50 protein-coding genes, 1 pseudogene and 1 other annotated feature (2 of these 52 running past the window's edge) are annotated in these 57,671 nt (G+C 39.9%); of the genes and pseudogenes, 44 read left to right on the plus strand and 7 right to left on the minus strand.

Annotated features, from left to right (window positions below; all coding sequences use genetic code 11):
- Positions 1 to 933 carry the 3' portion of a fructose-specific PTS transporter subunit EIIC gene (locus AB3I00_RS01995; protein ID WP_002306502.1) on the plus strand. Its footprint begins 999 nt before the window's first position, so only the last 933 of its 1,932 coding nucleotides appear in the window; its start codon lies beyond the left edge, outside the window; it ends in the stop codon at positions 931 to 933.
- 118 nt (positions 934 to 1,051) lie between these two features.
- Here the strand turns inward: AB3I00_RS01995 and AB3I00_RS02000 are convergent, their stop codons facing one another.
- Positions 1,052 to 2,611, minus strand: a complete 1,560-nt coding sequence (locus AB3I00_RS02000) for a ClC family H(+)/Cl(-) exchange transporter (RefSeq protein WP_002340759.1) — start codon at positions 2,609 to 2,611, stop codon at positions 1,052 to 1,054.
- A 154-nt stretch (positions 2,612 to 2,765) separates the two neighbouring features.
- Between AB3I00_RS02000 and pcrA the strand changes: the two genes are divergently transcribed.
- From pcrA to AB3I00_RS02040, 8 genes are all read left to right on the plus strand, one after another.
- A complete protein-coding gene (gene pcrA / locus AB3I00_RS02005; RefSeq protein WP_368024679.1) occupies positions 2,766 to 5,003 on the plus strand; it encodes a DNA helicase PcrA in 2,238 nt (745 codons plus the stop codon).
- 16 nt (positions 5,004 to 5,019) lie between these two features.
- On the plus strand, positions 5,020 to 7,056 hold the full coding sequence (gene ligA, locus AB3I00_RS02010; RefSeq protein WP_368024680.1) for an NAD-dependent DNA ligase LigA: 2,037 nt from the start codon (positions 5,020 to 5,022) through the stop codon (positions 7,054 to 7,056).
- Between the two features lie 105 nt (positions 7,057 to 7,161).
- Complete coding sequence (gatC, locus tag AB3I00_RS02015; RefSeq protein ID WP_002288477.1) at positions 7,162 to 7,467, plus strand: Asp-tRNA(Asn)/Glu-tRNA(Gln) amidotransferase subunit GatC; 306 nt, start codon at positions 7,162 to 7,164, stop codon at positions 7,465 to 7,467.
- Positions 7,467 to 8,939, plus strand: a complete 1,473-nt coding sequence (gene gatA, locus AB3I00_RS02020) for an Asp-tRNA(Asn)/Glu-tRNA(Gln) amidotransferase subunit GatA (RefSeq protein WP_002297528.1) — start codon at positions 7,467 to 7,469, stop codon at positions 8,937 to 8,939. The genes gatC and gatA overlap by 1 nt, the downstream gene beginning before the upstream one ends.
- A complete protein-coding gene (gene gatB / locus AB3I00_RS02025; RefSeq protein WP_002297526.1) occupies positions 8,936 to 10,366 on the plus strand; it encodes an Asp-tRNA(Asn)/Glu-tRNA(Gln) amidotransferase subunit GatB in 1,431 nt (476 codons plus the stop codon). The genes gatA and gatB overlap by 4 nt, the downstream gene beginning before the upstream one ends.
- Positions 10,367 to 10,375: 9 nt before the next feature.
- Positions 10,376 to 11,431 (plus strand): diacylglycerol kinase, encoded by a 1,056-nt coding sequence (locus AB3I00_RS02030; protein WP_002292050.1) that lies wholly within the window; start codon positions 10,376 to 10,378, stop codon positions 11,429 to 11,431.
- A 110-nt stretch (positions 11,432 to 11,541) separates the two neighbouring features.
- Positions 11,542 to 12,915, plus strand: a complete 1,374-nt coding sequence (gene rlmD / locus AB3I00_RS02035) for a 23S rRNA (uracil(1939)-C(5))-methyltransferase RlmD (protein ID WP_002314856.1) — start codon at positions 11,542 to 11,544, stop codon at positions 12,913 to 12,915.
- 2 nt (positions 12,916 to 12,917) lie between these two features.
- Positions 12,918 to 13,046, plus strand: a complete 129-nt coding sequence (locus AB3I00_RS02040; protein ID WP_002295229.1) for a 30S ribosomal protein S9 — start codon at positions 12,918 to 12,920, stop codon at positions 13,044 to 13,046.
- 570 nt (positions 13,047 to 13,616) lie between these two features.
- Here the strand turns inward: AB3I00_RS02040 and AB3I00_RS02045 are convergent.
- Together AB3I00_RS02045 and AB3I00_RS02050 are read right to left on the minus strand one after the other, a co-directional pair.
- Entirely contained in the window at positions 13,617 to 15,401 is a 1,785-nt protein-coding gene (locus AB3I00_RS02045; protein ID WP_368024681.1) for an ABC transporter ATP-binding protein, read from the minus strand.
- Between the two features lie 14 nt (positions 15,402 to 15,415).
- Positions 15,416 to 17,137, minus strand: coding sequence for an ABC transporter ATP-binding protein (locus AB3I00_RS02050; protein ID WP_368024682.1), 1,722 nt, complete (start codon positions 17,135 to 17,137; stop codon positions 15,416 to 15,418).
- 98 nt (positions 17,138 to 17,235) lie between these two features.
- Between AB3I00_RS02050 and AB3I00_RS02055 the strand changes: the two genes are divergently transcribed.
- The 3 genes from AB3I00_RS02055 (at position 17,236) to AB3I00_RS02065 (ending at position 20,673) form a co-directional block, all read left to right on the plus strand.
- Positions 17,236 to 17,997, plus strand: a complete 762-nt coding sequence (locus tag AB3I00_RS02055; protein WP_368024683.1) for a MerR family transcriptional regulator — start codon at positions 17,236 to 17,238, stop codon at positions 17,995 to 17,997.
- A 124-nt stretch (positions 17,998 to 18,121) separates the two neighbouring features.
- Positions 18,122 to 18,353: a binding site (T-box leader), on the plus strand.
- A 92-nt stretch (positions 18,354 to 18,445) separates the two neighbouring features.
- The gene (locus AB3I00_RS02060) at positions 18,446 to 19,582 is read left to right on the plus strand and encodes a 5-methyltetrahydropteroyltriglutamate--homocysteine S-methyltransferase (RefSeq protein ID WP_368024684.1); all 1,137 of its coding nucleotides are present in this window, start codon (positions 18,446 to 18,448) and stop codon (positions 19,580 to 19,582) included.
- Positions 19,583 to 19,659: 77 nt separating this feature from the next.
- Positions 19,660 to 20,673 carry an alpha/beta hydrolase gene (locus tag AB3I00_RS02065; RefSeq protein WP_368024685.1) on the plus strand — a complete coding sequence of 338 codons (1,014 nt, stop codon included), beginning with the start codon at positions 19,660 to 19,662 and terminating at the stop codon, positions 20,671 to 20,673.
- A 66-nt stretch (positions 20,674 to 20,739) separates the two neighbouring features.
- Here AB3I00_RS02065 and AB3I00_RS02070 read toward each other — a convergent pair whose 3' ends face one another.
- The gene (locus tag AB3I00_RS02070) at positions 20,740 to 21,774 is read right to left on the minus strand and encodes a LacI family DNA-binding transcriptional regulator (RefSeq protein ID WP_002319100.1); all 1,035 of its coding nucleotides are present in this window, start codon (positions 21,772 to 21,774) and stop codon (positions 20,740 to 20,742) included.
- A gap of 114 nt (positions 21,775 to 21,888) precedes the next feature.
- Between AB3I00_RS02070 and AB3I00_RS02075 the strand changes: the two genes are divergently transcribed.
- From AB3I00_RS02075 to pheA, 10 genes are all read left to right on the plus strand, one after another.
- A complete protein-coding gene (locus tag AB3I00_RS02075) occupies positions 21,889 to 24,114 on the plus strand; it encodes an alpha-galactosidase (protein WP_368024686.1) in 2,226 nt (741 codons plus the stop codon).
- Positions 24,115 to 24,131: 17 nt separating this feature from the next.
- Positions 24,132 to 26,015, plus strand: a complete 1,884-nt coding sequence (locus tag AB3I00_RS02080) for a glycoside hydrolase family 2 TIM barrel-domain containing protein (protein WP_104764552.1) — start codon at positions 24,132 to 24,134, stop codon at positions 26,013 to 26,015.
- On the plus strand, positions 25,996 to 26,970 hold the full coding sequence (locus AB3I00_RS02085) for a beta-galactosidase small subunit (protein WP_104764553.1): 975 nt from the start codon (positions 25,996 to 25,998) through the stop codon (positions 26,968 to 26,970). Before AB3I00_RS02080 ends, AB3I00_RS02085 begins: the two co-directional genes overlap by 20 nt.
- A gap of 658 nt (positions 26,971 to 27,628) precedes the next feature.
- On the plus strand, positions 27,629 to 28,651 hold the full coding sequence (gene aroF, locus AB3I00_RS02090) for a 3-deoxy-7-phosphoheptulonate synthase (protein WP_002313693.1): 1,023 nt from the start codon (positions 27,629 to 27,631) through the stop codon (positions 28,649 to 28,651).
- 32 nt (positions 28,652 to 28,683) lie between these two features.
- Positions 28,684 to 29,748: a 3-dehydroquinate synthase gene (gene aroB, locus AB3I00_RS02095; protein ID WP_368024687.1), complete on the plus strand. Its 1,065-nt coding sequence runs from the start codon at positions 28,684 to 28,686 to the stop codon at positions 29,746 to 29,748.
- Position 29,749: 1 nt separating this feature from the next.
- Positions 29,750 to 30,916, plus strand: coding sequence for a chorismate synthase (gene aroC / locus AB3I00_RS02100; protein WP_104764554.1), 1,167 nt, complete (start codon positions 29,750 to 29,752; stop codon positions 30,914 to 30,916).
- A 16-nt stretch (positions 30,917 to 30,932) separates the two neighbouring features.
- Positions 30,933 to 32,024, plus strand: coding sequence for a prephenate dehydrogenase (locus tag AB3I00_RS02105; protein ID WP_105222851.1), 1,092 nt, complete (start codon positions 30,933 to 30,935; stop codon positions 32,022 to 32,024).
- A gap of 12 nt (positions 32,025 to 32,036) precedes the next feature.
- On the plus strand, positions 32,037 to 33,332 hold the full coding sequence (gene aroA, locus AB3I00_RS02110) for a 3-phosphoshikimate 1-carboxyvinyltransferase (protein ID WP_368024688.1): 1,296 nt from the start codon (positions 32,037 to 32,039) through the stop codon (positions 33,330 to 33,332).
- Positions 33,325 to 33,834, plus strand: coding sequence for a shikimate kinase (locus AB3I00_RS02115; protein WP_002329282.1), 510 nt, complete (start codon positions 33,325 to 33,327; stop codon positions 33,832 to 33,834). Before aroA ends, AB3I00_RS02115 begins: the two co-directional genes overlap by 8 nt.
- Entirely contained in the window at positions 33,831 to 34,655 is an 825-nt protein-coding gene (gene pheA / locus AB3I00_RS02120; RefSeq protein ID WP_002329281.1) for a prephenate dehydratase, read from the plus strand. Before AB3I00_RS02115 ends, pheA begins: the two co-directional genes overlap by 4 nt.
- A 77-nt stretch (positions 34,656 to 34,732) precedes the next feature.
- On the opposite strand, the gene AB3I00_RS02125 is transcribed toward pheA, so the two are convergent.
- The 3 genes and pseudogenes from AB3I00_RS02125 to AB3I00_RS02135 form a co-directional block, all read right to left on the minus strand.
- Positions 34,733 to 36,463, minus strand: coding sequence for a sensor histidine kinase (locus AB3I00_RS02125; RefSeq protein WP_002348380.1), 1,731 nt, complete (start codon positions 36,461 to 36,463; stop codon positions 34,733 to 34,735).
- On the minus strand, positions 36,460 to 37,389 hold the full coding sequence (locus AB3I00_RS02130) for an AraC family transcriptional regulator (protein ID WP_025478110.1): 930 nt from the start codon (positions 37,387 to 37,389) through the stop codon (positions 36,460 to 36,462). Before AB3I00_RS02130 ends, AB3I00_RS02125 begins: the two co-directional genes overlap by 4 nt.
- Positions 37,390 to 37,707: 318 nt before the next feature.
- A pseudogene (locus AB3I00_RS02135) lies at positions 37,708 to 37,968 on the minus strand (response regulator); the annotation flags it as partial.
- Positions 37,969 to 38,241: 273 nt separating this feature from the next.
- Here AB3I00_RS02135 and AB3I00_RS02140 point away from each other — a divergent pair.
- From AB3I00_RS02140 to polA, 22 genes are all read left to right on the plus strand, one after another.
- Complete coding sequence (locus AB3I00_RS02140; protein WP_368024689.1) at positions 38,242 to 39,528, plus strand: ABC transporter substrate-binding protein; 1,287 nt, start codon at positions 38,242 to 38,244, stop codon at positions 39,526 to 39,528.
- A 136-nt stretch (positions 39,529 to 39,664) separates the two neighbouring features.
- Positions 39,665 to 40,534 (plus strand): carbohydrate ABC transporter permease, encoded by an 870-nt coding sequence (locus AB3I00_RS02145; protein WP_368024690.1) that lies wholly within the window; start codon positions 39,665 to 39,667, stop codon positions 40,532 to 40,534.
- Positions 40,531 to 41,418: a carbohydrate ABC transporter permease gene (locus tag AB3I00_RS02150; protein ID WP_368024691.1), complete on the plus strand. Its 888-nt coding sequence runs from the start codon at positions 40,531 to 40,533 to the stop codon at positions 41,416 to 41,418. Before AB3I00_RS02145 ends, AB3I00_RS02150 begins: the two co-directional genes overlap by 4 nt.
- 167 nt (positions 41,419 to 41,585) lie before the next feature.
- Positions 41,586 to 42,269: a DUF1538 domain-containing protein gene (locus AB3I00_RS02155; RefSeq protein ID WP_368024692.1), complete on the plus strand. Its 684-nt coding sequence runs from the start codon at positions 41,586 to 41,588 to the stop codon at positions 42,267 to 42,269.
- Positions 42,266 to 43,039 (plus strand): DUF1538 domain-containing protein, encoded by a 774-nt coding sequence (locus tag AB3I00_RS02160; RefSeq protein WP_368024693.1) that lies wholly within the window; start codon positions 42,266 to 42,268, stop codon positions 43,037 to 43,039. The genes AB3I00_RS02155 and AB3I00_RS02160 overlap by 4 nt, the downstream gene beginning before the upstream one ends.
- Positions 43,036 to 43,434, plus strand: coding sequence for a P-II family nitrogen regulator (locus tag AB3I00_RS02165; protein ID WP_368024694.1), 399 nt, complete (start codon positions 43,036 to 43,038; stop codon positions 43,432 to 43,434). The genes AB3I00_RS02160 and AB3I00_RS02165 overlap by 4 nt, the downstream gene beginning before the upstream one ends.
- Before the next feature lie 184 nt (positions 43,435 to 43,618).
- Positions 43,619 to 44,290: a hypothetical protein gene (locus AB3I00_RS02170; protein WP_002327855.1), complete on the plus strand. Its 672-nt coding sequence runs from the start codon at positions 43,619 to 43,621 to the stop codon at positions 44,288 to 44,290.
- A 61-nt stretch (positions 44,291 to 44,351) separates the two neighbouring features.
- Positions 44,352 to 44,789, plus strand: coding sequence for a hypothetical protein (locus AB3I00_RS02175; RefSeq protein WP_002319123.1), 438 nt, complete (start codon positions 44,352 to 44,354; stop codon positions 44,787 to 44,789).
- An 11-nt stretch (positions 44,790 to 44,800) separates the two neighbouring features.
- Positions 44,801 to 45,469 carry a 2,3-diphosphoglycerate-dependent phosphoglycerate mutase gene (locus AB3I00_RS02180; protein ID WP_024635050.1) on the plus strand — a complete coding sequence of 223 codons (669 nt, stop codon included), beginning with the start codon at positions 44,801 to 44,803 and terminating at the stop codon, positions 45,467 to 45,469.
- A 62-nt stretch (positions 45,470 to 45,531) separates the two neighbouring features.
- Positions 45,532 to 46,155: an HAD-IA family hydrolase gene (locus AB3I00_RS02185; RefSeq protein WP_368024695.1), complete on the plus strand. Its 624-nt coding sequence runs from the start codon at positions 45,532 to 45,534 to the stop codon at positions 46,153 to 46,155.
- 55 nt (positions 46,156 to 46,210) lie between these two features.
- A complete protein-coding gene (locus tag AB3I00_RS02190; protein WP_002291995.1) occupies positions 46,211 to 46,597 on the plus strand; it encodes a DUF1149 family protein in 387 nt (128 codons plus the stop codon).
- 211 nt (positions 46,598 to 46,808) lie between these two features.
- The gene (locus AB3I00_RS02195) at positions 46,809 to 48,200 is read left to right on the plus strand and encodes an L-cystine transporter (RefSeq protein ID WP_002306552.1); all 1,392 of its coding nucleotides are present in this window, start codon (positions 46,809 to 46,811) and stop codon (positions 48,198 to 48,200) included.
- A 364-nt stretch (positions 48,201 to 48,564) separates the two neighbouring features.
- A complete protein-coding gene (locus tag AB3I00_RS02200) occupies positions 48,565 to 48,933 on the plus strand; it encodes a VOC family protein (protein ID WP_002374534.1) in 369 nt (122 codons plus the stop codon).
- A gap of 177 nt (positions 48,934 to 49,110) precedes the next feature.
- Complete coding sequence (locus AB3I00_RS02205; protein ID WP_368024696.1) at positions 49,111 to 50,052, plus strand: rhodanese-related sulfurtransferase; 942 nt, start codon at positions 49,111 to 49,113, stop codon at positions 50,050 to 50,052.
- Positions 50,053 to 50,120: 68 nt separating this feature from the next.
- Positions 50,121 to 50,852 carry a metallophosphoesterase gene (locus AB3I00_RS02210; RefSeq protein WP_002329267.1) on the plus strand — a complete coding sequence of 244 codons (732 nt, stop codon included), beginning with the start codon at positions 50,121 to 50,123 and terminating at the stop codon, positions 50,850 to 50,852.
- Positions 50,853 to 50,995: 143 nt separating this feature from the next.
- Entirely contained in the window at positions 50,996 to 53,176 is a 2,181-nt protein-coding gene (locus tag AB3I00_RS02215) for a Tex family protein (RefSeq protein WP_368024697.1), read from the plus strand.
- 19 nt (positions 53,177 to 53,195) lie between these two features.
- Positions 53,196 to 53,666 (plus strand): SprT family protein, encoded by a 471-nt coding sequence (locus AB3I00_RS02220; protein ID WP_002291983.1) that lies wholly within the window; start codon positions 53,196 to 53,198, stop codon positions 53,664 to 53,666.
- Positions 53,667 to 53,693: 27 nt separating this feature from the next.
- The gene (locus AB3I00_RS02225; protein WP_002319130.1) at positions 53,694 to 54,455 is read left to right on the plus strand and encodes a YdcF family protein; all 762 of its coding nucleotides are present in this window, start codon (positions 53,694 to 53,696) and stop codon (positions 54,453 to 54,455) included.
- 133 nt (positions 54,456 to 54,588) lie between these two features.
- On the plus strand, positions 54,589 to 55,923 hold the full coding sequence (murC, locus tag AB3I00_RS02230) for a UDP-N-acetylmuramate--L-alanine ligase (RefSeq protein ID WP_002319131.1): 1,335 nt from the start codon (positions 54,589 to 54,591) through the stop codon (positions 55,921 to 55,923).
- A gap of 426 nt (positions 55,924 to 56,349) precedes the next feature.
- Positions 56,350 to 56,835, plus strand: a complete 486-nt coding sequence (locus AB3I00_RS02235) for a MaoC/PaaZ C-terminal domain-containing protein (protein WP_002291977.1) — start codon at positions 56,350 to 56,352, stop codon at positions 56,833 to 56,835.
- Positions 56,828 to 57,511, plus strand: a complete 684-nt coding sequence (locus AB3I00_RS02240; protein ID WP_368024698.1) for a Bax inhibitor-1/YccA family protein — start codon at positions 56,828 to 56,830, stop codon at positions 57,509 to 57,511. The genes AB3I00_RS02235 and AB3I00_RS02240 overlap by 8 nt, the downstream gene beginning before the upstream one ends.
- A 125-nt stretch (positions 57,512 to 57,636) precedes the next feature.
- On the plus strand, positions 57,637 to 57,671 hold the start of the coding sequence (gene polA / locus AB3I00_RS02245) for a DNA polymerase I (protein WP_368024699.1). It continues 2,608 nt past the right edge of the window; the window shows 35 of its 2,643 coding nt (coding positions 1-35); it begins with the start codon at positions 57,637 to 57,639; its stop codon lies off the right edge, out of view.

The raw sequence follows: 57,671 nt of genomic DNA on the forward strand, positions 1-57,671 counted from the left end.
GTGCCGCATGACCAGTTATCGAATCTGGGAAACTACAATCAAGCTGCTAGCTGGTTCAACCAAATCGGACAAGCTGCATTTGGGTTCATGTTACCGGTATTAGCTGGATTTATTGCTTCAAGTATCGGCGACCGCCCTGGTTTGATTGTTGGATTTGCTGCTGGTGCATTAGCTAATACAGGTGGCGCAGGATTCTTAGGCGCACTGATTGGTGGATTCTTGGCTGGTTATGTCATCGTATTTTTACGTAAATTATTCAAGAACTTACCAAAATCATTGGATGGAATCAAAACGATCCTCTTTTATCCAGTGTTTGGCTTACTGATTACTGGTTTCCTGATGTTGCTGGTCAATGTTCCTATGAAAGCAATCAATGATGCATTGAATGGTTTCTTGACAAGTATGAGTGGTTCGAATGCTGCTTTACTTGGTGCATTATTAGCTGGAATGATGGCGGCAGATTTAGGCGGTCCAATCAACAAAGCCGCTTATGTATTTGGTACAGCAACTTTAGCTACGACTGTTGCCACTGGCGGAAGTGTTGTGATGGCTTCTGTTATGGCTGGAGGAATGGTCCCTCCATTGGCGATTTTCGTTGCTACACGTTTGTTCAAAAATAAATTCAGCAAAACAGATCAAGATGCTGGTTTGACGAACATCGTGATGGGACTTTCGTTTGTCACGGAAGGATCGATTCCATTTGCAGCAGCTGACCCGATTCGTGCCATTCCAAGTTTTATTATTGGTTCTGCTTTAACTGGCGGATTAGTCGGTGCTTTCGGAATCAAATTACTGGCTCCTCATGGCGGAATTTTTGTTGTATTCTTACTGAGTCACCCAATCATGTATTTGGTGTTTATTGCTATCGGAGCAGTCGTCTCTGGTGTGATTTATGGTTTGTTGAGAAAAGCTCCTGCAGTAGCAGAAGCATAGAAATAAAAAGAAGAGACTGGGGAAATCCAGCCTCTTCTTTTTTTGTAGAGTCAAAGTAGTATAGATGAGTAGTATAGATGAATAGTTGTTGTGCCATAAAATAGTTCTTCTCGGTTCGTTAAAATGATTGCTTCAAATTTGTGATCGAAGATTTAGCCTCGATTTCTTGCTTGATTCTTGGTAAGTTTGCTTCATCAGTCAAGATTACCAAAATATCTCCTACATTCATGATCGTATCACCGTGAGTCAAGATTTCCTGATTTCCTCTGCGTATAGAGATTAGCAGCATATTTTTAGGCCAATTGAAGTCCCGCACCATTAATCCGTCTAAAGAACTCTCTGCCGTTACTGGAAAATCAAAAGTTGTCCTTGCACCTTTAAGAGCGGCGGTCTGATTATTTCCAAGTAAACGTTCCAACAATGATTCGTAGATCGGATTCCCTCCGAGAAGATCATTGACGATATAAGCAACAAGAGCAGCCAACCCTAAAGGCATCAGATGATTGAGAGAGCCAACCATTTCTGTCACTAAAATAATTGCTGTCAGCGGTGCTTTCCCAATTGCTGTGAAATAACCAGCCATGGCAATCACGACGAAATCCTTGATGTAGATTGGATCCATCCCGAAATCAACCATGATGTTTCCATAAAAGCTACCGATTAAAGCACCCAATGTCAATATCGGAAGGAAAATCCCTCCTGGAAGACCACCACCATAAGAAATCATGGAAAAAACGAATCGAAGAACAAACAAACCGATAATCATAATGATTGGCAATGAAGCATGTCCAAAAGCTAAAACGATTTGATTGCCTCCGCCTAGCGTACTAGGCCATAAATAACCAATCGGCAAAATCAGCAAGAAAGGAACGAATCCATGAAAATAAGCTGGTAAAGGCAATCGGTTGTAAAATTTTGGCAATGCCAGCAGGACCTTTTGATAAATAAAACCTAAGACGCCTAGAAGTACGCCTAATACCACCAAAGAACCATAATATTTCAACGGCAAAGAAGGAAGATCCCCTAGATATAAAACTGGTCTTAAGCCAAAAAAATAAAGAGAGACAAAGTTAGCCGTGATGGCCGCAGCAAAAGATGTCAGCCAAACAAGAGGAGAGAAGGAGTGATGGATTTCTTCTAAAACAAAGAGTAATCCTGCGATAGGAGCATTGAATGCTGCTGCAAGTCCGCTACTTGCTCCGCTAGAAATCAAAATCTTTTCTTCTGAAGATGGACTCCGAAACAATTGTCCAGCTCCTTGTCCGATAGCTGCGCCAAGCTGTATAGAAGGGCCTTCTCGACCTAGAAAAAGTCCTGCGCCAACTGAAAGTACACCACCAATGAACTTTTTCCATAAAACAGAGAACCAGTTCATTGATAATTCCCCTCGAAGCTGTCCTTCTACTTGTGGAATCCCGCTTCCTTTGATATCCGGTTCATTTTTGACCAGATAACCCACAAAAAATGCTGCAAGGATGCAGCAAATAGCCATGCCAACTAAGTAAATCGGCTGTTCCCGACTTATTTCATAGATACTTCGAACAAAATCGCCTAACTTTTCGATCGATAAACGAAACAGGCTAACCACGATTCCTGTCAGTAGTCCAACGAATATTCCTTTTAGAATAAAATATATCTGAGTTTTATCTAATTTCTTGATTTTTCCTTTTTTTTCCATTCAAACGCCTCGCTTTCTTTTAATTTAGCGCGAAATCAACGAATTGACAAGGAGAAATCCATAAAAAGAAACAAATGATTTTGAATTAGCTAGTTTAATGAAAGCCAAGAAAATGCTATAATTAACAAGATTGATAAAAGAAAGGATGTTGTTAATGTCATCCAAAGCTGAATTATTAAACGGGATGAACCCCCGTCAGAAAGAAGCTGTTCTTCACACTGACGGACCATTATTGCTGATGGCAGGTGCGGGAAGTGGAAAGACGAGAGTGTTGACGCATCGTATTGCCTATTTGATTGAGGAAAAAGAAGTCAATCCTTGGAACATCCTAGCGATTACTTTTACCAATAAAGCTGCAAAAGAAATGAAAGAACGTGTCAATGCGATTCTCGCATCTGGAGGCGAAGATGTCTGGGTATCGACTTTTCACTCAATGTGTGTGCGTATTTTAAGAAGAGATGTTGATTTTATCGGGTATAACCGGAACTTTACGATCATCGACTCTTCTGAACAGCTGACCTTGATGAAACGGATACTGAAAGAACTGAACATTGACCCGAAAAAATATGATCCTCGCAGCATATTAGGAACAATCTCCCAAGCAAAAAATAGCTTGCAGACCCCTCAGGATTTTGCAAAAATGCAAGGTAGTTATTACGAAGAGATTGCGGCAAAATGTTACGCTGCTTATCAAAAAGAGCTTCAATACAATCAATGTATGGACTTTGACGACCTGATCATGAATACGATCCGGTTATTTGAAGAACATCCTGATTCACTCACATATTACCAAAACAAATTCCATTATATTCATGTAGATGAGTATCAAGATACAAACCACGCACAGTATACGTTGGTCAATTTATTGGCAGGTAGATTTAGAAATCTATGCGTAGTGGGAGATGCAGATCAAAGTATCTACGGCTGGCGCGGTGCAGATATGCAGAACATCTTGGATTTCGAAAAAGATTATCCAGATGCTGCAGTGATTTTGCTGGAACAAAACTATCGCTCCACGAAAAACATTCTTAGCGCGGCAAACCAAGTCATTGAAAACAATAGCAATCGAAAACCAAAAAACTTGTGGACAGAAAACAAAGAAGGAAACAAGATCACTTACTATCGTGCAGATAATGAACGAGACGAAACTCGTTTTATCGTAGACCGGATGCAAGAAGAGATTCGAAGCAATCATCGAAATTACGGCGACTTTGCCATTTTGTACCGGACGAACGCACAATCTCGTGTAATGGAAGAAACCCTGTTGAAAGCAAATATTCCTTATAAAATGGTTGGAGGGCACAAATTCTACGATCGTAAAGAAATCAAAGATATTTTAGCGTATTTAAATGTGCTGGCAAATCCTCAAGACTCAATCAGTTTTGAGCGTATCGTTAATTCGCCCAAACGAGGCATCGGACCAGGATCTATCGAAAAACTACGCAGTTTTGCTTCTCTCCATGAATGGCCGCTGCTTGAAGCAGCCCAAAATGTGGATCTGGCAAATATCGGTGGAAAAGCAGGCCAGCAATTAGGTGCATTTGGAGAGATGATTCAAGAAGTCACGCAGATGATCCCATACTTGACAGTGACAGAATTGACGAAAGAGGTTTTGGATCGTAGCGGTTACCTGGAAGATTTAAAAATCCAAAATACATTAGAAGCACAAGCGCGCATCGAAAACTTGGAGGAATTTTTAACGGTCACACAAGAATTCGATAAGCAATTCGAACAGCAAAATGAAGAAGATTCTGATGCACCAGAAGAAAAACTAACGGTCTTCTTGAACGATCTGGCACTTGTTTCTGACATTGACAATTTAGAAGAAGACGCTTCGCAAGTGACATTGATGACATTGCATGCAGCCAAAGGATTAGAATTTCCAGTTGTATTCCTGATTGGTCTAGAAGAAGGTGTTTTTCCTTTATCTCGAGCATTGATGGAAGAAAGCGAACTGGAAGAAGAACGTCGTCTCGCTTATGTGGGAATCACGCGAGCAGAAGAAGCGTTGTATTTAACCAATGCTTTCTCCAGAACATTATATGGACGGACGCAATATAACCGACCTTCTCGTTTTGTAGAAGAAATCGATCAAGAATTGCTAGAAATCGAGGGCATGCGTCCTACGCCTAAAAAAACACCTGTATTCGCTAAAAAAACAGCAGCATATAGCTATAAACAGCCAGAGACAGCGGTTGTTTCCTCTAAAAGTGCCACTGGAGGGGAAAAGAACAGCTGGAAACCTGGAGATAAAGTCAAACATAAAAAATGGGGACTAGGAACAGTCGTCCGAGTAAGTGGGACGTCGAAGGATCTAGAACTAGATGTGGCTTTCCCAAGTCAAGGAGTAAAACGTCTTTTGGCTGCCTTTGCGCCAATTGAAAAAGCTTAGTAGTGGAGGGTAAATGATGGAACATGAAATGACGATTGACGAAGCTGCTAAACGAGCAGAAGAACTTCGTACAAGATTGAACCAATGGTCTCGCGAATACTACGTAGAAGATAAACCAACAGTGGAAGACTATGTTTATGATAAAGAATACGCAGAATTAGTAGCAATCGAAGAACAATATCCTGATTTGATCACGTCGGATTCTCCCACTCAACGAGTAGGCGGAAAAGTATTAGAAGGGTTTGAAAAAGTCACTCATGATATTCCGCTTTACAGTTTGAACGACGTTTTCAGCAAAGAAGAGCTGATAGCTTTTGATCAACGTGTACAAAAAGCAGTGGGACGTGTAGTCGATTATTGCTGCGAACTAAAAATAGATGGTCTTTCCGTCTCTTTGCGTTATGAAGATGGGAATTTCGTTAGAGGAGCGACTCGTGGGGATGGGACTGTAGGAGAAAACATCACTGAAAACCTAAAGACTGTCCGATCAGTCCCAATCAAATTAAAAGAACCGATGAACATCGAAGTAAGAGGCGAATGTTTCATGCCAAAACGTTCATTTGTTCAATTGAATCAAGACAGAGAAGCAGAGGGAAAAGATATCTTTGCGAATCCTCGGAATGCCGCAGCCGGTTCCTTGCGTCAGTTAGATTCTAAAATCACTGCGAAAAGAAACCTGGATACTTTCTTATACACAGTAGCTGATTTCGGTCCTATGGAAGCAAAAACACAGTATGATGCACTAGAAGAGCTAGAAAAAATAGGATTCCACACGAATCGGGAAAAACGTTTATGTCATTCGATTGACGAAGTATGGGCATACATTGAGGAATATCATGATAAACGTGTAGATTTGCCCTATGAGATTGATGGGATCGTCATCAAAGTGAATGAGTTCTCGCTGCAAGATCAACTTGGCTTTACTGTCAAAGCACCACGATGGGCAACAGCTTATAAGTTTCCCCCAGAAGAAGTTGAAACACTGATCGAAAACATCGAATGGACAGTCGGACGAACGGGGGTAGTGACGCCAACGGCTATCATGACGCCGGTCCGAGTAGCAGGAACGACAGTAAGCCGTGCCAGTCTGCATAATGGGGATTATATCAAGTTGAAGGATATCCGCTTGAAAGATACAGTTCTGATTTATAAAGCGGGAGATATCATTCCAGAAGTTTCGCAAGTCGTGTTGGATAAACGACCTAAAGACAGCGAAGAATACCAATTACCTACACATTGCCCAGTTTGTGGAAGTGAACTTGTCCATTTGGATGAAGAAGTAGCGCTACGGTGCATCAATCCTAAATGCCCTGCTCAAATGAAAGAAGGCTTGAATCACTTTGTCTCAAGAAATGCGATGAATATCGACGGGTTGGGCCCGCGTGTGCTTGAACAGATGTATGACAAAAAACTAGTCGCAGATGTTGCTGATCTTTATAAATTGACAGAAGAAGAGTTATTGACGTTGGACAAAATAAAAGAAAAATCAGCAAATAATATTTTGACAGCAATTGACAACAGCAAAGATAATTCGGTAGAGCGGTTGATTTTCGGATTAGGAATCCGACATGTCGGAGCGAAAGCAGCAAAAATTTTAGCAGAACATTTTGGTGATCTAGAGACATTGAGTAGAAGCGACTATGAGTCGATCATTGCGCTTGATACGATCGGTGATATCATTGCCGACAGTGTAGTCACTTATTTTAGTAACGAAGAAGTCCATGAATTGATGAATGAATTAAAACAAGCAGGCGTCAATTTCGAATACAAAGGGCTTCGAAGTACCCAATTGCATGAAGTCGAGTCGCCTTTTAAAGAAAAAACAGTAGTCCTTACTGGTAAACTAACACGATTGACTCGTGAAGAAGCAAAAGAGACGATCGAAAATCTTGGCGGGAAAGTGACTGGTAGCGTATCGAAAAAAACGGATATCGTGGTAGCAGGAGAAGATGCTGGCAGCAAGCTAACCAAAGCACAAGAATTAGGAATCGAAGTTTGGACAGAAGATCAAATGGCAGAAGCATTGGCTAAAAGCCACTCTGCAAAAGAATAAATATTGAGTTTTTTCAGACAAATTTCAATAAATAATTTCAGACAGAGCACTCTTATGTTAAAATAGAGAGCAAAGTTTTTAACTCGTTTAGAAAGAAGGGGTAGTATGGCGATTAGTGAAGAACAAGTGAAACACGTTGCCAAATTAGCAAAACTTGCGTTCGCAGATGAAGAACTTGCAAGTTTTACCGACCAATTAGGTAAAATCATCGATATGGTGGAAATGCTGGAAGAAGTAGATACGGAAGGTGTTCCATTTACGTCGAATGTTGTCGAAACAGTAAACGTGATGCGACAAGATCGGGCGCAAGCTGGATGGAACCGAGATGAATTATTGAAAAATGTGCCGGAAACAGAAGACGGCTTTATCAAAGTACCCGCAATCATCGATAATGGGGAGGCTGGCGCATAATGACAAAATTACACAATCGTTCTCTAGAGGAACTACATCATATGCTTGTATCAAAAGAAATCACTGTACAAGATTTGACAAAAGCAACATTTGAACGAATCAAAGAAACAGAGCCTGAGATCGAAGCATTCATCACATTGAATGAAGAAAAAGCATTGGAACAGGCAAAAGCTTTAGATGAAAAAGGTATTGATGAAAGCAACATCCTTGCTGGAATTCCGATTGGTATCAAGGATAATATCGTAACAAAAGATATCTTGACAACCGCTGCATCTAAGATTCTTTACAATTTTGAACCAATTTATGATGCAACGGTCATGGATAAAATCTATCAAGCAGATATGATCCCTGTTGGTAAACTAAACATGGATGAATTTGCTATGGGCGGAAGTACAGAAACTTCTTATTTCAAGAAAACAAAAAATGCTTGGGACCAAACAAAAGTACCTGGGGGCTCTTCCGGTGGTTCTGCAGCAGCAGTAGCAGCTGGACAAATCCCAGTTTCTTTAGGTAGTGATACGGGGGGAAGTATCCGCCAGCCAGCAGCTTTCAACGGCATTGTAGGAATGAAACCTACTTATGGCCGTGTCTCACGTTTTGGTTTGATTGCCTTTGCTTCATCTCTTGACCAAATCGGACCAATGACCCGTACGGTGAAAGATAACGCATTAGCATTAACAGCTATCAGTGGTTATGACGAAAAAGACGGTACTTCTTCAGGCGTTTCAGTTCCTGACTTTGCAGAGGGACTGACCGGTGACATCAAAGGAATGAAGATTGCTTTACCTAAAGAATACTTAGGCGAAGGTGTGGCCCCTGGCGTAAAAGAAGCTGTATTGAAAGCAGCAGAAACATTCCGTTCATTAGGTGCTGTTGTGGAAGAAGTCAGCTTACCACATTCAAAATACGGTGTGGCTGTTTATTATATCATTGCCTCATCAGAAGCAAGTTCCAACTTGCAACGTTTCGATGGTATTCGCTATGGTTATCGCTCTGAAAACGTGAAATCATTGGATGATGTATATGTCAACTCACGTTCAGAAGGATTCGGTGAAGAAGTAAAACGCCGTATCATGTTAGGTACATTCTCATTAAGTGCGGGCTATTATGACGCTTACTTCAAAAAAGCAGGACAAGTCCGTACATTGATCAAACGAGATTTTGAAAAAGTCTTTGCAGATTATGACTTGATCATCGGACCATCTTCACCAACAGTGGCATTCGGAATCGGTGAGAACATCAACGATCCAATCACGATGTACATGAGTGACATCTTAACGATCCCTGTCAACTTGGCTGGACTTCCAGGTATGTCTGTACCGGCAGGATTGTCAGAAGGATTACCAGTTGGATTGCAGATCATCGGTAATTATTTTGATGAAAAAACGATGTATCAAGCGGCATATGCGTTTGAACAAGCAACAGAATTCCACACACAACAACCAGCTATTTTAGGAGGGAAAGACGAATGAATTTTGAAACAGTCATTGGACTAGAAGTCCACGTCGAGTTGAAAACCAACTCAAAAATTTTCTCTCCAGCGCCAGCTCATTTTGGTGCAGAACCAAACAGCAATACAAACGTGATTGACTGGGGTTATCCAGGCGTGCTGCCAGTAATGAACAAAGCTGCGCTGGAATTCGGGATGAAAGCCGCTTTGGCATTAAACTGCGAAATCTCTAAAGATACTCATTTTGACCGGAAAAATTACTTTTACCCAGATAATCCGAAAGCATATCAAATTTCCCAATTTGATCAACCAATCGGTCATGACGGATGGATCGAAATCGAAGTAGAAGGCAAGAAGAAAAAAATCCGGATCGAACGGGTCCATTTAGAAGAAGATGCTGGGAAAAACATGCATGGTATCGGCGGCTATTCTTACGTTGATTTGAACCGACAAGGCACGCCTTTGATCGAAATCGTTTCTGAAGCTGATATGCGTTCACCAGAAGAAGCATACGCTTATCTAGAAGCATTACGTTCAATCATCCAATTTACAGAAGTCAGCGATGTGAAAATGGAAGAAGGGTCTATGCGTTGTGATGCGAATATTTCTCTCCGCCCTTATGGACAAGAAGAATTCGGTACGAAAGCAGAATTGAAAAACTTGAACTCTTTATCTTTCGTGAAAAAAGGTTTAGCTTTTGAAGAAAAACGACAAGCAAAAGTTCTTCTTTCAGGAGGAGAAATCCAACAAGAAACACGCCGTTTTGACGAAACAACGAATAAAACAGTTTTGATGCGTGTGAAAGAGGGTTCTAGTGATTATCGTTATTTCCCAGAGCCTGATATTCCGAAATTCGTGATCGATGACGAATGGATTCAAAAAGTAAAAGCTAGTTTACCTGAGATGCCAGCTTCTCGTCGCGAACGCTATATCCGTGAATTTGGTCTTCCGGAGTATGACGCAATGGTATTGACACTTACAAAAGAAATGTCTGATTTCTTTGAAGCTGTTTTGGAAAATGGTGCAGATGCCAAGCAAGCATCTAACTGGTTGATGGGTGAAGTTTCTGCTTACTTGAACAGTGAGAAACTGGAATTAGCTGAGACAAAATTGACACCTGAGAACTTAGCAGGAATGATTCGTTTGATCGCCGATGGAACGATCAGCTCAAAAATCGCCAAAAAAGTCTTCCGTGAATTGATCACAAATGGCGGAGAAGCGCAAGAAGTTGTTGAGAAAAATGGTTGGGTACAATTATCTGATCCTAGCAAACTTCTTCCAATCATTAATGAAATCTTGGATAACAATCAACAATCTGTCGATGATTTCAAAAATGGAAAAGATCGTGCGGTTGGCTTCCTAGTCGGTCAAATCATGAAAGCAACTAAAGGGCAAGCAAATCCTGGTGTCGTGAACAAGCTGCTTAAAGATGAATTAGCGAAACGCTAGAGGCTGAAAATGAAAAAAGCACGCGTAATTTATAACCCTACCTCGGGAAAAGAATTATTGAAAAAAAATTTGGCGGATATCCTGCAGGCATTAGAAGAAGCAGGATTTGAAGCCAGCGCCTATGCCACTACACCAGAACCTGATTCAGCCAAGAATGAAGCACGCAGAGTTGCAGAACTAGGTTTTGATCTAGTAGTGGCAGCTGGGGGCGACGGAACGATCAACGAAGTGGTCAATGGGATCGCTCCGCTTGAACACCGTCCTAAAATGGCCATTATCCCAGCCGGTACGACGAACGACTATGCTCGAGCATTAAAAATTCCTAGAGATAATATTAAAGCAGCAGCAGAAGTAATAAAAAAACACCAAACAGTAAAAATGGACATCGGTCTTTCTGATAGCAGTTACTTCATCAATATCGCTGCAGGCGGCTATTTGACAGAATTGACTTATGAAGTTCCATCAGAACTAAAGAGTATTTTTGGTTATCTTGCCTACCTTGCGAAAGGAGCAGAGATGCTGCCTCGAGTAAAGCCAATCAAAATGCGCTTGAAGTATGATGAAGGGGAATATATCGGAAATGCTTCGATGTTTTTCCTAGGGCTGACGAACTCTGTTGGAGGATTCGAACAGATCGCGCCAGATGCCAAATTGGATGATGGCAAGTTTTCTTTGATCATTGTGAAGACAGCAAATATCTTTGAGATCTTGCATATTGCGGCACTCATGCTGAATGGCGGTCGACATGTCGATGATCCAAGAGTAATCTATACCAAAACAAGCAGTTTGTTCGTCGAAACAGAAGATGATATCAATCGACCAGTAATGATCAACTTAGATGGTGAATATGGCGGGGAAGCACCGATGCATTTCCAAAATCTTCATCAACACATTGAGTTCTTTGCCAATACCGATCAGATTCCTGATGAAGCAATCACAGGCACAGATGAAGAAGAATTAGAGGTTGTCAGCAAAGAATTCGTAAAAGAAGTCGAACGTTTAACGGATGAAGATATCGACGGTGACGGAAAAATAGCAGACGAAACACCTAATCAAAAGAATTAATCAAAAGCCGGTGCTGAACGTAGTAAGGTCAGTGCCGGTTTTAGTTGTGTAATTAGCTGATTTATAGTAGAGTTCAGTAGGATTGAAAAATAGGCTTAAAGGAGCAAAATATGACAGAACAGCAAATAGTAAAGAAAAACGAACGATATACAGTCGAAATCGTCGACTTGAGTTATGAAGGAATGGGGGTAGCAAAAATCGATGGTTATCCATTGTTTATCGAAAATGCACTCCCTGGAGAAGAAGTAGAAATACTAGTAGTGAAAGCAGGCAATAAGTTTGGGTATGGGAAAGTCGAAACATTTATTACACAATCTCCTGATCGCCAGCCTGTAGAAAACAATGCATTACTTCGCACAGGTATCGCACCTTTAGCCCATTTGAAGTATGAACAACAGCTTGTCTTCAAACAAAAACAAGTAGAGCATGTAATGGCGAAGATTGCTAAGATGCCAGAAGTTCCTGTACTTCCAACGGTCGGAATGGCAGAACCATTCGGCTACCGTAATAAAGCACAGATCCCTGTTCGCCGTATCGATGGACAGTTAGCCACCGGTTTTTACAAAAAGAATAGCCATGATCTAGTCCCTATCGAAGATTTTTATATCCAAGATCCTGTCATCGATCAAGCAATCAAAGTAGTCAGAGATATCTTGCAACGGTTCCAAGTACGAGGATATAATGAAGAAAAAAATGAAGGCCAGCTTCGTCACATCATTATCCGTCGTGGTCATTATTCCCATGAAATGATGGTCGTTTTAGTTACTCGTAAAGAAAAATTCTTTAAATCCAAGGAAATTGCTGAAGCCATTCATGAAGAATTGCCAGAAGTGGTTTCGGTCATCCAAAATATCAATGAAGAAAAAACAAATGTGATTTTAGGAGACAAAGAAAAAGTTTTATATGGCAGAGACTATATCGAAGATCAGCTATTAGGAAAAACCTATCGAATCTCAGCAAAGTCATTTTATCAAGTAAATACTCAACAAGCAGAGTATCTGTACCAAACAGCCATCGAGTTTGCTGAGTTAGATAAAAAAGACATTGTGATCGACGCTTATTCAGGAATAGGTACGATTGGCTTGTCTTTAGCAGACAGAGTGGATAAGGTGTATGGGATGGAAGTTATTCCAGAAGCAATTGAAGATGCACAGTTCAATGCTTTAAATAATAAAATCGAAAATGTTCATTATGAAGTCGGAAAAGCAGAGAAAGTCATGAAAAAATGGCAAGAAAAAGGGATTAAACCATCTGTGATCGTAGTTGACCCTCCACGAAAAGGATTAGATCATCATTTTATTGAATCAGCAATCGAAATGTCACCAGAACGAATCGTCTATATCTCGTGTAATCCGGCAACTTTTGCAAGAGATGCTAAGTTATTTGCAGAAGCAGGTTATGCCGTGAAGAAAGTTCAGCCTGTAGATCTTTTCCCGCAAACCCATCATATCGAATTAGTCGCTTCATTCGTTAAAGGAGAATAAAAATGGACCAAAAAGAAAAAATGAAAGAATTGATCAAAAAGAAACAAGGTGGAGGCCGATCCAAACAAATGGAAACACCTAAGAATGATCGTAAAAACATGAGAAAAGGCCCTAAGATCTTTAATAAGTAATATGGTTAAAAAAGGATGGGGAACGATGATCTTGATGATCGTTCCCCATCCTTTCACTATTTAAATCCTCATACACTTTGTTTTATATTCTTGAAAATGATATAACCTAAAAAAGATAAAAAAAGAGTGAATAAATGCCGCTATACTCCACATTTTTTGGTAATTCAATCGGCTGTTCGTGAAAAAGTCGTTGAAAATGAGGGGTTAAAAAAGTCATGATGACAAAAGAAACAAGAAATTTAGCTGCATTTAGAAAAGCTTAGAAAAACTCATGAAAGCCATCAGAATTGCTCCTGCTGACTGGAAAGCTACATACGAGGCCATTCCAAAATATTTAGCTGATTGCATTCAGATATTTTAACATTTTTTGTGTTCAACCAGTAATGAGACAAAGAGGCTGGGACAGAAGCGTTTAACTCCAAGAAATAAGAAGGAATTCACGAAAATTGCTTTTTCAAATTTTTGTTAATTTCAGCTTATTTCCGAAGGAGTTGCTTCTGCTTCCGCCGTTTATACGTGTTTAGAGCGTGGGACAAAAGTGTTCTTTACTTTTGTCCCACGCTCTTTTGGCTATGCTACCTGAAATTGACTATTATAAAGGCTAGCATAAAGCGTTGGTGCTTGGAGTAATTCAGAATGCGTTCCTTTTTCGACGATATCGCCGTTTTTCATTACAAGGATCATATCTGCATTTTCAATCGTTGACAAACGGTGCGCGATGACAAAACTTGTCCTGTCTTTTGTCACAGCCTCCATTGCTTGCTGGATCAATGCTTCTGTTCGTGTATCTACACTAGAAGTTGCTTCATCTAAAATAACGACAGGGGGATTTGCCAGAATGACCCGTGCAATTGTTAATAATTGTTGCTGGCCTTGAGATAACGTACCATTTTCGCTAGAGATGATTGTATCATATCCCTCTGGCAGTGTTCGAATAAAGTGATCACATTGCGCGATTTCAGCCGCTTCGATAATTTGTTCTCTCGTGGCATCCATTTTCCCATAGGCAATATTATCGGCCACTGTTCCTTCAAACAGCCAGGTATTTTGTAAGACCATCCCAAAAGAACGGCGTAGTTCTCCACGCGAAAGCTTAGTAATATCGCGGCCGTCAAATTCGATCTTTCCTTTATTCAGTTCATAAAAACGCATCAGCAGATTGACTAAAGTCGTTTTTCCTGCACCAGTTGGTCCAACGATCGCCACAGTTTGTTTTGGTTTTACTGAAAAATCAACTTGATTCATCAATATTTTATCCGATGTGTAACCAAATTGTACATTTTTGAAAGCTATTTTTCCTTCCGGTTCTTCCAAAAGTTTTGCTTCTGGTAGGTCCGGAATTTCATCTGTTTCATCTAATATCTCAAAGATCCTTTCGATTGCTGCCATTGCGGATTGGATCGAGTTGATCACATAAGAAGCAGTAGAAATTGGTTCAGAGATCTGATTGATGTACTGAAGGTAAGCTTGTAAGAAGCCAATCGTCACACCACCAGAAAGAACAAGTATAGCACCGAATACCGCACTTATGATGAAGGCGAGTTGATTGATGAAACGGATTGCCGGATAGATGGCAAAGTTCATAAATTGAGCACGTTTAAAAGCATTGTATTGTTTTTTGTTTACTTCATGTATAGAAGCTTCTGCATGAGCTTGCTGATTGAATGTTTTGACTACTAGATTACCAGCTAAGATTTCTTCCATCCGATTATTCAAGACACCTAGTTCATATTGGTTTTGTTCAGAAATCTGTTTGTTTTTATTCGCAATTTTAGTTGTAACAATTGAACTTCCGACGATCAGCAATAAGACGAGCAAAGTAAGCTTGCTTTCGATATAAAACAGCATTAGACCAGCAGCAGCTATTGTTACGACAGAAGTGAAAAATTGATTGATACCTGTCAATAACACTTGAGAAAGCTGATTGAGTCCGGTAGTCGTTCGACTGATGATGTCGCCGACTTGATGATTATCAAAAAACGACATCGGTAACGTTTTGAATTTTTTTGTGATTTCTTTTCGCACCCTCAATGTGATCTTTTCGCTTAATGCTGCCATTGTACGTTCTTGGATAAATGAAGCAATACTACTTAGGACTGAGCAGCCGATCAGCAATAAGACAGGGAACAGCAATGCTTGTTTGATATCACTGAAAGAAAGCTGTCCAATACCTGTTTTTCTTATTTGCGACAACAAATCATCAATCCCGATTCCCATGATCAGGGGCATGGCTACAACTAATAGGTTGCCCAACAAACTGCATAGAAACAATCCGTAAAAATATTTATGTTCAGGTTTGATCATTTTCCAAAAACGTATCAAAGCGCGTGTGTTCAACGTTTTTTTCTTTTCCATCGAATCCCTTCTTTCTATATTCCTTGTGATTTGGCAAATTCTTGATATGTTTGACAATTAGACAATAGTTCTTCATGAGTACCTTGTCCTACGATTTTTCCTTCATCTAAAACAATGATGTTATCTGCTTGTTGGATCGTACTGAGACGTTGAGCAACAATCACGAGAGTTTTCTCCGACATGTGTTTATGGAGTGCTGCCCTTAATGCTGCGTCTGTTTTATAATCTAAAGCGGAAAAACTATCATCGAATACATAGATTTCTGCTGGTTTGATCAATGCTCGAGCAATGCATATCCGCTGTTTCTGTCCGCCAGAGTAATTAGAACCACCTTGAGCAACAAAGCTATCTAATCCATCAGGAAGAGTGTCCACTAGTTCTTCTAATTGGGCGATCTTGATCGCTTTAGTCAATTCTTCTGGTAAGGCATGTTCATTTCCCATCTGCAAGTTGCTTAAGATCGTACCGCTGAATAAGAAGGCTTTTTGAGGGACATAACTGATGTGTGAGCGGATCTGTTCCTGCGTCATTTGAGTAAGAGGGATACCACCAAGGGTCACTTTTCCTACCGTAGGATCACTTAGTCTCAAGAGAAGTTTTGCTAAACTGCTTTTTCCAGATCCGGTCCCGCCAACAATCGCCGTTGTTTTTCCTTTAGGTATTGTAAAATCAATATCTTCTAGAACTGGATCAGAAGTTTCAGTATATTTGAATGTGACATGTTCAAAAGCAGCTGCATTTATCTGAGCAAAGGATGGTTTAGCAACTGTTTGGATCGTCTCTTCTTTAATTTCGATCTCTGCTTCGAGTATTTCTTCTATTCGTCGTAAAGAGGCGAATGATTTAGGGATAATGACCAGTACCATGGCTGCAATCATCAAATAAGCAAGTGTCAGCATAGAGTATTCCACTACCGCGGTCACGACCCCGATCTGTAACGTCCCGTCTGCCACAAGATTTCCGCCAAACCACAAAATAGAAGCATAAACGATTCCCATGAGTAAAAAAGCAATTGGAGTGACCCAAGCAAAGATTCGGTTCACTTTGATCATTTGACTAGCATAATCTGCAAAGGTCTGATTCGTTCGCTTTTCTTCATATGATTGATTATCAAAGGCACGAATCATATTGATCCCCGTAAAGAATTCTCTCAATGTGATGGTGATCCGATCCATTTTTGGTTGGATACTCAAAGATAAAGGCGTTCCTCGTTTCATCAGTCGGTAAACGATCCATACGTAAAAAACAACAGAGAGTAATGTAACCCATGTAAGCAATAGAGAATAACGAAACATCATGAGGATGGTGAAAAAGCAAATAACTGGTGCTGGTAAAATCATTTGGCAAAATAAAACAATCATTTGCTGGACATTATCGACATCATTCGTCATTCTTGTCAAAAGAGATCCAGAACTGAAACGGCTGATATCCTTCATTGACAGTTGTTGGAATTTACGGAAATATTTCTCCCGTGTCTGGAATCCAAACCGAGCGGATGCCAACGCTGAAAAGTAACTAGAGGCAACTGCAGCGATCGTTCCTAGAAATGCTACAAGTAGCATTTCAACGCCGATTTTCTTGATAACAGAGGCTTCGCCACTTGCTATACCTGTGTCGATCAGTTTGGCTACTAATTTTGGTACACCTAATGTACCGGCGATTTGTAAACAGATCATCACAAAGGTAAGGAGAGCGAGTCCTTTGTTTTGCTGTAAGAATTTTTTTAAGATAGTCATATTATTCCTCCTTTTTCCTGATACTTTTCGATTCTATACCTTCAAGTAGCTTGAAGGTCAATAGAAAAAAGAATAAACTAGAAAAGAGGTGAGAAAAAATGAAAAAAATGTACACGATCGGCCAAGTATCAGAACTGTTCGATTTGCCAAAATCAACGATTCGCTATTGGGATGAACAGGGCCTGATCCGGTCAAGCAGACAGGAAGAGAATGATTACCGCTTGTTTGATATCGACGATATTTTTATGCTTTATGATATTGTTTTTTATAGAAAATTAGATATACCGATCAAGCAGATGAAGAATTTATATGGTAAAACGCTGACGGAGTTATATGAGACGCTTGATGAAACAGAAAAAAGAATCCATAAAGAACTATTGATAATGAAACAAAAACAGAAAGAGATAAGGGCGCGAAAAAAACAGTTGAAATTGATGATCGATACAGACGAGGAAGAATTTCCTATAGAAGAGATCCCTTTTGACTGTATGATCTCAACGGAATTTGAGGATATTGTGGAAATAAAACAATTTCTACCGAACTATTCGAGTTTTGGAATGATGAGTATGCCAGCTTCCAGTTCGCAAACGATGTACGGCTTTTTTATCGACCCCAGTGAGATACATTTATTTTCCCAAGATGTGATTTGGAAGAAAAAAGATACGACTGTTTATCGCCGGTTTTTATTGAAATCTGAGATGAACCATGCGGAACGTAATAATATCTTAGAAGTCAGAAAAACAATGCATGAAAAAGGGTGGGAAACAGGAGAAGTGATCGGACAATATCTATTGACAAATACGGACGAAAACAATATCAGAATTGAATATTATCATGCATGGATGGAAATGAAAAAATAGGAAAGAAATATTTAGGATAAGTGGATTGAATGGATGAAAACGAAATAAGAGAGAAACTGCTTGATTTTTTTTATTAAAAAAAGATTGACAAAATGAAACGAAAGTGGGATATTAATTAGCAAATAATGAAGCGTTGAAGAGAAGAGTAGCTGATCGGAAATAAGTACAGAGACCTTGGTAGGTGAGAGCAAGGATTGTTTGGTCAGTGAAGATGAGCTCTGAGTTTTTTGGATTGTTCACGCAATCTAAACGGTAAAGCGACCGATAACTCGCCGGGTATACAATCTGTACCGATGAGGCATTATTTGTGAAAATAATGCAAATAAGGGTGGTAACACGAAGTATTCGTCCCTTTTGTCGTTCAACGGCAAAAGAGGCGGGTACTTTTTTCTTTTTTTGAAAAGCTTCTTACGCTTTGTTAAAACATGATTATTGGAGGAGATTTTTTATGACAATTCGAACAACATCACCATTTCGCTATGACATCGTCGGGAGCTTTTTACGTCCTGAAAAGCTGAAAGAGGCAAGGACTCGTTTTACCGATGGGGAAATCACACAAGAGGAACTTCGAAAAGTTGAAGATGAAACGATCATCGAATTGATAAGAAAACAAGAAGGAGCTGGTTTGAAAGCTGTTACTGATGGAGAGTTCCGTCGCAGCTGGTGGCACTTGGACTTCTTTTATGGGTTGAATGGCGTGGAATTTTATGTGCCTGAACATGGCTATTTCTTTCATGGAGAAGAGACACGTCCTGGTACAGTGATTGTGACGGGGAAAATTTCTGGTACGAACCACCCTTTCGTCGAACATTTTAAATTCACTCAGGCTCATACAAGTCAAGGCATCGAAGTGAAACAGACAATTCCTGCTCCAGCTCAAATTTTAGTGGAACTACTTCGTCCGGATATATTACCCCATGTTCGAAAAGTCTATGAAGACAATCAAACATTGATCAAAGATATCATCGCAGCTTATCGTCAAGTGATCGACGACTTATATGAAGCAGGTGCGCGGACGATCCAGCTAGATGATTGTACATGGGGAGTATTAGTTGCACCACTTCCTAAAGGGTTTGCGATGGATGAGGGAAAAGATGAAAAAGAAGTTCGTCGGGAACTAGCAAATCTTTATTTAACGATCAACAATGCAGTCTTAGCTGACCAGCCGGATGATTTAACACTCAATACACATGTCTGTCGCGGGAATTATCATTCTACTTGGGCAGCATCGGGGGGCTATGACGACGTAGCAGATCCATTATTTACTCAAGAAAATGTCCGTGCCTATTATTTAGAATACGATAGTGAACGTGCTGGGAGTTTTGCACCTTTAGCGAAAGTTTCCGAAGATAAATTAGTCGTATTAGGCTTGATCACAACGAAAAGTGGTGAACTGGAAGAGCGCCAGCAAGTGATTGACCGGATCTACGAAGCGACACGATATCTGCCTTTGGATCGTTTGTGCTTAAGTCCTCAATGCGGATTTGCTTCAACAGAAGAAGGAAATATTTTGTCTGAAGAAGAACAATGGGAAAAGATTGCTTTTGTCAAAAGCATTGCAGAAGAAGTTTGGGGGAACAATTAAATCATGCAGGAGAGCTTGCTAGGAAAGAACACTATGGTATAATCAGAATGCTTAATATTAATTACTGAGGGAGACTTATGAAAAAGAAAATTCTTAAATTTATCGGATGGTTCTTCGGAATCATTCTTGGGATCGCGTTTGCACTCTTTCTTGCCTTCCAGCTTTCCCCCAGACCCGGAGCATTCTTGATCAACCATATGTTTTCAAATACTGTTCAAATCACCGATCAGAAAACGTTCAATCAAGCAGAAAAAAACGTGGCGAAAAAAACAGATTTGACGTACGAGTCCAACTATAAAGAGAATACGTATGATATCTACTATCCAAAAAACAGCAAGGGACCTGTTCCTGTTCTGTTTTGGGTACATGGTGGAGGGTTCGTCGGCGGAGATAAATCAGGTGTCAAGGAATTTGCGACAAAATTAGTATCAGACGCCAACATCGCAGTGGTGGCGATGAATTATGAATTAGCGCCTGATTCAGAATACCCTAATCAAGTTCTTCAAGTGAATGAGCTAGTCAAAGATTTATTAGCTGAAGAAAAAGACGACAAACTGTTAGATATGGAACAACTATTTTTTGGCGGAGATAGTGCAGGTGCACAAATCGCTTTGCAATATGCAGCTCTACAAACAAATGAAGCGTATGCCAAACAAATGAAAATCAAACAGGTACTTCCAAAAGATAGTTTGAAAGGAACTATTTCTTATTGCGGACCCGTTGATTTGAAACTAACAGCACAGCAACATTCGGATGATCGATTTATGAAGTTCTTCGTCAAAACCGTTGCATGGTCGTTGATTGGAACAAAAGATTGGAAAACGAGCGAGCAACTGAAAGAAGCTAGTGTGGCTGACCATGTTTCTAAGGAATTTCCGCCAACGTATATAACTGACGGAAATGCTTACTCCTTCCAAGAACAAGGTCAAGCATTAGAAAACCGGTTGACAGAATTAAAGGTACCCGTGCAATCCTTGTTTTATACAGATACAAAAAAAGAGATTACCCATGAATACCAATTTGATTACACGCTAAAAGAATCGCAAAATTGTTACCAGCAGACATTGGATTTTGTGAATAAGTATAAGTAAGAGGTTGTGAAAAAGCCGTTTAGTTTTGAGTATGAAGAAACGAAGCGGCTTTTCACAACCTCTCTTTTAATACCTTTTTGTTCTTGGGATAAAACTTTCCCGAACAATCAATCGTGCAGGATAAGTCAAAATGATTGGTTCGTCCCGTATTCCGTCAATTCGCTCCAATGCCATTCGAACAGCTGCTTGCCCAATTGATTTCGCATTGATTTGAACACTGGTCAAGCCAGGGGAGAGGTTTGCGATTGTCTCGATATTATCAAAGCTTGCTACAACAATCTCTTCTCCAATTTGGATATTTTTTTGTTTCAATGCGCGATAGACACCGATTGCCATTGGATCGCTCCCGACAAGAATGGCAGTAGGAAGAGGAGATTCATTTTCTAATAGATCAGTCGCAAGTACCTCACCTTGTTTTTCTGTCCAGCCACCTAGACGATAAGAAATATACTTTTCCAAGTGATGATCTGCCATAAAATGTTGATAGGCACGCATCCTTTTTTCATTTGTAGAAATCTGTTTCCCACCAAATTCATCCATATCGACTTTATACCCCCCGATATAGGCTATTCTTTTATGGCCATTTTCTAAGAACAATTCCAGTACGGTTTTAGTCATCCGTTCAAGATCTGCATAGACCATATCGACCTCTTGCTGGATGTCAGGGTTATCCACGACGACTATTTGCATGTTTTGTTTTAACAAGGCGGTAATCGATTCTTTCGTAACGGTCCCAACAACGATCACCGCACCTAACTGATCTAGATCTTCCCATTGTTTAGGATTATCAGATAGATTATAGATTCGATTCATCCCTAAATGCAGACGTCGAGCTTCTTCTTCCATCCCTACTCGCAAATGTTTGTAATAGATATCCTGTTCTTCGCTCGCCTTGCCGATCGTAGAGATCACACCAATCGAAGGCATTCTCTTTTTGATATATTTTCGAGTACTGATATCATAATCCAACGCAGCTGCTGCCTCTACTATTCGTTGCCGAGTAGCCTGAGCCACATGGATCGTCTGATCGTTATTCAACACGCGGGAAACTGTAGCAGGAGAGACATTTGCCTTTCGTGCGACATCTCTAATTCCAACCATTTTTACACACTCCTCAAAAAAAACAAAAAAATTCTATTGACAAAATTGTTTAGTAAACAGTATACAGGAATTATAAAAAAAGTAAACGGTTTCCGTTTTGGTGGGAGTGAAATGATGGATATTACGCATAGAAAAACAGAAAAAAATTTCATCTTATTTGATGAAAAGAGCCGAGTCTTCCATTTACGAAATACATTTCTTTCTTATCTGATAAAGATAGAAGAGAGCAATGTATTGGCGCATATTTATTTTGGCAAACCAGTCAAGCAGTACAAAGACAATAAAAATTATCCCCGAAGAGATCGTGGATTTTCAGGAAATATTCCCTTAAATCCTGACCGGTCTCTGTCGAAAGATACACTACCACAAGAATACTCTTCTCATGGCAGCATGGACTTTCGAACGCCCGCATCGATCATTCAGCGCAAGAATGGGTCAGACTTACTGGATCTGAGATATGACAGTCATTATATTACAGATGGGAAGCCAGACATCGAAGGCTTGCCTCAAACTTATGTGCTAGACAAGTCAGAGGCACAAACGTTGGTGATTTCACTTAAGGATAGAGAAACAGCGATTTATTTCGATTTGTTCTATACCATATTTAGTGATAGAGCAATGATCACACGATCTGTAAAGATAAGAAATGAAACCAGAGAAACAATCAAACTAGAAAAAGCAGCTAGTTTCCAGCTAGATTTTGCCCATACTAGGCGATTTGATGAAGTCATTGCTTTGCCAGGAGCACAGGTCAATGAAAGACAGATCTCACGGCAATCTCTTTTATCTGGAACAAAAGTATTTGAAAGCCGTCGAGGAACGAGCAGTCACCATATGAATAACTTTATTGCTTTAGTTCATCATCATACGACAGAAAATACTGGAGAAGCGATTGGACTTCAATTTGTTTATTCCGGCAACCATTCTTTCGAACTTGAAAAAGATCAGATTAATCAATTGAGAGTTGTCGGTGGGATCAACAGCCATCGTTTTTCGTGGGAATTGAATGCAAATCAGTCTTTTCAAACACCTGAAATGATTCTTTCTTACTCAAGTCAGGGATTGAACAAAATGAGTCAGATCCACCATGAGTTGCTACGTGAAAGAATCGCAAGAGGTCGTCATCAATTTGCTGAACGGCCGATTCTTGTCAATAACTGGGAAGCCACTTACTTTGACTTCAATAGTGAAAAAATCAAGGCGATCATTGATGAAGCAAAGGAGCTAGGCATCGAAATGTTCGTATTAGATGATGGCTGGTTTGGAAAAAGAGATGCGGACAATTCTTCATTAGGAGACTGGTTCGAGTATGAAGGCAAGTTGACAAATGGATTACGTGAAATAGCAGATTATGCTCATAGCAAAGGATTGAAATTTGGTTTATGGTTTGAACCAGAAATGATCTCCATTGATTCTGAACTGTATCGAACACATCCTGATTTTCTTATGCAGGAGCCAGGTAGAATGCCTTCTGCTTCCAGATCACAACATGTACTGGATTTTACAAGGTTAGATGTTCGCCAGACGATTGAGAAACAAATGAGAAAGATTTTAGACACGATTCCTCTTGACTACATCAAATGGGATATGAACCGTTCGCTTTCAGATGTCTATTCGATTACCCTTGACCCACAGAGACAAGGAGAAGTAGCGCATCGTTACATGCTTGGGCTTTATGAACTACTCGAACATTTGACAGCTGATTATCCGGAAATCTTATGGGAAGGCTGTTCTGGTGGAGGTGGGCGGTTTGATGCTGGTTTTATTTATTATATGCCGCAGTCCTGGACAAGTGATAACACGGATGCAGTGGAGCGTATGAAAATCCAATATGGAACAAGTCTTGCTTATCCGATTTCGTCCATCACGGCTCATGTATCAGCTGTACCAAATCATCAGACTGGCAGATCTACTTCGTTGAAAACAAGAGGAGAAACAGCTATGAGCGCTGTTTTTGGTTATGAACTGGATTTGACAAAGCTGTCTCCTGAAGAAAAAAAGCAAGTCAAAGACCAAATTATATCCTATCAAACGATTCGTCCGGTGATCCAGTACGGCCATTATTATCGTTTGGCGAGTCCTTTTGAAGAAAATATTGCCGCATGGATGTTTGTGTCTCCTAAACAAGATGAAGCTATTGTGTTTTTAGGGAGGATACTAGCTTCAGCTCAACCAGCGTTCCATGAAGTATATCTGATGGGGTTAGATGATGAGGCACTTTATCAGGAACAGACCTCGAAGCGGATATTTTCGGGGGCCGAATTGATGGCAGTCGGACTTTACTTCCCTGATTTTCAAGGTGATTTCCAAACAGAGCTGCTTCATTTCAAAAAGTTATGAGAGAGAAGGAAAAAAGTATGAAAGCAAATATAAAATGGTTAGATGATCCACAAGTTTTTAGAGTGAACCAATCGAATGCGCATAGCGATCATGTTTGCTATGCAACAAGGGAAGAAGTAGAAACCACATCCTCCCTTAAACAGTCTTTAAATGGAACATGGCGTTTTTGTTATTCACCAAATCCTTCGGTACGTCCAAAAACATTTTATAAAAATGATTTTGATGCCTGTTCTTTTGATGAAATCACTGTTCCTAGTCATATTGAATTAGCAAATTATGACAAGATCCATTACATCAATACGATGTATCCGTGGGAGGGACATGTATTTCGCCGTCCCCCTTTCACGACAAGCCCTGAGAAAGAGACGGAAGGGATATTTTCAACTGCTAAAGACAATCCGGTGGGGTCGTATTTGACGACTTTTCGATTAGAAGAAAGTCTAAAGGGAAAACAAATCTCGATTCATTTTGCTGGTGTAGAACAAGCAATGTTCCTTTGGTTGAATGGCCATTTTATCGGGTATGCCGAAGATTCGTTCACTCCGTCTGAATTTGATTTAACACCTTATTTGGAAGAAGAAAATATTCTAGCTGTGGAGGTTTACAAAAGAAGTACAGCTGCATTCTTGGAAGATCAGGACTTTTTCCGATTTTTTGGAATCTTCAGAGATGTCTACTTAGTTGCTCGAGGACAAAACCATTTAGAAGATCTTTGGATCAAACCTCGCTTAGATGACAAATGTCAAAATGGCAAACTTGAAGTAGATTTGTCTTTTGAACAAGTAGCCAAAAACAGTCAGCTGAATGTAGCGATACTAGATCCTGAGGGAAAGGAAATCTATCAACAGCAATATCCGTTAAAAGAGCAAATGACGATTCGGATCGATGGATTTGAAAACGTGGCACTGTGGGGGCATTTTCAGCCCAATTTATATAAGCTTGAATTGGAGACGATAGACGAAGAAAAAAGAGTAACGGAATATATTGACTATTCCTTCGGTTTTCGTAAAATCGAAATCAAAGATAAAATCATCTATTTCAATGGAAAACGAATGATCATCAACGGAGTAAATCGACATGAATGGCATCCGAAAAAAGGACGCGCCATCACTATAGAAGATATGGAAAAAGATTTGGCTATCATAAAAAATGCAAAGATCAACGGCGTACGGACATCTCATTACCCCAACCAGATCACTTGGTATTATTTATGCGACCAAGCAGGCATCCATGTGATGGCGGAAACGAACCTCGAATCCCATGGCTCATGGCAAAAAATGGGTGCATTTGAGCCTTCTTACAACGTGCCAGGTGCAGTACCTCAGTGGCAGGCTGCTGTTCTTGATCGGGCAAAAACGAATTTCGAAACATTAAAAAACCATCCAAGCATTCTTTTTTGGTCTCTTGGAAATGAATCCTATGCGGAAGAAAACATTCGACAAATGAACGATTACTTCAAAAAAGTAGACCCCGATCGACTCGTCCATTATGAAGGGAATTTTCCAAATCCAGCATTCGAAGATTCGATTTCAGATGTAAAAAGCTGCATGTATGCGCCACCAGAAGAGATCGTTGACTACCTTGAAAATAAAGCGGAAAAACCGTTCATCTTATGTGAATACATGCATGACATGGGGAATTCGTTAGGTGGAATGGATTCTTACATGACGTTGCTTGATCGTTATGAAATGTACCAAGGAGGCTATATATGGGATTTTAAAGATCAGGCGATCCAAGTGACTGATCCAATCACTGGTCGAGAAGTGATGCGCTATGGCGGTGACTTTGACGATAAACCAAGTGACTATGAATTCTCAGGGAATGGGATCGTTTTTGCAGATGGACAAGAAAAACCCGCCATGCAGGAGGTAAGATATTATTATGAAAAATACACTAAATAAAAGTCATATGGATACGGAAAAAGTTGCAATCGTCTTCGGCGACTGTACATTAGGTGTCAAATCGGGGAATACGCATTATATTTTTTCTTACACAAGAGGCGGACTGGAGTCGCTGAATAAAAACGGAAAAGAATGGCTATACCGGGAAACACTTCCAGTTTTTTGGCGGGCAACGACCGATAATGACAGAGGTAGTGGATTTGGATTTAAATCTGGTATGTGGTTAGGAGCCGGATTGTATCCAAAAGTCAAAGAAATAGAAGTACTGGTGGACGATAAAAAGATCGATTTGCCGATTGCTCCAGTAAATAATCAATATTCAAGTAATGAATACGCTGGAACGGTTGAAATCATTTTTACACTGGAAATCAACACAGTACCAAAAACACAAGTGACAATTTCCTACCAAATCGCTGGAGAGGGTAAAATGCTTGTTAAGATGCATTATGTTGGACAAAAAGGGTTGCCGGAATTACCAGCATTGGGTATAAGGTTCATTATGCCAACAAAAGCAAAATTCTTTGAGTATGAAGGTTTATCAGGGGAAACATATCCGGATCGGCTGGCTGGTGGTATCGAAGGTATTTATAAAGTGGAAGGACTCCCTATCCCTCCATACCTTGTTCCCCAAGAATGCGGTATGCATATGGAAACGAAATGGCTAGAACTGACAAGAAATCAAACATTGGATAATACAGACAAAGATCAAGAAGACTTTTCGTTGCGATTTGAACAGCAGGATACGCCATTTGCTTTTTCCGCTTTACCATTCAAAGCAGAAGAACTGGAACAGGCGACACATATAGAAGAACTACCGCCAGAAAGACGAACAGTTCTTACGATTTTTGCAAAAGTAAGAGGAGTCGGGGGTATCAATAGCTGGGGAGCGGATGTTGAGTCACCTTATCGCATCAGTGGCGAAGAGGACCATGAAATCAGCTTTATTATCCAGTAGCGATCTTTAGATGATTATTTGAAAAACAGAGTTTACAAGAGGAAGCTGCTTTATTCTATACGTCATGAACAAGAGAGCAAAAAATTTCTCAAAGTCTTTTGTTCATGACTGTTTTCTTCAATAAAACCAATTGTTATTTTTCTGAAAAGCAAAGTTAACTATCAGAAAATTAAAAAAAGTTTCATAAAAATGATTGACAGTCGATTTTTTTATGTCTATACTAGGTACAATTCTTACATCAGTTTGGAGCGATTTTTTATGAAATCTAGAAAACTTACAAAACTGAATACGTATTACTTTAGCTATTTTAGATAGGTTTGTATTCATGACTTCGTGGGTACAAACAAACCAAGTTTGTATCTATGATGGCTAAAGATTTTTAAACACGACTTACAGCCACGTAGAGAAATTCATCTATAGTGGCTATTTTATATTTTTGCAGCGCTTTTTAAGGCTCGTTGAAGATGTTCACTGTAGAGGTAATTTCCTACAGGAACATCTTTTTTTGTTGATTATTCGGTTCATAAGTAGGAAAGAAGGAGCGAAAATGAGAACAACAGGACACGGTCGTTTAGTAGGGATTTATGTAAAACCACCTTGAAAAAGTAGAGAAAATCAGCCAAGATAGATAAGTAAACAAAAGAAAGCGGGAAAAACAATGATAGTAATTATGAAAAAAGAAGCAACGGAAGAACAAGTAAAAAAAGTCGTCGATCATATCGAAAAAGAAGGATTCAAAGTCTCAATCGATCAAGGAACAGAACGAGTAGTGATTGGACTAAAAGGAGATACGCGAAGTTTACAAGAAGGAGCATTTACACGCTACGAAGGAGTAGAAAATGCTGTGCGTATTTTAAACACATACAAATTGACTTCTCGAGAATTCCATCCTGGCAATACAGTCGTGGATGTAGACGGAGTAAAAATCGGTGACGGCAGTTTTGTGACGATGGCTGGTCCTTGTTCTATCGAAGGATTAGACCAAATCAGAGAATGTGCGCGGATGGCCAAAGCCGGGGGCGCAAAAATTCTGCGAGGTGGTGCCTTCAAACCACGTACTTCTCCATATGCTTTCCAAGGTTTAGAAGAAGAAGGATTGAAATACATCCGTCAAGCGGCTGATGAATTTGGGATGAAAGTGATTACTGAAGTGATGGATGAAGGGCATATCGACATGGTGGCTGAGTACAGCGATATCCTACAGATTGGCGCACGTAATATGCAAAATTTCAAACTGCTATCTGCTGTCGGTAAAACAGGTAAACCTGTTGGATTGAAACGTGGGATTTCTGGTACGATCAATGAATGGCTTAATGCTGCAGAATACATTGCAGTCGAAGACAAATCTCCTGTCATTTTTATCGAACGTGGGATTCGGACTTACGAAACAGCTACACGTAATACGTTTGATTTAAGTGCTGTCCCATTGATGAAAAAATTAACTCATTTCCCTGTGATCGTTGATCCAAGTCATGGTACAGGTATTTGGGATCTTGTACCACCAATGGCCCGTGCGGGTGTGGCAAGCGGAGCAGATGGCATGATCGTAGAGATCCATCCTGATCCTGCAAATGCTTGGTCAGACGGTCCCCAATCGTTGAATGAAAAGACTTACTCACGCATGATGAAAGAAGTGACGATCATGAAAGAAGCAATGGAAAAGATTCAAACACTCGATTAATGCTAGCTTTTTAAAAGAAAGAAGTGAAACGAATGCTTACTGTACATGTTGATAACCAGAAATACGATATTCATATTGAAGAAGGTGCACTAGAACAGACTGGATCATGGCTTCAAACGATTTGGAAGCCTCAAAAAGTAGCTGTGATCACTGATACCAACGTTGCTCCACTGTATGCGGAAAAAATCATGTTCCAATTGAGACAAGCTGATTTTGAACCAGTCCTTTCAATCGTACCGGCGGGTGAGACCAGTAAATCTTTGGAACAAGCAGCTGAGTTATACGATTTTTTGGCAGATAATGATTTTACCCGCAGCGATGGAATACTTGCACTTGGTGGAGGAATGGTGGGTGATCTAGCCGCATTCGTGGCCTCGACGTTCATGCGTGGGATCCATTTCGTTCAACTTCCGACTACGTTACTTGCACAAGTAGATTCTAGTATCGGCGGGAAGACAGCAGTCAATACAAACAAAGCGAAGAACCTTGTCGGAACATTTAGCCAGCCAGCTGGCGTATTGATTGATCCTGAGGTTCTAAAGACTTTGCCGGTCCGTCGTTTACGAGAAGGGATCGCTGAAATCATCAAATCAGCAGCTATAGCAGATGCAATGCTTTGGCAACAGCTGAATGAGCTGAAAGACGAAAAAGATCTTCTAGAGCATGCTGTTCCAATCATTACTGCTACGTTGAAAATCAAGCGAAAAGTAGTGGAAGAAGATGTCTTTGACCAAGGAAATCGACTTATTTTAAATTTTGGTCATACAATTGGCCATGCAATTGAAAATACAGCAGGATATGGGGTAGTCAGTCACGGAGAAGGAGTAGCTATTGGAATGGTAGCCATCACTTCTCATGCAGAAAAAATCGGCTTGTCTCCAACTGGATCGACAGCTGCATTAGAAAGGATACTCCAAAAATTCCACCTGCCGTTTACTTACGATCTAAGTCATTCAGAGGAATTATTCCACGCGATAACCCATGATAAGAAAGCAAGAGGAAGCCAATTGAATATCATCTTACTAGAAAAGATTGGGCAAGCAAAAATCGTACCTGTTCCCACAGAGACATTCAAAGATTACTTAGGAGGACTGTAAGATGCGTTATATGACTGCGGGAGAATCCCATGGACCAGAATTAACAGCGATTATTGAAGGACTACCAGCAGGGTTACCTCTATCAGAAGAAGAAATCAATCACGAACTCGCTCGCAGACAAACTGGTTACGGCAGAGGAGGAAGGATGAAGATCGAAAAAGACCGTGTTCGTATCACGTCTGGCATCCGTCACGGCAAAACAATTGGTTCACCTGTCACTTTAGTAGTAGAAAATAAAGATTGGAAAAATTGGACAACTGTCATGTCTGTAGCAGAAGTACCTGAAAAAGACCAATCACTGCGGCGAGTTGCACGTCCGCGTCCAGGACACGCGGATTTGGTAGGCGGTATGAAATACCATCATCGAGATCTTCGGAATGTGCTTGAACGGTCCTCTGCAAGAGAGACGACCATGCGTGTAGCAATCGGCGCAATTGCCAAGAAAATTCTGGAAGAACTTGACATCATCGTAGCCGGACACGTGATTTGTCTTGGTGGAATCCAAGCAGAAATACCTGGAAATATCTCCATTCAAGAAATCAAAGAAATTTCTGAAGCATCAGAAGTACGGGTTGTTGATTCAGCAGTCGAGCAAAGAATAAAAGAACTGATCGATCAGACAAAGAAAAATGGAGACACGATCGGAGGAATTGTAGAAGTGCTCGTTGGAGGCGTTCCAGCTGGATTAGGAAGCTATGTACAATGGGACACGAAGCTAGATGCCAAAATCGCGCAAGCTGTGGTTAGTATCAATGCCTTTAAAGGAGTAGAATTTGGCGTCGGATTCACTGCTGGATCATTACCAGGATCAGAAGTGATGGATGAGATCTTATGGGAAAAAGAACGAGGCTACTTCCGACGTACTAATAATCTAGGCGGCTTCGAAGGCGGAATGACCAATGGCGAACCACTTATTATCCGCGGGGTCATGAAACCCATCCCTACATTGTACAAGCCACTTCAAAGTGTTGATATCGATACAAAAGAACCTTACAAAGCAAGTGTAGAACGTTCGGATAGTACAGCAGTTCCTGCAGCTAGTGTCGTTGCGGAAAATGTTGTAGCCACTGTGGTAGCGACAGAGCTATTGTCAAAATTCCCAAGTGATTCGCTTGTTGAGTTGAAAGCTGCAGTGAAGGAGTACCGTGACTACTTGAAACATTACTAAAAAGGGGGCAAATAAGATGGCACAACATGTTTTTATCGTGGGGCTTGGACTGATTGGTGCTTCTATGGCACTTTGTATTCGTCAGACCAATCCAGAACTGATAGTAGTTGGTTGGGATAGTCAGTCAAAAACCCGTGAGCAAGCAGTAGAACAGCAGATCGTTGATTACGTTGCAAATGATTTTGAAACAGGTGCAGAACAAGCAGACGTTATCTTATTAGCCGTTCCCGTCCGTACAACCTTAGCCTATCTTGATGTCCTTGAAAGAATCAACTTGTCTGATCACGTCATCATTACGGATGTCAGCAGTACGAAGCAGCAAGTCGTGACATCCGCTGAGCAGAAAAATCTTCGGTTTGTTGGTGGACATCCAATGGCTGGTTCTCACAAATCAGGTATACAGGCAGCAGATGCTAAACTATTTGAAAATGCCTATTACATCTTTACACCTTTGGAAAAGACGAAAAAAGATGTTGAAAAACTGCAAGAACTATTTTGCGGAACCAAAGCAAAATATGTGACTCTTACAGCAGAAGAACATGACCGTATAACAGGAATGCTAAGTCATTTTCCACATATTCTGGCAGCTGGTTTAGTCAATCAGGCAGAACAATTCAATCAAGAATATCCGCGAGCCAAACAACTGGCAGCAGGAGGCTTTCGAGATATCACTAGGATCGCTTCCTCGGATCCTGTCATGTGGACAGATATTTTGTTGAGCAATAAGCAGATATTATTGGAACGATTGGCAGATTGGCAACAAGAAATGACACAAATAGCAGAATGGATCATGACTGAGAACCAATCGGAAATCTTTTCTTTTTTCAATCGGGCAAAAGAAAGTCGAGACCAGTTGCCTGTCCATAAGCAAGGCGCGATCCCTGCCTTTTTTGATTTATTTATCGATGTGCCAGATGAGCCTGGCGTTATTGCAGAAGTAACTGGACTGATTGGAAAAGCGGGAGTTTCTTTGATCAATTTGAAGATCCAAGAGACGCGAGAAGATATTTTAGGGATACTGCAAATCAGTTTCAAAAATCAACAGGATTTGTTACAAGCAAAAAGAACCATTATATCTAATACCAGTTATCATTGCTGGATCAAATAGGAGGCTGGATAAATGCGATTATTACAACAAATACATGGATTAAGAGGGACTGTTAGGATACCAGCAGATAAATCGATTTCTCATCGCAGCATCATGTTTGGAGCAATTGCTGAGGGAACGACGACTATACAAAATTTTTTGCGCGCAGAAGATTGTCTGAGTACTTTACATGCCTTCCAACAATTAGGCGTCGAGATCGAAGAAGAGGAAGAGGTAATCAAGATTCATGGTCGCGGTAGCCACTCCTTTGTCCAACCAACTGCACCCATCGACATGGGAAACTCCGGTACGACGAGTCGTTTATTGATGGGTATTTTGGCTGGACAGCCTTTTACAACGACTCTGTTCGGTGATGCTTCGTTGTCTAAACGTCCAATGGGGCGAGTGATGGAGCCTTTACGCGAGATGGGTGCTGACTTGCAAGGAAATGAAAATGATCAGTATCTACCAATCACTGTGACAGGAGCCCGCTCTTTATCACCTATCCGATACAATATGCCTGTAGCTAGTGCACAGGTCAAATCTGCTTTGCTGTTTGCGGCACTACAAGCAGAAGGTACATCCGTAATCGTTGAGAAAGAACGTTCCCGTAACCATACGGAAGAAATGATTCGTCAATTTGGTGGAAGGATCACAGTGGAAGATAAAACAATCATGGTGACAGGACCGCAAAAATTAACCGGTCAGCAGATAACTGTTCCAGGTGATATTTCATCAGCTGCATTCTTTCTAGCAGCAGGACTTCTTGTTCCGGAAAGCCAGCTGTTGTTAAAAAATGTCGGGGTCAATCCAACAAGGACCGGTATCTTAGATGTGCTGGAGGAGATGGGCGCAGCGATTACCCAGACGAATCACAATGAACAGAACCAATCGGCTGATTTAAGTGTCAAGACGAGTCATTTGAAGAAAGCGACGATTGGTGGAGAAATCATTCCGCGTCTGATTGATGAACTGCCCATTCTAGCTTTAGTGGCTACTCAAGCAGAAGGAGTCACGATCATCGAAGACGCAGAAGAATTAAAAGTAAAAGAAACCAACAGAATTGATGCGGTGGCAGAAGAATTGCAAAAAATGGGGGCAAAGATAAAAGCAACAGCAGACGGTTTGATCATCCATGGACCAACACCTCTGCATGGCGCAAAAGTTTCCAGCAGAGGCGATCATCGAATCGGGATGATGCTGCAAGTAGCTGCTCTGATAGCTGATGGACCTTGCGAACTAGAAGGAGCCGAAGCCGTTTCAATCTCTTATCCGACATTTTTCGACGATTTAGCAGAACTTGTGTCAGGAGGAGAAGCTCATGGCTAGCATTTTGCTGATTGGTTTCATGGGCGCTGGAAAAACAACGATCGGTAAAGGGTTAGCTCAACGTTTACAAAAAGAGTATGTAGATTTAGATACAAAGATTGAGGAACATATCCAATTGTCGATTGCCGAATATTTCCACTATTACGGTGAAAACAGCTTTCGAAAAGTGGAGTCAAAGGTTTTAAGAAAGCTGTCAAATGAAGATAAAATTATCGCGACTGGTGGAGGAATCGTCCAATGTGCTGCCAATCGGCAATTTTTACAAACGCAGCCAATTGTTCTTTACTTAGAGGCAGAAGCAGACTGTCTAATCGATCGTATCCAACAAGATAAAACGTCTATTCGACCGTTAGCTCTTGGAAAAACAAGAGAAGAAATAAAAGCCTTATTGGCACAACGACTTTCCTGGTATGAAGAGAGCGCGACACATCGAATCAACACGACCAATCAAACACCAGAAAAGATCATCGATACCATTATAGAAAGGATCAAAAGCATATGAATGTCAGCTATCTAGGGCCAGAAAGTTCGTTCACTTATCAGGCGGCTTGCCAGCTATTTCCTACAGAACAATTGACTGCGTATGCTTCGATCCCTGCTTGTTTGCGCGCGTTGTTTCGCAAACAGGTCGATCTGGCTGTCGTTCCTGTAGAGAATTCATTGGAAGGATCTGTTCATCACACAATCGATCTTCTTTCCAAACATCCAGAAGTCGAAGTTAAAAGTGAAATCGTTCTTCCTATCAAGCAGCAGCTTTTAGGCAATGCAGCAACAAAGATTACAAAAATCCTTTCTCATCCCCAAGCACTAGCACAATCACAACAGTTTTTAGAAACGCATTACCCTAATGTTCCTTTAGTAGCAACAGAATCAACAACTGCTGCAGCAATGTATGTAGCAGAACATCCGAAAGAAGACGCAGCAGCGATTGCTTCATTAGAAACAGCACAGCATGTTGGATTGGAGATCTTAGCTGAGAATATCCAAGATAATGAGTTGAACCAGACACGTTTTTGGATCGTCGGTGACCGAAAGATGACCAGCCAGCAGTCAGCTCCAGTAAAAATGAGTGTCATCTTGACCCTACCTGCTAATCGGCCAGGGATGCTTCATAAAATGCTGGCAGCTTTTGGCTGGCGGGAGATCAACTTAAGTAAGATTGAATCCCGACCATTGAAAACTAGCTTGGGAGAATATTTTTTCGTAATCGATTTGTTATTGGACCGCCCAATGGCATTAGTAGAGAATGCGCTCCAAGAAATCAAGATGCTCGGAGGAAAAAGTCAAATATTAGGCTGTTATCCAGTATTGACAGTAGAATAGACGCGTAGATGAAAGTCAAGAACACTGATTGATTTAACTTAAAAATAAAAAAATCAGCGCTTGGCTATTCTTTATTTTTAATATTCTGATTGGTTTTTAAGAAGAAGCGGGAGACAAATCGTTACAGTCGTTCCTGTCCCAATCACTGATTGGATCGTTAAGCCATATGCATCTCCATACATTAGGCGTATCCGCTCATCTACATGGCTGATGCCGATTCCTGAAAAATGATCATTTTTTTGTTTGGTATTTTCAGTATCGAAGCCATCGCCGTTATCAATCACTTCGAATAAAAGAAGCTGATTTTTTGTTTTGCCGTACACCGTGATGAATCCTTGCGTTTTATTGTGAAAAGCATGAAGATAGGCGTTTTCGATAATTGGTTGAAGGATCATATTCGGCATAGATAATGTCTGCAGTTCATCAGGAATCATTATTTTAGCCGAGATTCTTTCGCCATATCGCATACTCAAAAGATCGATGTAACTTTGTACGCTTTTGATTTCTTCCTTGACTGGAATCACTTCTTCTTTTTTTCCAATCGTACTTCTTAGTAAAGTAATGAAACTGTCGATTCCTTGAACTGCTTCATCTGTTTTTTGCTGCCAAATCAAAAATTTCAAGCTAGTCAGCGTATTATAAATAAAATGGGGCTGTATCTGTGCTTGCATAGTCTGGATTTCAAGCGAACGTTTCTTCTTTTCGTCTTGGATCGTCTGTTCATAATGATGCTGCGCATTACTTAGCAATTGATTGATCGTATTCCCTAGCAATTGGACTTCATGGCTTCCTTGCACAGGAACAGTAGCTTTTAAGCCATCTTCCTCTAGCCATTTTAGCGAATCAATCAAGCGGTAGATCGATTTTGTGTGTCGATCCAAATACATAAATACCAATGAGCCAGCAAAAGCAAGTGTCACGATATTATACAAAATAATGGGGAAAATCACGCCCATTTGGTTAGACAAAGAATGAAGATCGACTTGACTGAGTAATGTACAATCCTGGCGGTACAGAGGAAGACGGGTCAACTGCTGTCCATTTGAAATCGTTGTTTCACCTACTGTTAGTTTTTTGAAAATCATTGATCGGCTTCCAATTGTATTTTCTTCATTTGATGCGATGATCGTCTGTTCTTCGTTCATGAAGGAGATCTTCGATATCTCAGGATTTACTACAGATTGAAAAAGATTCGCTAGTTGCTGGGATGAGATCGATAAAACAGCATATCCGTAAACGTGATTCAATGTGTTTTTCAGTTTTTTGACAAAGAAGACGCTGGGCGCTTTCTTATCGCGAAGAGTCAATCCGTATTGTGCAAAAAGCATTTGTGTATCCGCAGCACGTTCATTCACTCTCTGGGCAATCGCAGATTGAAAAAAAGAATCGGCAGATACGGCAGTGAGCATATCGTTTCCGACAAAAGTTCTTCCATTTTCTCCAAAGATCAACACATCGTAATCAATCATTGGATGGATTTTTGAAAGAGAGTCATTCATTTTTTGGATCGTTCTTAGCTGCTGAAGCTGTTCCATATGTTGGACTGGACCATTGGAAAAATAGCTTTCGACAGCTGGGTTGGAATCAAAAGCGGCTAATGTATTCTCGATTGCATCATTCAAGCTTTCAAATTCAGTTTGGATCTTTTTTAGTACCACATCATTCGATTGATTGAACAGCTGGATATAGGCATCCCTTGATCGATGATAAATAAACAAAGAGATGACGATGGCCTGCAGAAAAAGACCGATGAACAAAATGAACAGAAGTTTGGTAAAGAGTTCATGCTCTTTGATTTTTTTTCTCATTTTACAAAAGTTCCTTTACGGTATTGAGAAGGTGTCATTCCTGTCTCTTCTTTAAAAACTCTGGAGAAATAACCCAGTTCGGTATAGCCGACTTTCTCACAGATTTCCGTCAAAGTAAGCCGTGTTTCCGTTAAAAAGAGCTTGGCTTTACTAATACGGACTTTTTTTAGATATTTTGAAAAGTTGATACCAAATTTTTCAGTAAAGATAGCTGAGAGATAGCTATATGAAAAATGATATTTTTCGGATAGAAGTTGTAAATTGATTTCTTTCTCATAATTTTCCTGGACGAACTCGTAGATCAAAGTCAAGATATCGAAATTGTCTTTTATTGCATTTGCAGAAAAGTGGGTGAGTTTCTCAAGTGTTTCTTTGACAAGAATAGAAAAATCTTCCAAGTACTCAGCATCGGCTAATAAAGAAGGAAGGGCGATCTTGAGCAAAGAAAGTTCTTCATTCCCAACATATTCGTCAGCCAAAGCGTTGAGTAATGCATAGAAACGATTGATTGCCTCATGTTTCAAATAAGCTGGATCAATAGGCTGTTCCAATATTGTCGTGAAGAAACCCTCAAGTTCTTTGACAGCTAAAGCGTAGTCTTTATGAACGATTTTTGTTAAATAGCTACTTGCTTGCTGCTCGTGGTTGGTTGATAACGGAAGAAGTTCATGCTGATAAGCAAGGTTCTTTCCCTTATGATAGAAACGTTGTCCTTTGGTGCAATTTCTGATTTCTTGGAATATTTCATTGATATCTTGGATTGGAAAAGAGTCAGAAACAACAAAAAAATCACCTGGAAAAACTTCTTGACGAAACTTTTGAACAAACTTCCTAAGCGTATCTTTGGAATCAGTATTGATCACATAGCCGGATTCTTCCGAAAAGGTAGAAAAGGGATAAATAGTAAACGAATCGTCGCTATCCATCAACGAATGGATGATCGACTGTTTTTGTTTAGAGCCTTGTTTTGAACTGAATGGCCGTATTTCGGTATATAACAGAAAAAACAAGGTGTGTTCAAAAAGAAGAGGGTCAAGCAATGGACGAGTTTGTCCAGCAATCTGCTGTGAAAGATTCTCGCAGATCTGCTCATAACGATCGGTGATTGGGCTTTTGTTGGGCTTTTTTTTGATTTTTTGTGAAACGGCAGTTAAGGAATTGAGAAAAAAATCAGGACTCAATCGAGGCTTTAAAAGATAATCAGCGACGCCTTCTTTAAAAGAATCTTTAACCATATCAAATTCATCATAGCTAGAGAGGATAAGGATCTGTGTTTCAGGTTGTTGCTGTTTTAATAGCCGCGATAATTCGATTCCATTTAGTTCAGGCATCATTACATCTGTGACCACGATATCGATTGCATGTGCCAAAGAAAAGTCAAGCGCTTTCAATGGGCTGGAAAAAGTTCCTATTAATTGAAACCCGTGCTCAGACCAATTGATCAACTGTTTCATTCCATCTAAAATCGTCTGTTCATCATCGATAAGAATTACGCGTATTGGCATTTTTTTACCCGCCTTAAGAATAGTCTTGTAATTTAAAAATACTTATTTCTAGGAGAAAATGCAAGGATATTTTTATTTTAAAGAAACCTCCACCCTTTCGATCTTTGGTCTAGATGCTAAGATTATTCCTTTTGTCATAGTTGATTTGTATTTTTTTATTATTTTAGGAGAAATTTTTGAAGTATCTGAATAATGAAGAAACCGTTTTCAAATTTTGGTATGATGAATGTAGCAAACATAAACAACTAATGGATGGAAAAGGAGCGGATAAAAATGAACATCAGAAAGTTAATTGCTGGAGTCGTTTGTTTAGCGGCAGCATCAGGTTTCTTAACAGGATGCGGAAGTGCTAGTAGTACAGCAGACAACGAAGAAAAAGTCACTGTCTGGGCGTGGGATGAGACATTCAATATCAAAGCAGTGAATGAAGCAAAAAAAGTTTATGAGAACGAAGAAACAGAGATAGAAGTTGTTACGATGTCTCAGGATGATATCGTTCAGAAACTGAACACCGCTTTAGCAAGCGGGAATACAGAAGGATTGCCCAATATCGTCTTGATTGAAGATTACAGGATACAAGGCTATTTGACTTCTTATCCAGATGCATTCGCTGATTTGTCTGCTATTGTAAAGGAAGATCATTTTGCACCATATAAATTTGCAGTAAACAAAGTAGGAGAAAAAATATACGGTGTTCCTTTCGATTCGGGCGTAACAGCAAACTTCTATCGTACGGATCTGATGGCTGAAGCAGGATATACTGAAGAGGATATGGAGAATCTGAGGTGGGACGAGTATATTCAAGTGGCGCGAGATGTCAAAGAAAAGACGGGAAAGAAAATCGCTGAAGTCAATCCTTCTGATCTTGGTCGAGTAAGAATGATAATGCAACAGGCGGGAGAATGGTATACGTCCAAAGATGGGGAGACAGTCACGATCCAAGACAATGCATCTTTAAAGTATGGTCTTGAATTATTTGCCACTCTTTTGAAAGAAGACTTAGTCGAACAAACTTCTGACTGGAATGCTGGAGTAACTGCGATACAATCAGGAGCAGTAGCTTCTAGCCCAACTGGCGCTTGGTATTCTTCAACGATCCAAGGAGCAGAAGACCAATCTGGAAAATGGAAGATTGCGCCAATACCTGCACTGCCAGAAAATTTACAAAAAGCGCAAGCTTCTAACCTTGGCGGAGCTGGCTGGTATGTGCTCAAAGGAGTAGCTGGAGAAGAATCAGCGAAAGATTTCCTCGAAGCAACGTTTGCATCGAATGAAGAACTGATGGGCACTCTTGCGAAAGAAATCGGACTGGTGTCTACGATGCTTAGTGCAAATGAACAAGAAGCTTATCAAGAAGCTTCAGAATTTTACAGTGGCCAAAAGGTCTTTGATGATTTTTCCAAATGGACATCAGAAATTCCAGAAGTGAATTACGGACATGAGACCTATGCAATTGAAGCAGTCGTAGCCGAAGCTCTTCATCGAATCATCAATGGAGAAGAGACAGACAAGGTACTAGCAGATACACAAAAACAAGTAGAAGCACAGTTGGCTAATTGATTGGTGATGAAAAAGCAAATTTCTTTGCTTTTTTATCAGACAACCGAAAAGACAAAAAAGATGGCGGCTGCCTTACAGACGTTGTCTTTCTTGTCTTTTCATGTAGATAATCAATGATAGAATTGGAGGGAAAAGAATGAAGCAGAAAGATTTATTCAAAAACGGGCATGCTTTTTTAATCTTGCCAGTCATTTTGATATCGGTCATGGTTTTTATTCCGATGGTTTTGGCTTTGATCACGTCTTTTCAAAGTGGTCCCCCTGTCAATATGACATTTAACGGATTAGGTAATTATCAGCGGATGCTGACAGATGCTACTTTTAAAAAAGCTTTTTTCAATACGTTCCTGTATTTACTAGTTCAAGTACCAATCATGCTGTTTCTAGCGCTTTTTATTTCCAACCTTTTAAATGATAAAAAGCTGAAATATAAAGGGTTGTTTCGAACAGCTATTTTTCTTCCGTGTATCACTTCGATGGTCAGTTATTCTCTGATCATGAAAAGTCTATTTTCTCAATCTGGCCTTGTAAACAACTTGTTGTTGGGCATTGGTATGATTGATACACCGATTGGCTGGCTGACTCATCCAATTTGGGCGAAAGTTCTGATCATTCTTTCGATCACTTGGCGTTGGACTGGATACAATATGATTTTTTTCCTTTCAGGCATGCAAAATATTGATTCGGAGATTTATGAAGCAGCATCTATTGATGGTGCTTCTAAATGGCAGCAGTTTATCAAAGTGACGATCCCGAATTTAAAACCGATCATTTTGTTTACTTCCATTACTTCGACGATCGGGACATTGCAGCTTTTTGATGAAGTACAAAATATTACTGGCGGGGGTCCAGCAAATGCAACAACCACCCTGTCTCAATACATCTATAATTTGAGTTATAAATTCACGCCTAATTTTGGATATGCGGCAGCAGTTTCCTTTGTTATTGTTGCCTTTATTGTGATATTGTCGATAATCCAAAAGAAAGTAGGAGGAGAGAGTCGATGAAAAGCATGGTAGAAAAAGAAACGATCGCACACCCCAACGTCAAAAAACAAACCTTAGGACTTCGTTCAGCAATTGGGTCAGCATTAAAGTATACAGCATTAAGCATCCTATCATTTATTTCCATTTTCCCTTTTGTATGGATGATTCTGGGAATGACGAATACACCCGTGGATATCACATCGGGAAAAATAAAGATTGGCAGTAACTTGATCATCAATTTTCAAAATTTGTTTTCCAATGAACTGAATTTTACTCGTTCCCTTTGGAATTCAGCAATGATCGCTCTAGTGACCACTGTGTTAGCATTGCTGATTTCGTCAATGGCAGGATATGGATTTGAGATTTATCAAAGCAAGCGAAAAGACTTGATTTTCAATATTCTACTGCTATCGATGATGGTTCCTTTTGCGGCATTGATGATTCCTTTGTATCGAATGTTTTCACAATTGAACGGAACGATTTTGGGAATCAATAGTTTCTTAGTTGTAATCTTACCATCTATCAGTACTGCTTTTTTGATCTTCTTCTTCCGACAAAATGTTAAATCCTTTCCAAAAGATCTAGTAGAAGCCGCTCGATTAGACGGTCTAAAAGAACTAAGTATTTTTTTTAGAGTATATATGCCGACGGCTAAAAATACCTATGCAGCGGCAGCAATCATCACATTCATGAGCAGCTGGAACAATTATTTATGGCCCTTAGTGGCTTTGCAGTCTCCTGATAAACGGACGGTTCCGCTTGTTTTATCTGCTATGGGTGCTTCCTATACACCAGACTATGGAATGATCATGGCTGGATTAGTCATTGCTACTTTACCAACTGCCATCGTATTTTTTGTTTTGCAAAAGCAATTCGTTCAAGGAATGATCGGCTCTGTAAAATAAAAAACAACAGTAAGTGCGTCCCTACAAAGTCATCTTTTCCAAGTAAAAAGATACTTTTGGGACGTGTGTTATTTTATGGCGAGAAAAATTAAATGATAACGTTTTAAATTTATACTCGAAAACTCTTTCATTTTAAGGTAAACTTAAAGAGTAAAGGAGGAGGATACATGATAAAAAATTTTAAAGAAGTGATTGCTGCCATATTGCCGATGACCGTCCTGATTGTCATTTTAACGTTTGTTTTTGCGCCGTTAGAAGGAGAAGACCTCACTTCATTCTTGGTAGGTGCGGCTATCATGATGATCGGAATGACGCTCTTTTTGTTTGGGGCAGACTATTCCATGATGGAAGTCGGAGATCTAGTAGGGAAATATATGATCAAAAAGAAAAGTTTGGCTGTTTTGGTCAGTTTGGGGTTTGCTATCGGGATCGTGATCACGATTGCCGAACCTTCCGTGCAAGTTTTGGGACAACAAGTATATGATATATCTGACGGAGAGATTGGCAGAGTGTTGCTGATTGGGATCGTCAGCGTCGGCACTGGAGTATTTCTAGCCTTTGCGCTGCTTCGGGTCGTATTCAAGCTATCCTATTATCAATTGATGGCTATAGGCTACATAGGCGTTTTGATCGCCTCGTTTTTCACTAGTTCCGAATTCATGCCGATTGCTTTTGATTCGGGGGGAGTGACTACTGGTCCAGTAACTGTTCCATTTATCTTGGCCCTTGCCGGAGGGATGACTAGTATGATCAAACAAAAGAAAAATGAAAATGACAGCTTTGGAATGGTTGGTATTGCTTCATTAGGACCCATTCTTGCCGTAATGATTTTGGGGGTGATCTTCCAATGAGTTTCTGGCAGCAAGTGATAGATGGTATCGAGATCGTTACTATGGAAGTTATTTTAGCAGTGGCACCTATCGTGATTCTATTTGTTTTGATGAATATCATTAGTTTTCGTATGCGCAAGAAGCGTTTCTTTGACATTATGAAAGGCTTCTTGATAACGACTATTGGGTTGATCCTTTTCCTGCACGGAGTCAATATGGCTTACGTTCCGGTAGGACAGCATTTAGGGAGTACGATCGCTGGATTGCCCTATAATTATATATTGGTTCTCCTTGGCTTTTTGATGGGGTTCCTAGTAGGGTTTGCTGAGCCGGCGATTCATGTAATGGTCAAACAGGTTGAAGAATTGAGTGAAGGGAGGATCCGGTCGAAAATCATGCTGATGGTGATTTCGATTGGGATTGGCGCAGCAGTAGGATTGTCTATGTGGCGTTTGCTCGTCGGATTCTCTCTTTATTATTTCTTGATCCCAGGATATGGGCTAGCATTTATTTTAGGACGAAAAGTGGACAAGATCTTTTTAGCAATGGCTTTTGACAACGGTGGAGTAGCAACGGGTCCGATGTGTTCGACATTTATTTTATCAATGAGCGTGGCGATCGCTGCACAAATTGAGGGAAGAGATCCGATCATTGATGGGTTTGGTGTGGTTGCAATGATTGCATTGACACCAATATTATCCACTTTAGTACTAGGATATATTTATAAACGAAAAGATGAAAAAGACAGAATCGAAAAAGAAAGATTGCGAAAATTGGGGGAAAGCAAATGAAAGATCTTGTAGCATTGAATCTTCACATGATTGTGACGATCGTGGACGGAGGAACAGGTGAAGATGTCATCGACTTTTCAAAAGAAGCAGGTGCAGCTGGCGGAACAATCTTGCATGGTCGTGGTTCTGGTGTACATGATTCAGGGAAATTTTTAGGTTTGGACATCTCGCCAGAAAAAGATGTTGTTTTGACATTAGTACCAGATAGTTTGACGAATCAAGTGATGGATGCGATTGGTCAAGGCATCAACATCGATGTTCCAGGTAACGGGATTTGTTTTAGTATTGATGTAGATAAAGTAATTGGTATCACTAAGATTCATCAGTATCGGGAAATTATCGGGATGCAGGAACTTTTGGATGAAACTACCGATAGAGAAAATCCTGAATCATAGACAAGCATTTGAAGAAGAAATAAACCTAAACAAGAAGGCGGATGAACGTTATTTCCGCTTTTTTGTTTATGTTTTTTTCGTGAATACTTATGAAATAGTAAATTTTTATGAAATTCTTCTCTAAGCATCAGACTTTCTTTTCAAAATATGCTATTTTAAAAATGATGAAAAAAGGGGGAGAAAAATGAATTTTTTAGTTGTTTTAAAAGATACTCTGATTGAGCGGTCAACATTTCTATATGTTCAATTGCAGGAAAATAAAACATTGCTGCATTTTTCACCAGAGTTCCATCTAGAGGGACTAACATTAGGAGAAATTTATCAAGCAGAAGGGCTATCGGCTGTTTTGCACTTTTTTGAGGCAGAATTGGAATTACCGGTAAAAGATTATATCGAGCTTTCTCTTGAATCTTGGGATCGAGCAGTCGTTGAGCTATTCCCAGAAGGTTTGATGATCGATACGAACGATGAGAAGATTCATTTGACTGCAGCAGAACTACAGAAACAAATGCGTTATCAAATAGATGATGAAAATTCTTTTTCTATTTTTAGACGTCAGCAAAAGATTCTAAAAAGCTTTTTAAAAGTAATCAGTAAAAAACGGAATTTGATCAAAACGACTCAACTGTTGAAAAAATATCCAAATCTGCTTCATACGTCCATTCAATTCCCTCAATTGATTACGATGATCCATCGTTTTATACGTATGCAACAGCTACCATCTAAGAAGCTGTTTTTGCCATTGACGGACACATTCCGTGTAGTCAACAGAGAAGATAAAAAGAAAGTGATTGTGATCGACTTTACCAGAAATCGGAATGTCCTTCATCAAGTCGCAATGGAAAAGGCCAATTAAGGCTTTTTCTTTTTTGATTTTTTTGTCATAATGAATAATAGATGATGGAGGAGATAACAGGATGCAAACATGGTTAGAAAGACTGATACGGTTTCAGCAGAACTATCAAAAACTTATGCAGGGAAGATATGCAAAATTTGATCAATTGAATCGTGTTCTATTGATTATCGCACTTTTTTTTAGTTTACTAAGTCGGTGGTTGCCATATAGGATCGGGCAATTGTTGTTCATCGTCTTTTTCGGATGGATGCTATTTCGTTTTCTATCAAAAAAAATCTATCCTAGACTAAATGAAAATCAACGTTATTTGGAATATTTTGATAAAGTCAAAGAAAAATATCATCAGATGAGAAACAAAAAGCAAGCTAAAACGGAACGAAAAAGCTATACTTTTTTTGAGTGCCCGAATTGTCATCAAAAGCAGCGTGCGCCTAGAGGAAAAGGACGAATACGCGTGACATGCAAAACATGTGGCATAAAATTCGAAACGAATGTTTAAGGGAGAAAAAAATGAAATTAGTATTATTGCGTCATGGCGAAAGCGAAGCAAATTTTGAAAATTACTGGACAGGGTGGCTAGATGTCGCCTTAACAGAAAAAGGAAAAGAACAAGCAGCAGTAGCCGGTCAAAAAATGTGTGAAGCCGGTCTTCAATTCGATGCGGTTTACACCTCTGTTTTAAAACGCGCGATTCTTACCGGTCAAGTCGCACTAGAAGAAATGGGGCAGTTGTGGCTTCCTATAGTAAAAACATGGCGTCTGAATGAACGGCACTATGGGGATCTTGTTGGTAAAAACAAGGATCAGATGAAAGAAATATACGGAAAAGATCAAGTAAAGAAATGGCGCAGAGGATATACAGAAGTTCCGCCGTTAACCGCAGAAAACCGATTTGACCGCAGATATGATCATTTGGATCCACATTTGATTCCGTACGGAGAAAGTCTAGAAATGACAGTGAATCGGATCATTCCTTTGTGGCAAGATCAACTGGCACCAAAACTGAAAGATCGGAAAGATTTACTAGTTGTGGGTCATGGGAATAGCATCCGAGCACTGACAAAATATTTAGAAAATATTCCTGAGGATCAAATGGATACAATTGATATCCCGAACGCACAACCAATCCAATATACATTAGCAGACGATTTGACGATTCTAGAGAAAACAATACTTTAATCAACGTATTTATCTATAGTGAAAGATAGAAAAAAGAAGCAAAGGAATGGAACAAAAAGAACATGAAAAATTATATATGGGACTTTGACGGGACATTGTTTGATACGTATCCCGCAATGGTAGATGGTGCTCAGCAAGCTCTAAAAGATTTTGGTATCAATATGGACAAAAAAGAGATCTACTTCAAAATGAAAAAATATTCCACCAGTTATTTGATCAATGAATCAATTTTGGACGCCAATGAATTTAATGAATGGTTTCATCGGTATGAGAAAAAAAGCAAGGAAGCTTCCCGTCCATTTCCAGAAACGAAACAAGTACTTGAAAGTCTAAAAATCAATGGAGGACGTCACTTCATCTTGACCCACCGTTTGACAGAATCGACATGGGAACTGCTGAAAGAGTATCAATTAGCCCATCTGATTGAGGAAGTAGTAGGGATTGATCAGGATTTTCCTCGTAAACCGAATCCAGCATCGTTAAATTATTTGATCGATACTTTTCATTTAGAAAGAACAGACACGATGATGATCGGCGATCGCCGTTTAGATATCGAAGCGGGGAAAAACGCAGGAGTCGTTACTTGTCTTTACGATATCGATCATTTTCTGGGAGAGATTCCTGCAGATCATGTGGTAGGAAATTTGAATGAAATCCTATCCTTGCAGAGTAACTTAAAAAAATAGTATCCCCTTACAAAGGAGATATGTTATAATTTTTATAAAGGAGTGATAAAATTATATGGAAATCAGAAGACAAAAAGAAGTAGTAGAAGCATTTCATTATGATATGAGATTACCGAACCAAGAAGTAGAAACAGATTTGAAAGTGGGCTTCTCGCCTTTGAAAGAAACGATCGAAAACTATCCGAAAGAACATAGCATCGTAGGAGCACGCTTAGAGTTCCGTTTAGTGTTTGATACATATGTTTTATCTGGAAGTGTGAGTCAGATCAATCATATCCTCAATCGGAAAATTGAAGGACAAAATGATGTCACACAAGAAGAGGTGGACGAGCTAGTAGCACCGTTATTTGATATCGTACGCCGGATGTCTTATGAGGTGACAGAGATCGCCTTGGATCAGCCTGGGGTAAAATTGAATTTTCAATCAGAAAAACAAGAATAGACAGTAAAAACATGTCTGCGATAGTTTTAATCTATCGCAGGTATGTTTTTTTATTACTAATTGTAAGCAAAAAGAATGTCATTTCGATAAAAATCGTCTAAAATGTAAAAGTCACTGAAAAAAATTTTTCAGGAGGATGGTTGAAGAATCATTCTCGGGAACCTTTACTTCCTTCGATGGACTTGTCATTAATAATATGAGGAGGAGAAAAATGACAACACTCATCACAGTTTTAGTGGTTCTAGTTTTTGCGGCATTATTATATGTGTTCTATCGTATGCAAAAGCGCCATACAAAATTTTCAACACGCGTCTTTACAGCATTAGGAGTTGGTATCGTCTTTGGCGGTCTGCTTCAATTGATCTTTGGTGTAGAAGACAAAGTCGTTACTCAATCAATGGAATGGATCGGGATCGTAGGACAAGGGTATGTATCATTCTTGCAAATGCTAGTTATGCCTCTAGTGTTCATTTCGATCATTGGTGCATTCACAAAAATGAAAGTTTCTGAAAAGCTGGGGAAAATCAGTGCAACTGTGCTGACTTCTTTACTTGGTACAACAGCTATTGCAGCATTGATCGGAATTGGTTCAACGATGCTGTTCGGTCTTCAAGGAGCTAAATTCACACAAGGAGCAGCAGAAACAGCACGGATCTCTGAATTGGCGACACGTCAGGAAACGGTTGAAAACTTATCGATTCCGCAGCAGATTTTATCCTTTATCCCTAAAAACGTATTTGCTGATTTAGCAGGTAGCCGTGCAACTAGTACGATTGGAGTCGTTATTTTTGCAGCCTTTGTCGGTATCGCTTATCTAGGTGTGAAAAGAAAAGCGCCAAAAGAAGCAGCATTCTTTTCAGATCTAGTCGACAGTCTGTATAAAATCATTATGCGGATCGTGACGCTTGTTCTGCGTTTGACACCATATGGGGTATTTGCTTTGATGACAAACGTTTTGGCAACAAGTGATTTTGCGGCTATCGTCAATTTAGGTAAATTTGTCGTTGCATCTTATGTAGCCTTGCTTGCTGTTTTGATTGTCCACTCACTGATTTTGATTGGTGCAAAAGTCAATCCAATCAACTATTTCAAAAAAGCCTTTCCGGTATTGAGCTTTGCGTTTACTTCACGTTCAAGTGCCGGAGCCTTGCCATTGAACATCGAGACTCAGACAAAAGCTTTAGGAGTAGACGATGCAACAGCTAACTTCTCAGCAAGTTTTGGTTTGTCTATTGGACAAAACGGCTGTGCTGGTGTTTATCCAGCTATGTTGGCAACGATCGTCGCACCAGCGGCTGGAGTGAATGTCTTTAGTTTGGAATTTATTTTGATGCTTGTGGCGATTGTAACAATCAGTTCTTTTGGTGTAGCCGGAGTCGGCGGTGGTGCAACATTTGCTTCACTGATCGTTTTAGGGGCAATGAACTTGCCAGTAGCAATCGTTGGGTTAGTTATCTCTGTTGAACCATTAATCGATATGGCACGCACAGCAGTAAACGTCAGCGGTAGCATGGTAGCTGGTATCGTGACAAGTGCACGCATCAAAGATTTAGATCGCGATGTCATCAATGATGATTCTAAAGTGATCGATGTGAATGCATAGTTAAAAAGAGGTTGTGAGCCTGCCGTTTCACTCTGAGTCACAAGGAGCAATTTCAATAAACAGCTTCTCATGTTTGTTGAATATTGTGACTTGTGACCGAGGAGTTGGCAGGAGAACACCGTTTACCAGAGGTTGTGACTCGATTTTTGTCACAACCTCTTTTTTTATATAGTCCATATAAATACATATTATTTATTCCGAAAAGTGAAAGCCTAGATAACAAAAACAACCAACTTATTTATTATTAAAGAGAAGCGTATTTAAGTAGGACGATTCTGTTGAGAGCTTTCGTAGATTTTCCCATTTTCCTATGGTAAACTGACAAAGTTGGGAATGTTAGAACAGATCGTTTAGGAGGAAACAGATGTTTACGAATGAAATAAAAATCATGCTTTATGTGGACGATGTAGAAAAAAATGCAGCGTTTTGGAGAGCAATTGGCTTTGCGGAAAAAGATCGTCAAGAAATGGATGGGACGCTTGTAATTGAAGTAGGAGTTGAGGACAGTCAAACCTCATTCGTGTTATATGATCGAGCGTTTGTTGAGTCCCATTCACCTGGCACAGCTACTAGTGCCCCATCTTTGATGTTTTACAGCAAAGATATCTTTGGACTATATAAAAAAATGCAGACGCAATCAGTCACATTAGGTGATATGGTACAGCTTGGAGAAGAATATGTCTTCAACTTTGCTGATCCTGATGGCAATTACTTTGCGGTTACAGGTAAATAATAGAAACAAAGACTTTGTTTTTCTGTGCAAAACAGGAAAGCGAAGTCTTTTTAATTCAAATAATAATATTATGTAAACAAAAAAACACATGCGTAATTATACACAAGCAAATAAATCGTCAAATGCGAACGCCTTCTTTATACTGTTTAGGAACGAAAAGAAGGAAGGAAGAAATACATGGATTATCAAGTACTGCTTTATTACAATTATACAAAAATAGAAGAACCAGAGGAATTTGCCAAAAATCATTTAGCCTTTTGCAAATCTTTGGATCTTAAAGGTCGTATTCTAGTAGCTGAAGAAGGAATAAATGGTACTGTGTCTGGAACCGTTGAAAACACGACTGCCTATATGGAAGCAATGAAAGCTGATCCTCGATTTGCTGATACGATGTTCAAGATCGATCCAAGCGAAGGACATGCCTTTAAGAAGATGTTTGTAAGATACCGTCCAGAGCTTGTAAGTTTAAAGCTAGAAGAGGACATTGATCCAAACCAAGTGACAGGTGCTTATCTTTCACCGCAAGAATTTAAAGAAGCTATTTTAGACGAACAGACAGTGGTGATTGATGCACGGAATGATTATGAATATGACTTGGGGCATTTTCGAGGGGCTGTACGCCCAGATATACGCAGTTTTCGAGAGCTTCCAGACTGGATTCGCGAGCACAAAGAAGAATTTATGGAAAAACGGGTAGTGACCTACTGTACTGGTGGTATTCGTTGCGAGAAGTTTTCTGGTTGGCTTGTCCGTGAAGGATTCAAAGATGTCGGACAGCTGCATGGCGGTATTGCTACTTATGGTAAGGATCCTGAAGTTAAAGGGGAATTATGGGACGGCAAGATGTATGTGTTTGACGAACGGATCGCTGTCGATATCAACCAAGTAGATAAACAAATCGTCGGTCGCGACTGGTTTGACGGAACACCATGTGAACGATATATCAATTGTAGCAATCCTGAGTGCAATCGTCAGATTCTTGCTTCTATTGAAAATGAAGAAAAACATTTAGGAGCATGTAGCGTAGAGTGTGCGAAACATCCACGCAACCGCTATGTTCAAGATCATGGAATCTCTCCAGAAGAAGCAGAACTGCGATTTGTAGCTTTAAATAAATAGAAAACAATAGTTTTGATTGTCGACCATTTCCGATGTGCGCTATACTATCGTTGAGGATGGTGATCCACATGAAATCATTGATTTATGCTATTGGCGATGTCCATGGTAAATATGATCTTTTTGAAAAACTTATTCACTATTATGATCCGACGATCCATCAGCTTGTTTTATTAGGAGATCTCAATGATCGAGGACCTCGTACAAAGGAATGTTTTCTATTAGGAAAGCAATTAGTCGAAGAAACAGGAGCCATTTATCTCCGGGGCAACCATGAAGAATATTTTTTGCAATTTCTGCAAGCACCGGAGGACTGGTATGCGCCTTATATCAGAAATGGTGGAAAAGAAACATTTGAAAGCCTACTTCACCCAGGTGCGTCGGAGGAATACTCCCCGACTGAAATCTCAATGATGATCCAATCAAGATACCCAGAACTGATTGGATTTTTAGTCCAGCGCCCCTTGTATTATGAATGGGAAAATTATCTGTTTGTCCATGCTGGAGTGGATTTGACAAAGAAAGACTGGCGTAAGACAAGTCCAAGAGACTTTATTTGGATACGGGAACCCTTTCATGAAGGGAAAAACAATACAGGTAAGACAATTGTATTTGGACATACGATTACACCAATGCTCCATGGAGATATGCAGACAACAGACCTCTGGATTCAGGATCATAAAATCGGAATGGACGGTGGAGCTGTATTCGGAGGGTCATTGCATGGGGTTGTTTTTGACAAGGAAGGTATCCTTCAAGACATTGAATATCAGAACAACGAAGGATCTTGGCAAGGAATCTGACGAATGGAAAGAATGAAGGAGCTGCGACTTTGTTGCGGCTCTTTTTATTTGTATAGAGAATATTGTTTCTTTCAGCAGTTTAACCCATGATAAAAAGTATGATAGAATAAAGAAGCAATTTTTAGCAGAAAAGAGGCATTTTAATGACGGAAAATTTGAACCAGACAATCATTCAGCTTGTACAAAAAGAGCTTTCAGACTATCGTCCCAAGCAGTTGACGACTGTACTTAATTTGTTAAATGAAGGAAACACCGTTCCTTTTATCGCGCGTTATCGAAAAGAAATGACGGGAAGTCTTGATGAAGTCCAGATTCGTGAAATCGAAGAGCGGTATGCCTATCTTGAAAACTTAGAAAAACGAAAAAACGAAGTGATTCGGCTGATCGATGAACAAGGGAAGCTGACCCCAGAGTTAGAAACAGAAATCACGCAATCCGTAAAAATGCAACAAGTGGAAGATTTATATCGTCCATACAAACAGAAACGACGGACAAAAGCAACGATTGCTAAAGAAAAAGGACTTGAACCACTCGCGCTGTGGCTGATGCAGCTTACAGATGGAGAGGTACAATCGGAAGCAGAAAAATATATCGATAAAGAAAAAGAAGTCTCTTCTGCTGAAGAAGCGTTGCAAGGTGCGCATGAGATCATTGCTGAACAAGTCAGCGATAATGCAAAGTTTCGGACTTGGATTCGGTCTTATACGTATAACAAAGGCATGTATGTCAGCCAAGTCAAGGATGAGAAAACAGATGAAAAAGGCGTATACGAAATGTATTATGACTTTGCAGAACCTGTCCATAAAATGGTTTCTCATCGGATATTGGCCACTAATCGAGGAGAAAAAGAAGAGGTTCTCAAAGTATTCCTTCAAGTAGACGAAGCAGCAGTTTTAGCTTACTTGGATCGCCAATTAGTGAAAAATCCTGCCTCTCCTTCTTCTTCCTTTGTAAGAGAAGCCTATCAAGATAGTTATAAACGTTTTATACAGCCGGCAATCGAGCGAGAACTGCGTAATGAATTGACTGAAAAAGCGGATGAGCAAGCCATCGCTATTTTTGGAGAAAATCTTCGCAATCTTTTGTTGCAACCACCGCTAAAAGGTAAAGTCGTACTGGGATTTGATCCTGCCTATCGTACTGGATGTAAACTAGCAGTCGTAGATGCGACAGGAAAAGTTTTGGCAATCGAAGTCATTTATCCGCATAAACCTGCAGCACAAGCGAAAAGGGAAGCTGCTGGTCCAGCTTTTATCCAATTGATCAATAAATATCAAGTAGATATGGTAGCTATCGGGAATGGAACAGCCAGTCGGGAATCAGAACTTTTTGTGGCTGAGCAATTGAAATCAGCCGACCATAAAGCCTATTACGCCATTGTTAATGAAGCTGGCGCTTCTGTTTACTCCGCTAGCGAAATTGCACGAAAAGAATTCCCGCATCTACAAGTAGAAGAAAGAAGTGCTGTTTCTATTGCCCGTCGTCTGCAAGATCCTTTAGCTGAATTAGTCAAGATCGATCCTAAAGCTGTCGGTGTAGGACAGTACCAACATGATGTTTCACAAAAACGTTTGGCTGAACAATTGGATTTTGTCGTGGAAACAGCGGTCAACCAAGTAGGCGTGGATGTGAACACGGCTAGTCCACAGCTCTTGCAGCACATATCAGGATTGAATAAAACGACTGCCCAAAACATTGTCAGTTATCGTGAAGAAAATGGAGAATTTACTGCACGAACTCAGCTGAAAAAAGTGCCACGTTTAGGACCAAAAGCATATGAACAAGCAATCGGCTTCTTGCGAGTTCCTGGCGGGAAAAACATTTTGGACAACACCGGTATCCATCCCGAAAGTTATTCTATTGCGAAAGACATATTAATGACCGTCCATCTTTCAGAAAAAGAGCTTGGGACAGAAGAAGCAGTAGAAAAATTGACACGGTTATCCGCGGAGAAACTGGCTGAAAGTTTATCAGTCGGAGAAGAAACGTTAGCCGATATTTTAGCTGGGCTGACACAACCTGGACGAGATATGCGTGATGAGATGCCAGCGCCCCTATTGCGTACAGATGTGTTGAGTATGGAAGATTTGAAACCAGGGATGGAATTGACTGGAACGGTCCGTAACGTCATCGACTTCGGCGCATTTGTCGATATCGGTGTGAAACAAGACGGACTTGTCCATATTTCAAAACTTAGCAAAAAATTTGTCAAGCATCCTACAGACGTCGTGTCAGTCGGAGATATCGTGACGGTTTGGATAGAACAAGTTGATACGAAAAAAGGCAGAATCAGTTTGACGATGCTTTCCCCTTATGAAGAGTAACAATGAGGAGTAACAAAAATTGACACAAGAAGAACTGCAGCAGTTAGTAGAAGAGATATCATTAAAAAGCTTCCAGCGTCCTTTCAAGCACCAAGCAATGTTCAATCCACGCTTGCGTACAACTGGCGGGCGCTATCATTTAAACGATCATCATTTAGATTTTAATGTAAAGCTGTTTGAAGAGTCAGACAAAGAAACGATTACAGGAATCATCAAACATGAACTTTGCCATTACCATCTTCATTTAACTGGAAGAGGATATCGTCATAAAGATATGGATTTCAAGTATCTTTTGAAAAAAACAGGAGGATTGCGCTATGCGCCAGCCTTGACGAAGAAACAGATAAAGATCGAATATTATCAATGCCAAGATTGTTCTGCCACAATCTGCCGCAAAAGAAGAATCGATGTACACAAATATCGTTGTGGAAGATGTCATGGGGAAATCAAATGGATTGAGACAAAGAGAGAAAGCCTCAATGAAGTATAAAAAATCAGATGAAAGGATGAAGCGTTTTTGGAAAAAAACGAGCAGAGAAATCTAAAAGACTGGAATCAGTTATTAGCCTTTTTAGCCGCACCTGATGAGAAAGATTTTGAGAAATTGTCGGCACCTACACTTATTTTAGCTGGAAACGGTCTTCCTATCTTAGCTGATAAAGCAGCACAAATGTATGTAAATGGTCAAGTAGAACGTTTGTTTTTGGTCGGCGGTGTGGGTCATGCGACTAGGATCCTTTATGAGAATTTTGAAAAGCAAGGATTTCATTTTGAAGAAGGCATGAGTGAAAGTGAAATCTGTCGTCAGTATCTAAAAGAAGTCTATGATTTGCCCGATAAGGCTTTCCTGATAGAATCGAAGTCTACAAATTCTGGAGAGAACGCCACTTTTTCACTGGAGATTCTTCATTCCTTAGATGCTGTACCAGAAAAAGTCCTATTGATGAATGATCCGACACTGCAACGCAGGACTCGAGCAACTTTTGAGAAAGTATGGCAAAATGAACAAACTGTTTTCGTAAATGCTGTGCCATTTGTGCCGGAAATCCTTCACTTTTCTGAGGAGATCATCTTTACAGTAAAAGAACTGAACCACCAATGGCCGAAGGAATATTTCTATGCACTGGTGTTAGGAGAAATGGAGCGACTCCACGACGATGAGAATGGCTATGGTCCGAAAGGAAAAGATTTTATTCCTCATATTGATATATCAGAAGAAGTTTGGTCTTCTTATACAAGAATCAAACAGTCAATAAAAACGGATTTTTCACGTACATGACCTTCTTTTTAGCAGGCGAATCCTCCTTTCTAAATAAATTTGGTTGAAATTTTCAATCGTTTATAAGATAATGAGGAGCGTGTTGAATGTAATAGCTAAAAGAATGGACGCTAGATAAGAGAAGAGGATTCAAATGGAAAATCAAAATAAATTGTATCATTTCGTTGGTATCAAAGGTTCAGGAATGAGCTCCTTGGCTCTTGTTTTACATGAACAAGGTTTAAATGTCCAAGGATCAGACATTGAAAAATATTTCTTTACACAAAGAGATTTAGAAAAAGCAAATATCACGATTCTGCCATTTAACGCAGAGAATGTAAAACCAGGTATGACGATTATTGCAGGAAATGCATTTCCTGATTCACATGAAGAAATCCAGCGAGCAAAAGAATTAGGTTTGGAAGTGATTCGCTATCACGACTTTATTGGTCATTTTATCCAAAACTATACGAGTATCGCTGTAACAGGTTCTCACGGAAAAACAAGTACGACTGGTCTGCTCTCTCATGTATTGAGTGGTGTCCGTCCAACAAGTTATCTAATTGGAGACGGAACAGGGCATGGTGATCCGCAAGCGGAATTCTTTTCATTTGAAGCCTGTGAATATCGCCGTCATTTCCTTGCCTATTCACCAGACTATGCGATCATGACAAACATCGATTTTGATCATCCGGATTATTATACAAGTATCGACGATGTATTTACAGCTTTCCAAACAATGGCTGGACAAGTGAAAAAAGCTATTTTTGCGTACGGTGACGACGCTTATTTACGCAAATTAGAAGCAGATGTGCCGATTTATTATTATGGTGTCACAGAAAATGATGATATCCAAGCACGAAACATCGAACGTACAACATCCGGTTCTGCTTTTGATGTCTATCATGGGGATGAATTTGTTGGACATTTCACTGTACCAGCATTCGGCAAACACAATATTTTAAATGCTTTAGGTGTTATTGCAGTCGCGTATTTCGAAAAACTGGATCTGAAGGAAGTTGCGGAAGAAATGCTGACTTTCCCAGGAGTAAAACGTCGATTCAGTGAAAAAATCGTAGCAGACATGACCGTAGTTGATGATTATGCGCATCACCCTGCAGAAATCAAAGCAACGATTGATGGCGCACGCCAAAAATATCCAGATAAAGAAATAATTGCAGTTTTCCAACCTCATACGTTTACGCGTACGATTGCATTGATGGATGAATTTGCAGAAGCACTTGATTTAGCTGATAAAGTTTACTTATGCGATATTTTTGGTTCGGCTCGGGAAGAACAAGGAAACGTTAAGATCGAAGACCTTGGAGCGAAAATCAAAAAAGGTGGAGAAGTCATCAAAGAAAATAATGTATCTCCACTATTAGATTATCATGATGCAGTAGTAATCTTCATGGGTGCTGGAGATGTTCAAAAATTTGAACAAGCGTATGAAAAACTTTTAAGCAGCACGACGAAAAATGTACTGTAATACAATTACTGCAGTGTCCTTATAAAAATAGAAAGAGGGAGAGTGGCAAAATTCTTGTCATGCTCCCTTTTTTACAACTTTTGATAAACGGCGTTCAAAAGCTTGCATCTGCGGTAATAAGCCCAGCCAAATCAAAAACATGAGAAGCTGTTTTTCTTGGCTGTTCTTATTACTTAATGCAGGACAGCTTTTTCACGACCTCAGATATACGGTGTTCAAAAGCTTGCATCTGCGGTAATAAGCCCAGCCAAATCAAAAACATGAGAAGCTGTTTTTTCTTGACTGTTCTTATTACTTGATGCAGGACAGCTTTTTCACGACCTTTTAAACTATAGGAATCTGTTAAATCAAAGGAGCAGAACTTGCCTTTTGCGCTGCTTTTGGTACAATAATGTATGATTAAAAATAAACTGGAGGGTTTCTATCTTGAACATAGGTAAGCCGAGAAAACTAGGAAAAACAATAAATGAAATCGAGGAAGGCGACTCGTTATCCTTAACAGAATCTATTGAAGATAACCAGCTTTTGCTGTATTTGGGATTGACGAATGATGCAAATCCTTTGTATATCCAACATGACTTTGCACAAAAAACAGAATATCATCAGCCAATCGTTCCATCAGTGATGCTGATGGGGATCATCACAAGTGCAATTTCAAAGCATCTTCCTGGACCAGGATCACATGTTGTCAATTTTTCTGTCAATTTTATTGAACCGGTTTTCCATTATGAAACACTGACTTTTCAGTTTGAGGTCATAAAAGTAGATAAGATGAAGGATGTGGTGACGATTTCTGTAGAAGCGGAAAACACGAACGAAGATCGTGTGTTGGATGCTGTTGTTATGGTCCAACCGCCACAAGTTCCTGAATTGGAAATAGCAATCGAAAGTGAAGGTGAATTAAATGAATAATCCAAGTACATCAATGTCAGGTATCAATCGTTTTTATGCAAAAGTTTATGGCTTTTTAGGTATGGGACTTGCCCTTAGCGCAGTCACTTCTTACTTGGCTCTTTGGGTATTTCCTTTGCAACTAGCAACTTTTATCAATAACTTTCCATTAGGCTTTATGGGTCTGTGGATCGTTGAACTGATTTTAGTAATGGTTCTAGGCGTAAAAGCACAAAAGAATCCGAGCTTAGCAATCGGTGGATTTATTGCCTACTCTCTTTTGAATGGCGTAACATTAGCAGTTACTCTTGCATTCTACGATATTGGAACAGTAACGCAAGCTTTCTTGACAGCTACCTTGATGTTCATAGGGATGTCTGTCGTCGGAGTGACAACAAAACGAGATCTTAGCGGGGTTGGAAGAGCAGGACAGGCTGCTTTGATCGGAGTGATCATTGCACTAGTCTTGAACATCTTCATTTTGAGAAGTAGCGCAGTTGAGTTGTTTATCTCACTGCTTTTAGTCGTCATCTTTGCAGGGATCACAGCTTATGATAACCAAAGCATTCGTAATATCTATGTCCAGACAAATGGAACAGCACATAGTGGCATTGCAGTATTCATGGCATTGAAGCTGTATTTGGACTTTATCAACTTGTTCTTGGCGTTTTTAAGAATCTTTGGACGGAACAACTAAAAAAGGAAAAAATTGATCAGTTGGGGCTATACCAAAATATTTGGTATGGTCCCGCTTTTTCTTTTCGCATTCCGCATGATTCTTTGTTAGAATGAATAAGAACTTTACAGTAAGGAGTTAAGAAGATGACAAAAAATAAATTATTACTCGTTGATGGGAA

This window comes from Enterococcus sp. C76 (assembly GCF_040886985.1).
In the GTDB taxonomy this organism is placed as follows: domain Bacteria; phylum Bacillota; class Bacilli; order Lactobacillales; family Enterococcaceae; genus Enterococcus_B; species Enterococcus_B lactis.

What these genes read in the sequence shown, in the direction of transcription:
- rlmD (WP_002314856.1), top strand. Translation starts at nt 11,542, where the DNA reads ATGACAGAACAGCAAATAGTAAAGAAAAACGAACGATATACAGTCGAA.
- AB3I00_RS02200 (WP_002374534.1), top strand. Translation starts at nt 48,565, where the DNA reads ATGTTTACGAATGAAATAAAAATCATGCTTTATGTGGACGATGTAGAA.
- gatB (WP_002297526.1), top strand. Translation starts at nt 8,936, where the DNA reads ATGAATTTTGAAACAGTCATTGGACTAGAAGTCCACGTCGAGTTGAAA.
- aroB (WP_368024687.1), top strand. Translation starts at nt 28,684, where the DNA reads ATGCTTACTGTACATGTTGATAACCAGAAATACGATATTCATATTGAA.
- AB3I00_RS02045 (WP_368024681.1), bottom strand. Translation starts at nt 15,401, where the DNA reads ATGGAAAAGAAAAAAACGTTGAACACACGCGCTTTGATACGTTTTTGG.
- AB3I00_RS02085 (WP_104764553.1), top strand. Translation starts at nt 25,996, where the DNA reads ATGAAAAATACACTAAATAAAAGTCATATGGATACGGAAAAAGTTGCA.
- AB3I00_RS02030 (WP_002292050.1), top strand. Translation starts at nt 10,376, where the DNA reads ATGAAAAAAGCACGCGTAATTTATAACCCTACCTCGGGAAAAGAATTA.
- ligA (WP_368024680.1), top strand. Translation starts at nt 5,020, where the DNA reads ATGGAACATGAAATGACGATTGACGAAGCTGCTAAACGAGCAGAAGAA.
- pcrA (WP_368024679.1), top strand. Translation starts at nt 2,766, where the DNA reads ATGTCATCCAAAGCTGAATTATTAAACGGGATGAACCCCCGTCAGAAA.
- murC (WP_002319131.1), top strand. Translation starts at nt 54,589, where the DNA reads ATGGAAAATCAAAATAAATTGTATCATTTCGTTGGTATCAAAGGTTCA.
- AB3I00_RS02105 (WP_105222851.1), top strand. Translation starts at nt 30,933, where the DNA reads ATGGCACAACATGTTTTTATCGTGGGGCTTGGACTGATTGGTGCTTCT.
- aroC (WP_104764554.1), top strand. Translation starts at nt 29,750, where the DNA reads ATGCGTTATATGACTGCGGGAGAATCCCATGGACCAGAATTAACAGCG.
- AB3I00_RS02050 (WP_368024682.1), bottom strand. Translation starts at nt 17,137, where the DNA reads ATGACTATCTTAAAAAAATTCTTACAGCAAAACAAAGGACTCGCTCTC.
- AB3I00_RS02240 (WP_368024698.1), top strand. Translation starts at nt 56,828, where the DNA reads ATGAATAATCCAAGTACATCAATGTCAGGTATCAATCGTTTTTATGCA.
- AB3I00_RS02160 (WP_368024693.1), top strand. Translation starts at nt 42,266, where the DNA reads ATGAGTTTCTGGCAGCAAGTGATAGATGGTATCGAGATCGTTACTATG.
- aroF (WP_002313693.1), top strand. Translation starts at nt 27,629, where the DNA reads ATGATAGTAATTATGAAAAAAGAAGCAACGGAAGAACAAGTAAAAAAA.
- AB3I00_RS02175 (WP_002319123.1), top strand. Translation starts at nt 44,352, where the DNA reads ATGCAAACATGGTTAGAAAGACTGATACGGTTTCAGCAGAACTATCAA.
- AB3I00_RS02215 (WP_368024697.1), top strand. Translation starts at nt 50,996, where the DNA reads ATGACGGAAAATTTGAACCAGACAATCATTCAGCTTGTACAAAAAGAG.
- AB3I00_RS02155 (WP_368024692.1), top strand. Translation starts at nt 41,586, where the DNA reads ATGATAAAAAATTTTAAAGAAGTGATTGCTGCCATATTGCCGATGACC.
- AB3I00_RS02070 (WP_002319100.1), bottom strand. Translation starts at nt 21,774, where the DNA reads ATGGTTGGAATTAGAGATGTCGCACGAAAGGCAAATGTCTCTCCTGCT.
- AB3I00_RS02210 (WP_002329267.1), top strand. Translation starts at nt 50,121, where the DNA reads ATGAAATCATTGATTTATGCTATTGGCGATGTCCATGGTAAATATGAT.
- AB3I00_RS02180 (WP_024635050.1), top strand. Translation starts at nt 44,801, where the DNA reads ATGAAATTAGTATTATTGCGTCATGGCGAAAGCGAAGCAAATTTTGAA.
- aroA (WP_368024688.1), top strand. Translation starts at nt 32,037, where the DNA reads ATGCGATTATTACAACAAATACATGGATTAAGAGGGACTGTTAGGATA.
- AB3I00_RS02055 (WP_368024683.1), top strand. Translation starts at nt 17,236, where the DNA reads ATGAAAAAAATGTACACGATCGGCCAAGTATCAGAACTGTTCGATTTG.
- AB3I00_RS02150 (WP_368024691.1), top strand. Translation starts at nt 40,531, where the DNA reads ATGAAAAGCATGGTAGAAAAAGAAACGATCGCACACCCCAACGTCAAA.
- gatC (WP_002288477.1), top strand. Translation starts at nt 7,162, where the DNA reads ATGGCGATTAGTGAAGAACAAGTGAAACACGTTGCCAAATTAGCAAAA.
- AB3I00_RS02065 (WP_368024685.1), top strand. Translation starts at nt 19,660, where the DNA reads ATGAAAAAGAAAATTCTTAAATTTATCGGATGGTTCTTCGGAATCATT.
- AB3I00_RS02040 (WP_002295229.1), top strand. Translation starts at nt 12,918, where the DNA reads ATGGACCAAAAAGAAAAAATGAAAGAATTGATCAAAAAGAAACAAGGT.
- AB3I00_RS02080 (WP_104764552.1), top strand. Translation starts at nt 24,132, where the DNA reads ATGAAAGCAAATATAAAATGGTTAGATGATCCACAAGTTTTTAGAGTG.
- AB3I00_RS02125 (WP_002348380.1), bottom strand. Translation starts at nt 36,463, where the DNA reads ATGAGAAAAAAAATCAAAGAGCATGAACTCTTTACCAAACTTCTGTTC.
- AB3I00_RS02000 (WP_002340759.1), bottom strand. Translation starts at nt 2,611, where the DNA reads ATGGAAAAAAAAGGAAAAATCAAGAAATTAGATAAAACTCAGATATAT.
- AB3I00_RS02115 (WP_002329282.1), top strand. Translation starts at nt 33,325, where the DNA reads ATGGCTAGCATTTTGCTGATTGGTTTCATGGGCGCTGGAAAAACAACG.
- AB3I00_RS02170 (WP_002327855.1), top strand. Translation starts at nt 43,619, where the DNA reads ATGAATTTTTTAGTTGTTTTAAAAGATACTCTGATTGAGCGGTCAACA.
- AB3I00_RS02195 (WP_002306552.1), top strand. Translation starts at nt 46,809, where the DNA reads ATGACAACACTCATCACAGTTTTAGTGGTTCTAGTTTTTGCGGCATTA.
- AB3I00_RS02165 (WP_368024694.1), top strand. Translation starts at nt 43,036, where the DNA reads ATGAAAGATCTTGTAGCATTGAATCTTCACATGATTGTGACGATCGTG.
- gatA (WP_002297528.1), top strand. Translation starts at nt 7,467, where the DNA reads ATGACAAAATTACACAATCGTTCTCTAGAGGAACTACATCATATGCTT.
- AB3I00_RS02130 (WP_025478110.1), bottom strand. Translation starts at nt 37,389, where the DNA reads ATGGATAGCGACGATTCGTTTACTATTTATCCCTTTTCTACCTTTTCG.
- AB3I00_RS02075 (WP_368024686.1), top strand. Translation starts at nt 21,889, where the DNA reads ATGGATATTACGCATAGAAAAACAGAAAAAAATTTCATCTTATTTGAT.
- AB3I00_RS02145 (WP_368024690.1), top strand. Translation starts at nt 39,665, where the DNA reads ATGAAGCAGAAAGATTTATTCAAAAACGGGCATGCTTTTTTAATCTTG.
- AB3I00_RS02140 (WP_368024689.1), top strand. Translation starts at nt 38,242, where the DNA reads ATGAACATCAGAAAGTTAATTGCTGGAGTCGTTTGTTTAGCGGCAGCA.
- AB3I00_RS02205 (WP_368024696.1), top strand. Translation starts at nt 49,111, where the DNA reads ATGGATTATCAAGTACTGCTTTATTACAATTATACAAAAATAGAAGAA.
- AB3I00_RS02190 (WP_002291995.1), top strand. Translation starts at nt 46,211, where the DNA reads ATGGAAATCAGAAGACAAAAAGAAGTAGTAGAAGCATTTCATTATGAT.
- pheA (WP_002329281.1), top strand. Translation starts at nt 33,831, where the DNA reads ATGAATGTCAGCTATCTAGGGCCAGAAAGTTCGTTCACTTATCAGGCG.
- AB3I00_RS02185 (WP_368024695.1), top strand. Translation starts at nt 45,532, where the DNA reads ATGAAAAATTATATATGGGACTTTGACGGGACATTGTTTGATACGTAT.
- AB3I00_RS02060 (WP_368024684.1), top strand. Translation starts at nt 18,446, where the DNA reads ATGACAATTCGAACAACATCACCATTTCGCTATGACATCGTCGGGAGC.